This window comes from Rhizobium sp. KNZ14-9A (genome assembly GCF_056755015.1).
In genome coordinates this window covers 4,292,501-4,350,171 of sequence record NZ_JBPGXB010000002.1, presented here as the reverse complement: position 1 = coordinate 4,350,171, position 57,671 = coordinate 4,292,501, and the positions used below count along the sequence as shown (strand labels likewise).

Sequence of the window (57,671 nt, the reverse complement as noted above, 5' to 3'; positions counted from 1 at the left end):
TCGGCGAATTCACCGGCAGCGATGCCTTCGCGGATAACGTCGGCAATCAATGCGTGGATGGAGTCGATATGCTTCTCGATGACATGCCAGTCGCGTTCGATCGCGACGATCACCATCTCATGCACCTTCTGCTGATCGAGCATCATGTCGAGCGTCAGCTGGTACTGGCTGCGCACATACTGGCGCAGCCGGTCGGAAGCGCTGATCTTCTGATGGCAAATATTGGCCGCAAGCTCATAGCTCATCGCCAGCATGCGTCCGCAGATCGCCTGGTGGATCTCAACCTTGGAGGCGAAGAAACGGTAGATATTGGCAGGCGACATGCCGAGGTCGCGGGCCACATCCGCGACGGTCGTCTTGGAATAGCCGTAGTGGCGGAAAAGCCGCTCGGCCGCATCCAGGATGCGGGTGATATTTTCCTGCCGTGTGACGTCCAGCGTGTTTTCCGCGATGTCATTCATGGTTTCAGGCCCGATATTAACGACTGACGAATTTTGAATTTCGTCAGTCGTAAAACATCATCCTTCATTTGTCAATGATTTTGCGATGCAGACGAAAATGCCGCAGCCTGGGCAGGCCGCGGCATCGCAACGAAAACAGGTTTGAAAGATCAGGCGAGCTTGACGTCGAGCGTGATCGGAACGGCGGAAAGTGCCTTGGAAACCGGGCAACCAGCCTTCGCCATGCCGGCGAGTTCTTCGAACTTCGCCTGGTCGGCGCCGGGAATGCTGCCCGATAGCGACAGGTGGATGGCAGTGATGGCAAAGCCGCCTTCGACGCTTTCCAGCGTCACCTTGGCCGAGGTTTCCATGTGGTCGGCCTTGAGGCCGGCTTCGCCGAGGATCAGCGACAGCGCCATGGTGAAGCAGCCTGCATGAGCAGCGCCGATAAGCTCTTCCGGGTTGGTGCCGGCAACGCCTTCGAAGCGGCTTGCGAAGCCGTAGGGATAATTGCTGAGCGCGCCGCTCTGGGTCGAGATCTGACCCTTGCCGTCCTTGAGACCACCCGACCAATGGGCCGAAGCTGTACGATTGATCTGCATGCCGTCCTCCTGTTTCGATTGATTTTCGAAGCGTTGCGCCGCTCCACCGCGAAGGACACTCTGCCCTTACGACCGGCAATATAGTCCTCTATCCGCGGAAGACGACACCAGATTGAATGCCAATCATCATACAAGAGCATTGTTTATGTATGATGATTGCTTTAAAAGACCGGTCACGAGGAGCCTTTCGATGCAGCCTGCAGCAAGACGCGACGAAAAGAGCTCGGTGCCCGAGCGCCGGCCGCGCGTCCGCCGTAACGTCACGGCGGCGATCGCCGAAGATATCTGCGCCAACCGCTATGCTGTCGGTACACTGCTGCCGCGCGAAAACGATCTCTGCGAACTCCATGGCGTCAGCCGCACCGTCATCCGCGAATCCCTGAAGGTTCTGGAATCCAAGGGACTTGTGCGCGGCAAGCCGCGCATCGGCACCACTGTCTGTGACAAGGATGAGTGGAATATCCTCGATCAGGATGTGCTGGAATGGATGGGACCGCATCTCGCCGATTTCGACTTGCTTGCCAGCATTCTCGAAGCCCGCCGCACCATCGAGCCGGCTGCCGCCGAATATGCTGCAAGCCGCGCGACCGCTCAGGAAATCGCCAATCTCGAGGATGCCTGGCAGCGCATGCAGTCGGCGAGCGACGATTCCGAAGCTTTCACCGAGGCGGACCTCCTCTTCCATACGGTGCTTCTCAAGGCGAGCCATAACCAGGTCTTCCATCGCCTCTCCAGCGCTATCCATGCCGCCCTGAAATTTGCGCTCCACGCCTCGAACCTCGCCATGCCTGATCACCGAGAGGCGCTTGCCCTGCATGGCAAGGTGGTCGAGGCACTGCGTCTACGGGACGCGGCGGGCGCGCGCGATTGCGTCAACCGAATTCTCGACCTCGCCAAACGCGACCTGACCGCCGCCGGCCGAACGCGATAACGAAATGACGAAATAACAGAACTCAGAACAATATCGGCGGCTCGGCCGCTGATGGGAACACGAAGCGAAACGAGAGCACGATTTCCATGAAGATCACCAAACTGACCACTTACATCGTCCCGCCGCGCTGGCTGTTTCTGAAAATCGAAACCGATGAGGGCATCGTCGGCTGGGGCGAACCGGTCGTCGAAGGTCGTGCTCTAACCGTCGAGGCTGCCGTTCACGAGCTCGCCGATTATCTTGTTGGCAAGGACCCCTTCCTGATCGAAGACCACTGGACAGTCATGTATCGCGGCGGCTTCTACCGCGGCGGCGCCGTCCACATGTCGGCAATCTCTGGCATCGACCAGGCGCTCTGGGACATCAAGGGCAAGGCACTCGGCCAGCCGATCCATTCGCTGCTCGGCGGACAGGTGCGCGACCGCATCAAGGTCTATTCCTGGATTGGCGGCGACCGCCCCTCCGACGTCGCCCGCAACGCCAAGGACGTCGTCGCCCGCGGCTTCAAGGCCATCAAGCTCAACGGCTGCGAAGAGATGCAGATCGTCGATACCAACGAGAAGATCGACAAGGCGGTCGAGACTATTGCGACCATCCGCGAGGCGATCGGCCCGCATATCGGCATCGGCGTCGATTTCCATGGCCGCGTCCACAAGCCGATGGCAAAAGTGCTCGCCAAGGAGCTCGAGCCCTACAAGCTGATGTTCATCGAGGAACCAGTCCTGTCAGAACACCGCGAGACCCTGAAGGAAATCGCCAATCATTGCTCGACACCGATCGCGCTCGGCGAACGCCTCTATTCCCGCTGGGATTTCAAGTCGGTTCTCTCCGACGGCTATGTCGATATCATCCAGCCCGATCTTTCCCATGCCGGCGGCATCACCGAATGCCGCAAGATCGCCGCCATGGCCGAAGCCTATGATGTGGCGCTCGCTCCGCATTGCCCGCTCGGTCCCATCGCGCTCGCCGCCTGCCTGCAGGTCGACGCCATCTCCTACAATGCCTTCATTCAGGAGCAGAGTCTCGGCATCCACTACAACAAGGGCAACGACATCCTGGACTACATCTCCAACAAGGAAGTCTTCCAGTACGCCGACGGTTTCGTCTCCATTCCGCAAGGCCCTGGCCTCGGCGTTGAAGTGGACGAAGCCTATGTCATCGAGCGCGCCAAGGAAGGCCACCGCTGGCGCAACCCGATCTGGCGCCACGAAGATGGCAGCTTCGCCGAATGGTAATCAGAAGGGCCGCGAAAGCGGTCCTTTTTCATTCGCCCTGTCGGATATCGGGCGCTTCACCCGTCATAGTGGAAGCTCAAAGAGGAGATTTCAAAATGGCTAGAGCAATCGCAATCATCATTGCCCGCATCATCTTCAGCCTCATCTTTTTCATGGCTGCCGGCTTCAAGTTTGCCGATATCGGCGCGACGGCAGCCTATATCACCGCGGCCGGCTTTCCGGCGGCGACATTCTTCACCTGGATCGCCGCCTTCTTCGAGATCGCGCTGGCGCTCGCCTTCATCACAGGCGCCTTCTTCAGCGAGGCAAGCCTGCTCGCAGGCATTTACGTGATCTTCCTCGCCTTTTCCTTTCATGGCCCGTCGCTTTGGCAGCAGAACCAGGCCGAGTTCGGCTTCTTCGTCGATCACTTCAGTTTCCTAGCGGGCCTGCTCTTCGCCGCCGTTCACGGACCGGAAAAGTGGGCGCTTCGCCATAGCCTCCTGAAATAGTCCTCAACGCCACACGCTCCGGAACCAAGAGCCGCCCCGATCATTGCCTTTACCGGCAACCGCAAAGAGGAGCAGCCAATGGAGTTGCAGGGAAAGACCGCATTGGTGACCGGCGCAGGCTCGGGCATCGGCAAGGCAACCGCATTGAAGCTCGCGGCAGAAGGCGCAAAGGTGGCGGTGCTGAGCCGCACCGAAAGCGAAGTGCAACAGACCTGCAAAGAAATCGTCGCCGCCGGCGGCCAGGCGATCGAACTGACCGCCGATACCAGTGATGAAGCGCAGATGCGCAAGGCCATCGACAGGATGACCGAAAGCCTCGGCGGCATCGACATCGTCGTCGCCAATGCCGGCATTAACGGCGTCTGGGCGCCGATCGACGACCTCAAGCCCGACGAGTGGGATCAGACTATGGCCGTGAACCTGCGCGGCACTTATCTAACCCTGCATCTGACCGTCCCTTATCTGAAGATGAACGGCGGCTCGATCATCGTCGTCTCCTCGATCAACGGCACACGCACCTTCACGACGCCGGGCGCCACGGCCTATACCGCCACCAAGGCCGGCCAGGTCGCCATGGTGCAGCAACTGGCGCTGGAGCTCGGCAAACACGGCATCCGCGTCAACGCCGTCTGCCCCGGCGCGATCGACACCAGCATTTCCGCCAACACCACATCGCGCCATCGCGAGGAAACCGAAGTGCCCGTCATCTGGCCGGAAGGCGAAATCCCCATCACCGGCGGCAGGGCGGGATCAAGCGAGGATGTCGCCGAAACGATCCTCTTCCTCGCCTCCGAACGCGCCAGGCATATTACCGGCACGCCCGTCTGGATCGACGGCGGACAGGGATTGCTGCGTTAGAGCCTTTTGGTCAGAGCAGGATTAGGTCATCCACCATGTGCATAGGCTGCAGAGACTGCATAGGCATTTTTGGACGTACGTGGGAAAATGTCAGTCATTCACATGACAGATAGATAATCCAACATTTCCTAGAAAGCGTGGGGAAGTGCCTATGCAGCCCCGGCAGCCTATGCAGGCACTGAAGCCTCGCAGATCCTGCCTAAGCTTGAAGCCCGTCGTGCGAAAATGTGAAACGATCCGCAACGGATCCGGTCCATCGCTCGGGCAATGAATTCGAGTCGCCTATGCCTCCGGCCGACCGAATCATCGGCAGTGCGCATAGGATGCATAGCTTGCATAGGTTTTTTCCTACCTACGCGGAGAAATGTCAGACATTCACATGACAAGGAATCTGACATTTCCTAGAAAGCGTCGGAAAGTGCCTATGCATCCTATGCATCCTATGCATCCTATGCAGGCCCTGAGCGCTGATGGATCTTGCTGATCAACCGTTCAGCCGCGCGCTTTCCAGCGTGTAAAGCAATTGCGGGCGCTTGACGCCGCGCAGAGCATAGCGGCCGATACAGGCGAGAAGATTGCGCTCCGCCTCGGGGATCGCCGCTTCGAAATCCGACGACATCAGCACGTTGAGATCGACCGAACGGCAAATCGAGGCAATGCGGCTCACCTCGTTGACGGCCGGGCCGATGACCGTGAAATCAAGGCGGTCCTGGCTGCCGATATTACCGTAGAAGACATCGCCGATATGCAGGCCGATATAGACATCGGTCGTCGGCCGCCGGTCCACCTCGCGCGCCGCGTTCAGCGCCGCAAGCTTCTGCCGCAGCAGACGCTCCGCCTGCAGGGCCGCAGAACAGCTTTGCGCCGGATCCTCGCCTTTGAAGATGGCAAGCACGCCGTCGCCGATCAGCTTCAGCACATTGCCGCCGGCCTCATGGATCGCGGTGATCACCACCTCGCTATATTCATTGAGCAACGGAATGATCTCTTCCGGGGCCGAATTGTCCGAAATCTTCGTGTAGTTCAGCAGGTCGGAAAACCAGAGCGCGGCCGAAATCCGCTCAGTCTTGCCGCGCGAGATCTTGCCGTCCATCACCTGGCGCGCCGCATCCTCGCCGAGATAGACCTCGGCGATGGTGCGCGCGATGCGGGCGAGCGCCACGCATTTGATCGCGAGTCCCAGCACCGGCACCAGCTTGCGCAGGATGGCGAGATCATGCTCCGAGAAACCTTCGGGATGCTTGGTGGAAAAGTGCGAGAAGAAACAGTCCATCTCGCCGATCGTGCCAGCCTCAGCGAAGCGATGCGCCATGGCGACATAATCGGTATGGCCCGACGCATGGATCTGTTCCAGCATGATGAAATCAGTCGGATCGCCGAATCCTATTCTCCGTCGCACCTCTTTGGTGCCTGTTGTCCAGAGATGATAGAAAGCCGAGCGACGCCAGGTATCCAGTCCCTGACCCTCGCTCGAAGGTCCGTATTCGAACTCACCTTCGAAGGCCTCTGAATTGTCCCAGCGGAAGGCCCGGCCTTCATGGACAGGATGAAGCGTATCCATCAGCGCCATGGCACGATCGAGCCGCATGCCCGCCTTGCGGCAGGCCTGGCAAAAGCCGATCAGCAGCTCCGCTTCAGACACCCCATTCAGGCCCTGTTCCGTCACCCAAGCCGCAATTGTGCTGACGTCGCTATAGTCCATGCGCGCTCCTCATTATCACCAAGCTGTAGCGTGAATCTGCCGCCGATGGAAAGACAATCAACCCGAACAGACTATTGCAGAGCCGGCATATTGTAGGGCGTGACGATTTCGACGGCCGAAAACGCCGCCTGCGCCGTCCTGCCGGCAGGGATAGTGCGGGCCATGATGGCGCGAAAGGCCGAACGCGCATCTGTCCTCAGATCGTGATGCAGCACGAAATCGATCCGCCGTTCGGCAAGCAGAGCGCGGTTGTCGGCATCGAGATCATGCGCCACGAAAATCGAGACCGGCCGGCCCGCTGCCTCGAAGGCAGCAAGCACCGCGCGATTACCGCCGCCGACCGAATAGACGGCATTGATTGCAGCATCTTCCGCAAGGGCGGCAGCAACGAGCGTGCCGGTCGCAGCATCTGTGCCATGCCCTTCGCTCACCTCGATAATGCCGATCGACGGATAATGGGCTCGGATCACTCGGCGAAAGCCGATCTCCCGCTCCTCCTCGCCGCGGAACCGGCCGCTCGACAGCGTAACCAGCGCCTTGCCGCCGGAAGCCCCGATGAGCCGGCCGATGAGATAGGCGGCCGTCCCGCCGGCCGCCCGGTTATCGGCGCCGGCATAGGCGGAGCGCGCCGAATTCGGCAGATCAGTGACGAGGGTGACGACCGGAATATCGACAGCATCGAGCCTTGCGACGGCCGCGACGATATCGGGCACATCGGGCGCCTTCAGGACGATGCCATGCGTGCCGCGCAGCCGGATACGATCGAGAAGCTGCACGAGTTCCGCCGCCCGCATCACTTCGGCAAAATGAAACCGGCAGCGGAAGATGGTCGGCAGGAATGTCGCGACCTCTGCTTCGAAAGCTGCCCGCACCGCCGTGCTGAACCTGTCAGGCGTCTCCATGACGATATCGATGGTGAGCTTGCGGCCGGCCACATCGGCGCCCGCCTGTTTCTCGAGCTCGGCGATCGCCGCCTTGACCCGCATCTCGGTCTGCCGCCTGACACCCGGCCGGCCGTTCAGCACCCGATCGACGGTCGCGGTGCTGAGCCCGGCCTGGAAAGCGATGTCCTTGACGAGAAAGGGATGGGCCATGCCGCAGTCATACCCCGGCGTTCTGATGGATTTTTGATGGATTCCTGATCTATATCAGGATCGTCAGCGGCGTATAGTCCATCCATCGGAAATGGAGGATCACCCGATGAAAACCGACGACCCGCAAAAACTGCGCGCCGACCGCGTCTGGCTGACAGAGGACGCCTGCGATCTCGACGATTTCCGTGCGCTCGCCGAAAAGACCACTACCCTTGCCGATTATCCCTCGGCCTCAGCCGTCGAGAAGAACGTGCTGATATATGACAGCCGCAAGGTGATCGAGGCGGTATCGACGCCGGAAGGCCGCCGCGCAATTCTCGCCGAAATCAGCGAGGCCTTCGGCATCGGTCCCGGCGTGGTCGTCTTCAAGCACGCCTACGAGGACACCGGCATCATCGACCGGGCGAGTGCAATCTTCGACGAGATCATCGAGGAACAGCACCGCACGTCGAGCGGCGGCGGCGACCATTTCGCCAAGCCGGGCGCCAATGACCGCATCTGGAACTCGCTGGAAAAGCACTGCCTGGCCGATCCTGAGAATTTCGCCCGCTACTACGGCAATGCTATCGTGGCGCTGGCAAGCGAGGCATGGCTTGGCCCACATTACCAGATGACGGCGCAGGTCAACCGCGTGAACCCCGGTGGTGCCGCACAATCGGCCCACCGCGATTATCACCTCGGCTTCCAGTCCTCCAAGGTAATCGAGCAGTTCCCCGCTCATGTTCACCGCCTCTCGCCGGTGCTGACGCTGCAGGGCGCGGTTGCCCATTGCGACATGCCGCTCGAAAGCGGCCCGACGCTTTTCCTGCCGCACAGCCAGACCTACGAGCCGGGCTACCTCGCCCTCAAGCGTCAGGAATTCAAGGATTACTTCGACCAGAACCATATCCAGCTGCCGCTGGAAAAGGGCGATGTCGTCTTCTTCAATCCCGCCCTCTTCCATGCCGCCGGCACCAACCGTTCGAAAGACATCAAGCGCGTGGCGAACTTGCTGCAGGTCTCCTCGGCTTTCGGCCGGGCGATGGAAACGGTCAACCGCGAGCGCATGAGCGCACGGCTCTTCCCCGCCCTCAAGGCGCTGAAGGGCAAGCTTTCGGCCGGCGAGATCGCCAATGCCGTCGCCTCCTGCGCCGAAGGCTATTCCTTCCCGACCAATCTCGACCGCGACCCGCCGCTCGGCGGCCTCGCGCCGAAGACACAGGCCCAGCTGATGCACGAGGCCCTCGCCGAAAACTGGAGCGACGACACCTTCACCAAGGCACTTGCCGAACAGGTAGCCAGGAAGCTGAGCTGACACGGCCATCACAACACCATCATTCCAGAGCCCCTTACCGCCGGTAAGGGGCCATTCGCATATCAGGAGGAAAAGACACATGAGCACGGATTACGCCCGCCTCGACGGCAAGATTGCCATCGTCACCGGCGGCACACAGGGCCTCGGCGCCACAATCGCCCGCCTCTTTGCCGAACGCGGCGCCAAGGGCATCGTCATCTGCGGCCGCAACGAGGCCAAGGGCAAGGCGAAAGCCGAGGAGATTTCGTCAAAGACAGGCGCGAAGGCAGTCTACGTCAAGGCCGATCTCGGCAAGGTCGAGGAGGCGCAAAATGTCGTCCATGTCTGTGATCAGACCTTCGGCCGCGTCGATGCGCTGGTCAATGCCGCTGCCATCACCGACCGCGGCACGATCCTCGATACCAGCCCCGAACTCTTCGATGCCATGTTCGCGGTCAATGTCCGCGCCCCCTTCTTCCTCATGCAGGAAGCGGTCAAGGTTATGCGTCGCGAGAAGATCGAAGGCACCATCGTCAATATCGGCTCCATGTCCGCCAAGGCCGGCCAGCCCTTCATCGCCGCCTATTGCGCCTCCAAGGGTGCGCTGGAAACCCTGACCAAGAACACTGCCTATGCGCTGCTGCGTAACCGCATCCGCGTCAATGGCCTGAATATCGGCTGGATGGCTTCCGAGGGCGAAGACCGCATCCAGAGAGAGTTTCACAAGGCTTCGGATGACTGGCTCGCCAAGGCCGCCGCAAGTCAGCCTTTCGGCCGGCTTGTCGACCCGGAAGAAGTGGCTCGCGCCTGCGCCTATCTCTCGTCAGCCGAATCCGGCCTCATGACCGGCTCCGTCATCTGCTTCGATCAGTCGATCTGGGGCGCCTATGACGGTTCGCCGCATCCTGTTGCCGCGCTTTGAAAATTCACGAGCAATTCCAGCAAAACTGTGCAGCGGCTTTGCGTTCGGAGTTGCGTAAAAACACCCATAGCTCGACGCTTTCTGCCGCCGGGCTATAGCAGATTCAATCGTTTGCCGCTACGAAGATGCAATATCGATCTGGGAGGAATCGGGCATGGCTGGAAGCGAGGTTTATGACGTCAGAGACGAGCGCTTCGGGGCGCTGATCGCCGGTAGCGCGGTACTGGAAGAACTGTACAGAGGCTGCCGCTGGGCCGAGGGTCCGGTCTGGTTTTCCGATCTGAACTGCCTTCTTTGGAGCGACATTCCGAACGAGCGCATGATGCGCTGGGTGCCGGATGGAACAGTCTCCGTCTTCCGCTCGCCTTCCAACTACGTCAACGGCAATACCCGTGACCGGCAAGGCCGTCTCGTTTCCTGCGAGCACGGCGGACGCCGGATGACCCGCACTGAGCCTGATGGACGCATTACCGTTCTCGCCGACAGCTACAACGGCAAACGGCTGAATTCGCCGAACGACGTCGTGGTCAAGTCCGACGGGTCGATCTGGTTCACCGATCCAAGCTACGGCATCATGTCAGACTACGAAGGCCACAAATCTCCGGAAGAGCAGGAAAGCCGCAACGTCTATCGCATCGACGCCGCGACCGGCGAGATCGAAGCCGTCGTCACCGATTTCATTCAGCCGAACGGTCTCGCCTTCTCGCCCGACGAACGCCAGCTCTTCATCGCCGATTCCGGCTCCTCCAATCACGAAGTCCCACGTCATATCCGCGTCTTCGATGTTGTGGACAGCCGCAAGCTCGCAAATAGCCGCTATTTTTGCTCGATCGACAGCGGCGTGCCGGATGGCTTTCGTTTCGATGTCTCGGGGAATCTCTGGACGAGCGCGGCAGACGGCGTGCACTGCTTTGCGCCTGACGGCACGCTGGTCGGCAAGATCAAGGTGCCGCAGACGGTCTCCAACATCACCTTCGGCGGCCCGAAGAAGAACCGCCTCTTCATCACCGCGACGCAATCGCTCTATTCGATCTATACGACGACGAACGGCGCGCAGTACCCTTAAATCCTATCCTTTGCGGGCTGCGGCCCTGAGACCCTGCTGGAAAACCTGCTTCATCTCGGCAAAACCGTCAAAGCCGAGATGATGCGCAAAGCGGATGACGCTGGTTTGCGAGACATTGCAGCGCTCGGCAATCTTCTGGCTGCTTTCGAAGGCGAAGACATCAGGCCGCTCGGCGGCAAGCCTCGCCAGCGCATCGAGCCGCTGCGGCAGATCGCGATGGATGGAAACCCAGAATGCCTTGCTGAAAAAGGCATCTCCATCCGCCCTCATCGAAACAGTCTGCATTCCCGCCTCCATCGTTCACCCCCCGCGGAGGCCGAAGCCATCATGACCCCAGCCCCCGCGGGAGGAACTATTTAAGCCTTCACCTTGTCCGGCCGGCCGTGAAGCGGCTCCTTGCGGTGCCAGTTTTCGAGGATGCGGCCATCCGTGTGTTTCTGCTGCGCCCAGCGGATGCCGTTCGAGATGACCTTGTGCACGGTCTTGTCGTGATAGATCGGATAGGTCTCATGGCCGGGGCTGAAGAAGAAGATGCGCCCGCGGCCGCGCTGGAAGGTGCAGCCGCTGCGGAACACTTCGCCGCCGGAATACCAGGAAATGAACACCAGCTCGTCGGGCTGCGGGATGTCGAAGGGCTCGCCATACATTTCCGAGGCGTTGACCTCGAAATAGGGCGGCAAGCCCTCTGCAATCGGATGCGAGGGATTGACCACCCAGACGCGTTCCAGATCACCCTCTGGCGTCTCGCGCCAGGAGAGGTTGGCATTGGTGCCCATCAGCCGGCGGAAGAGCTTGGAATGATGGCCGGAATGCAGCACCAGCAGGCCCATGCCCTTCAGCACCCGCTGCTGGACGCGGTCGATCAGCCCGTCGCTGACCTCCTCATGCGCCATGTGACCCCACCAGAGCAGCACGTCGGTATCGTTGAGCACGGAATCCGGCAGCCCTTCATCCGGATCGTCGAGCGTGCCGCGGCGGATCTCGAAATCGGGATGGGCGATACCGGCGGCGATCGCACCGTCGATGCGGTCAGGATAGATATCCTGAACTTCCTTGTGGACCTGCTCGTGGCGTCCTTCGTTCCAGATCGTGACCTTGATTGTCATGCTATTCCTCGATGTTCTGGGCCTCGATGTTTCAAGCCCTAATAGTTCAGGCGGTCGCCGACCGGATGACCCGGCCGGCGGAATCAAACAGATGGCAACCGGCGCGTTCCGCCGTCAGCGACACACGATCGCCGGGACGGATGGTCATGTCGCCCTCTGTGCGCACGACGATCGGCTGCTGCTGCGAACCGACCGTCAGATAGGTCTCGACGCCAAGCCGCTCGACGATCACGACCTCGGCCGAAAAATCACCCTGCCCCTGCGGCGCGAGCTTCAGATGCTCCGGCCGGATGCCGAGCTTCGCCTCGCCCTGCGGCACGGCGCCATTGGCATCCGAGAGATCGATGGCAAGGCCGAGCGGGCTTTCCAGATGCACCTTGCCGGCATCCCGACGCGTCGCCGTCATCGGCAGCACATTCATTTTCGGCGAGCCGATAAAGGTCGCGACGAACTCGTTTTCCGGCTGGTGATACAGCTCCATCGGCGCGCCCTGCTGGGCGACGACGCCCTTGTTAAGCACCACGATGCGATCGGCCATCGTCATCGCCTCGACCTGATCGTGCGTCACATAGACGACGGTTGCCTTCAGCTCGCGATGCAGGCGCTGCAGCTCGGCGCGCATCTGCACGCGCAGCGCCGAATCGAGGTTCGACAGCGGCTCGTCGAACAGGATCAGCGACGGCTTCTTGATGATGGCGCGGCCGATCGCTACGCGCTGGCGCTGGCCGCCGGAAAGGGCTGCCGGCTTGCGGTTGAGATAGTCGGTCAGCTGCAGGATTTCGGCGACGCCCTCGACCTGCTTCTTGATTTCGGCTTCCGGCACCTTCTTGAGGCTCAGCGAAAAGCCGATATTTTCCGCGACCGTCATATGCGGATAGAGCGCGTAGGACTGGAACACCATGGCGATGCCGCGCTTGTCTGGCGGCACATCGTTGATGCGCTGGCCGTTCAGCACCAGATCGCCCTCGTCGATACCTTCGAGGCCGGCGATCATGCGCAACAGCGTGGACTTGCCGCAGCCGGACGGGCCGACGAACACGGCGAATTCGCCGTCTTCCACTGTGATATCGACGCCCTTGATGACTTCGAGCGCGCCGTAGAATTTGCGAACGTTTCTGAGATTGATCATTCGTTTCTCTTTCTTGATCTCAGCCCTTCACACCGCCCGCGAAGGTCTGGACGAGGAAGCGCCGCGCAAAGCCGAAGGCGACGACGGCCGGCAGCAGGTAAATGAAGGCGAGAGCCGTCAGCAGGCCGTAATCGATCTCGTTGATACGCAGGAAGGCGCGGAAGAGACCGAGCGGCAGCGTCTGCAGCTCCGGCGACGACAGGAAGATCAGCGGCAGCAGGAAATCGCCCCAGGCCGACATGAAGGCGAAGAGGCCGGCAGCCGCGAGCCCCGGCATGGCAAGCGGGATCAGCACGCGGCGGATGCGCTGCATCATCGTCGCCCCGTCCATGACGGCCGCTTCCTCATAGTCGCGCGGCAAGCCGTCGAAGAAGGTCTTCATGATCCAGAGGCCCAGCGGCAGCTGCATGGTGGCAAGCACCAGCATGATGCCGAGATAGCCGTCGATGAACCCGGTCCACCGCATGATATCGCGGGCATAGCTGCCGAAGATCGGCCTGAGAATCGCGCCTTCCGCATTGTTCAGCGTCAGCAGAAACTTGTAGAGCGGCACGACGAGTGCCGTCGGCGGCAGCACGCGGATCAGCAGGATCGCGTAGAGGAAAGGCAGCTTCCACCAGGCCCGCGTGCGCGACAGCGCATAGCCGCCGAGCCCCGCCAGAACCATGACGATAAGCGTCGCGCCGCCGACCACGAAGAGCGAGTTGAACAGCCACTTCGCCCCGTCTTCCTTGGTGAAGACACGCACATAGTTTGCGAACGTCCACTGTTCCGGCCAGCGCAGGAAGAGCTGCGCATTGCCGTCGAAGGAGGCAAGCAGCACCCAGAAGAAGGGCACGGCGCAGAAGATCGAGATGATCGACAGCGTTGCATAGGCAAGCAGATCGGAGCGGGTCTTGTTAGCCCCTTCGCTCGGAGAAATAACGGCCATGTCAGACCTCCACTTTCATGGCGCGCACATAGCCGATGCCCAGGATCAGCGAGATGAGGAGCGCGACGACCGCGACTGCAGCGCCGTAACCGAGCTGGAAGGCCGTAAACGACTGGTTATAGATATAGATGCTGACCACCTCCGTAGCTCCGCCAGGCCCGCCGCGCGTCAGCGCATAGACGAGGCCGAAGACGGCAATGGTGGAGACGGCCGAGATCAGCATGTAGAGCAGGATCGTCGGCATCATCAGCGGCAGGGTGATGCGGCGAAACATCTGCGAGGGTGTTGCGCCATCCATGCGCGCCGCCTCGTAGATCTCGGAGGGAATAGTGCTGAGGCCGGCCGTCAGCAGGATCATCGCGGTGGCGATGCCGCGCCAGGTATTGACAATGATGATCATCGACAGCGGAAAAGCGTTCAGCCAGTCGGCAGGATCGATGCCGAAGAAGGCAACGATGCGCGACAGTGTGGCATGCTCGCCGCCGGCCAGCATCGAAATCCACATGAAGCCGGCAACGACCTCAGGTGCCGCGTTCGGCAGAAGAATGATCGAGGAGAAAAACCGCCGAAAACGGATCGGTCGGCGCAGCGCCATGGCCGAGATCAGCCCGAGCACGAACTGCCCGATGACGGCCGAACCCATGACGAAGACGAAGGTAACGAACAGCGAATTCCAGAACTTCGCATCGTTAAGCAGACGCGTGTAGTTGCGAATGCCGACAAAGCGCGGCCGCAGCGCCGCAGCCCCCGTCAGCGCCTCATTGGTAAAGCTCAGATAGACGGAATAGAGAGCGGGATAGATCACGAAGGCCAGAAGCAGGATCAGCGACGGCAGCAGAACCAGCAAGAGTTGGCGCTCGGTTCGCTTTTCATGAGAGTTTCGGGCCATTGAAGCTCACAACCTTATCGAATGAAAGCGGGAAGACGCGGCGATCATGCCGCGTCCCCGTCCTGGGCGGGAGAAAGATATCAGTGGCTTACTTGACCATGTCGTCGCCGAGCGTTTCCTTGACGTAGTCGACAAGGATCTTCTGGGCGCCGGCAGCATCCGTTTCCTTGCGCAGCAGGGCTTCCGTGGCGCGCGCCACGCCTTCGGCAACAGTGCCGAAGCCGGAAGCCTGTTTGAGGAAGACGCCGTTTCCGGCAGCAGCATGGATCGGAACCAGTTCCGTCAGCTTCTGGAATTCCGGATCCTTGGCAGCATCCTTGCTGGCCGGAATGTTGCCGATGCGGGCAGCATAGGAAACCTGCGTTTCGACCGAGCCGATTTCCATCAGTGCCTTCTTGGCAAGTTCCACATTGGCGGACTTGGAGTTGACGGCCCACGGAGCGGCGAGGTTGGCAAGCACGTACTGGCCGCCGCTCTGGCCCGGAACGGTCCAGGTGCCGACGATCTTGGTCACGTCAGGGATCGGGTTCTTGCTCTCGCGACCCCAGTCGAAGATGTAGCACCAGGAACCGCAGGTGGTGGCGGCAAGCTTGCCGGCCGGGAACATCTCGTACTTCGGCACGACCCAGGGCTCCGGCCCGAGAAGCGGCTGCACCGGCATCAGGTCCTTGTCTATCAGCGTCTTGTAGACGTTGAAGACATCCTTTACGCCTTCGCCATTCAGATCGAGCTTGCCGTCAGCATCGACCAGCTGTGGCGTCTTGGAACCGACGATCAGGTGCTGGAAGCCTTCATCGAAGGCACCGCTGCCCCAGGAAACGCCGGCCGGGAAGAGCAGGCCGTAAGAGCCGGTCTTCTGCTTGACCTCGGCGGCGCGATCGAGCAGCTCCTGCCAGGTCTTCGGCTGTTCGGTGGAAATGCCGGCCTTTTCGAGAACGTCCTTGCGATAATAGATTTCCTGAATGCCGAGCATGAACGGCATCACATAGGTTTCTCCGTCAGGGCTGACGGCGAGCTGCTTGGCAACGTCATAGAAGTTCGCGTAGCCGTCCCAAGCTTTGAATTCGGCGGTCACAGGAGCGAGGTAGCCGGCTTCAACCATATCGGCGACGGCAGCCGTCGTCGGGATGGAGAAGAGATCGGGTGCATTGCCGGCACCGAGCTCGGTCAGAAGCTTGGTGAGATAGTCTTTGTCCGGCGCCGGATATTCGACAACCTCGACCGTTACGCCGTATTTTTTCTCGATCCGCTCAACGGTCGACTTCATCGCGTCGATGCCGGCCTGACCGTGATTGGCGATACGAATTGTTTCAGCATGCGCCAGCGTCGAAACCGCGCTGAGCAGGATGGCGCACAGGCCACCGATAACCGTCTTCTTCAACGGAAGTCCTCCCTTTTTTTCGAGCCACGGCGCCCTCCAGCACCGGTGAGGAAAATGTACACGCATTCTGAATGCTGACAAGATGATTTTTAAATCCTTTATCGCCGCAAAATTATCTAATTGATTTTACTGTATTATTTATGACTTGCATCAAATGTACCGTTTGTGTAATCGTTTGCAAAACGATATCAGGGAGGATTTCGATGTCTCAGAAATTGCGCCTCGGCGTCATCGGCGCCGGCTTGAAAGCGGCTGAATATGCAGAGAGCTGGGCGAAGATGCCGGAAATTGAATTCGTAGCGCTTGCTGACACCAGCGAAACCTCCCGCAAGCGGCTGATTGACGTCTGCACGGCGGCCGGCGCGCCGGAGCCGAAGGGCTTCGCCGATTACCGGGATCTGCTCACAAAATGCCGCGACGAACTCGACATCATCTATGTCTCGACCCCGCACGCTTCCCATGCCGAGCAGGCAACGGCCGTTGCCGAAGCCGGCCTCGATCTCTTCCTTGAAAAGCCGATGGTGACCACAGTCGCCGAGGCCGAGACGCTGATCGCGGCACAGAAGAAGAGCGGCGTGACAATCGTCACCGCCTTCCAGGGCGGCCTCTCACCACTAGTGCTCAACACCCGCAAACGCGCTCTGTCAGGCGAATTCGGTGAACTGATCGCCATCTCCGGAATGATCTGGGAAAGCTGGTCTTCAAATTATGAGGGCCACTGGAAGCAGCAGCCCGAAATCTCCGGCGGCGGCTTCATGTTCGATACCGGCGCGCACATGATGAACACCGTCTGCCTGCTCGCCAATTCCGATTTCGACAGCGTCTCCGCTTATATGAACAATCACGGCAAAAAGGTCGATATCGCCACCGCCGTCTCCGCCCGGCTGAAGAACGGCGCGCTGGCGACGCTGACGGCCGCCGGTGAAGGCCCTCCCGGCTGCGCCTCCTACATCACCTTCTTCTATTCGAAGGCGATCGTGCGCATCGACGCCTGGGGCGGCTGGCGTGAAATCAGCGTCGGACGCACCAGCGAACCGCGTGAAGAGGCCGAGATTCTCGGCAACCCGATGAAGAATTTCCTCGCCATCCGCGCCGGAACGATGGAAAACTCCGGCTCCGTTGAAATGGGTCTCAGATTCGCTAGGCTCTGGGATGCAATCAAGGAATCGGCAGCGGCCGACGGCGTACCCGTCAGGATCACCGCATAGGCGCAAGACGATGAGCGGAACGAATAGACGGCGGATCACCTCGAAGGAACTGGCGAAACTCGCCGGTGTCTCCTCCGCGACGATATCGAGGGCCTTTTCGCCGGATTCCAGGATCGGCAGCGCCACGCGTGACCGCATCCTCGCCGTTGCCCGTGAATATGGCTATCAGCCGAATGCGATCGCCCGTTCGCTGAACAACCAGCGTTCGCGCCTCGTCGCGCTCGTCGTCAACGCCATCGGCAACCCCTGCGAGGCCGAGGAGCAGCAGCTTCTCGTCCATCGCCTGCAGGCCCGCCAACTCCTGCCCATCATTCTCTGCTGCGCCGATCATTCGGACCGGCTGCAGCTCATGCGGCTTGCCTCGACCTACCAGGTGGATCACGTCATCATCTTCTCCGACATGGTGTCGATGCAGGAAGCCGTCGACATCTTCCACACCACGAAGCCGATTATCGTTTCCTTCGAGCCGCTGGAAAACGAGGATGTCTCCAACATCCGCATCGACGGCGCGGTCGGCGCTGGCGAGATCATCGACAAGATCGTCGGCGACGGAAAACGGCGCTTCGCCTATCTCTCCGGCACCAAGTCGAGCTGGATCGACAAGCTGCGCCGCAAGTGGTTTGCCGACGCTCTGGCGCGTCACGGCCTTGCCTTCGAAGCGGAAGCCTTCGGCGATTATTCCTACGATTCCGGCTTCAAGGAGGCCGTTCTCTTGCTGCACCGTTCCAAGGTCGATGCCATCATCTGCGGCAACGATGTGATGGCGATCGGGGCGCGCGACGCCGCCCGCCGCGTGCTCGGAAAGAATACGCCTGAGGATATCGCCATCGTCGGCCAGGATGGCATTGCCATGGCCGCCTGGGACTGCAACGACCTGACGACGCTGAGCCTCGACCACGTGGCTTTTATGGACGCGGTCGTCGAGGTGATCGAACGCCATGAGGCCGGCGATGAGGGCCCGCACAGCATTACGCTTGCCTGCACACCCCGCTGGGGTTCGACCGCCTGAGGGGCGGCTCCAGTCATTCGCATCGAGGAGGAATATCGATGATCACCCTTTCACGCGCCGCTGCCAGGCGCCGCCTCTCCCCTGCCGCCTGCCGGGGAGCCTGAGATGCGTTCCGTCGTTTCCCTCAATGAATCCTGGAGCTTCCACGAAGGCTTTGGCCAGCACCTGACCGAGGCTTTCGACGGCGACCATATCGTCAGCCTGCCGCATACGGCTGTCGAGCTGCCCTTCAACTATTTCGACGAGAAGCGCTATCAGCGCGCCTTCACCTATCAGAGGGTACTGCGCTGGCTGCCGGAATTCGAAGGCCGCGAAGTCTCCATCCTCTTCGATGGTGCCATGGCCGACAGTGTCGTCTATCTGAACGGCGAAGAGATCATTGCCCATAAGGACGGATATACGCCCTTCGAGGCCCGCCTGACCGGCAAACTCATCAAGGGCGAGAACCTGATCACCGTCAAGATCGACGGCAGCGAGAACCCCGCCATCCCGCCCTTCGGCGGTCGCATCGACTACCTCACCTATGCTGGCATCTATCGCGACGTCTGGCTGAAGGTCACCGACAAAGTCTCCATCCGCAATCTCAAGATCGAGACACATGACGTTCTGTCCGACATAAAGTCGGCCACGGTCCGCGTTGATGTCGCCAATCCGCAGAGCCTGACCTATGCCGCGACCGTTACGGCCTCGCTGAAGGGTGCCGATGGTATCGTGCTCGCAAGTGCTGCCGGTGAAACGATCGGCTCCGTGACGACGCTCTCGTTCGGCGGACTGACGGGCATCGAACTGTGGGACCTGTCAAACCCGGCGCTCTATGAAGTTGTCGTCGATCTCAGAACCGAACATGGCTCGGATAGGGCATCTGCCCATTTCGGCTTCCGCACCGCCAAATTCACGCCGGAAGGCTTCCTGCTCAACGGTCGGTCCGTTAAGCTTCAAGGCCTCAACCGCCATCAGGCCTACCCTTATATCGGCTATGCAGCCGGCCGCTCCGCACAGGAGCGTGACGCCGACATCATGAAAAAAGTGCTGAAGTGCAATATCGTGCGCACCTCGCACTATCCGCAGTCGAAATGGTTCCTCGACCAGTGCGATCGCATCGGCCTGCTCGTCTTTGAAGAAATCCCCGGCTGGCAGCATATCGGCGATCTCGATTGGCAGAGAGAGTCCATCGAAAACGTTCGCCGCATGATCGAGCGCGACTGGAATCATCCCTCGATCATCATCTGGGGCGTGCGCATCAACGAGTCGCTCGACAGCCACGACTTCTATACCGCGACCAACCGGCTGGCCCATGAGCTCGATTCCACGCGCCAGACTGGTGGCGTTCGCTACCTGACCGAAAGCGAGCTTCTGGAAGACGTCTATACGATGAACGACTTCATCCTGGGCAATGAGGAACTGCCGGGCGCCAATCGCCCGCGCACGGCGCTGCGCGGCCAGCAAGAAAATACCGGCCTCTCATACAAGGTCCCCTACATCATCACCGAGTTCAACGGCCACATGCATCCGACCAAGATGTATGATGCCGAGCAGCGCCAGGCCGAACATGTGCGCCGCCACCTGGAAGTGCTGAATGCCGCCTATGGCGATCCGGATATTTCGGGCGCGATCGGCTGGTGCATGTTCGACTACAACACGCACAAGGATTTCGGCTCCGGCGACCGCATCTGCTATCACGGCGTCATGGACATGTTCCGCGAACCGAAATTCGCGGCCTATGTCTATGCCAGCCAGTGCGACTCCTCAGATGAAATCATCATGAAGCCGGTCACCTTCTGGGCGCGCGGCGAACGCAGCATCGGCGGTGTGCTGCCGCTGATCATCCTGACCAACTGTGACGAGGTTGAGCTGAAATACGGCTCGCTGACCAAGCGCATCGGTCCGGATCGAGAGAACTATCCGCACCTGCCGCATCCACCCGTCGTGCTCGACCACCGCCATTTCACCCAGGATGAACTCGGCCGCTGGGGTCTGGAATGGATCGACGGTGAATTCACCGGCTTCATCAATGGCGAGCCCGTGGCCAGACTGACGCTGGCAGCCGATCCGCTGCCGACCGCACTGGAAGTCGCGCCCGACAGCACCACGCTGAAGGCCCGCGAACGCGACACGACCCGTGTCATTATCCGCGCGCTCGACCAGCGCGGCCAGCGCCTGCCCTTCCTGAACGATGCTGTAACGCTGACGATCAAAGGCCCTGCCAAGATTGTCGGTCCGACGACCGTATCGCTCCAGGGCGGCACGACGGGCTTTTGGCTGGAAGCAACCGGCTTGACAGGCGAAATCACGGTCGAAGCGACATCGAGCCACTTCGCACCGGTAACGCTTTCGGTGGCGGCCGTCTGACGGCCGACAGAGCATTTCCGTTTTTCTTCGAATTACGGAAATGCTCTGCCTCTTTGCTTTCACGCAATTCGGGACGCAAAACCGCTACACACTTTTGCTGGAATTGCTCTACGCGATCCTGAGCTGGCTGGCGGGATCGAAGAACACCGCCTTGTCGAGATTGAAGGCAAGGCGGGTGTTCTGACCAGGCAGAATGCCGGTATCCGCTCCAAGGCGCGCCACCACCGACTTGCCGCCGAGCTTGGTGACGGCAAACGTATCCGAACCGGCCGGTTCCACGACTTCGATGGCGCAGTCGCCATGAACGACCGACTTCGCCTTGCGGTCGGCCCCGTCAGGGTCCGTCAATGCTTCGGGACGAATGCCGAAGATCACTTGCTTGCCCGCGTAGCCGGTAAGGCTATTACTGCCCGAATTGACCGGTAGCTTCAACGGCTCGGCATTGGGCCGCTCCAGCGAGACCTGCAAGCCGCCGTCGCCGTTTTCGACGGTCGCGTTGAGCAGGTTCATCGCCGGTGAGCCCATGAAGTCTGCTACGAAGACATTGGACGGGCTGTTGTAGATTTCCGCCGGCGTACCGAACTGCTGCAGCACGCCGTCCTTCAGCACCGCGATCTTCGTCGCCAGCGTCATCGCCTCGATCTGGTCATGGGTGACGTAGACGATCGTCGTTCCCATGCGCTGGTGCAGGCGCTTGATTTCCGTGCGCATATCGACGCGCAGCTTCGCATCCAGGTTGGAGAGCGGCTCGTCGAACAGGAACACTTGCGGATTGCGCACCAGCGCACGGCCCATCGCCACGCGCTGCCGTTGGCCACCGGAAAGCTGCGAAGGCTTTCGATCCAGGAGATGGCCGATCTGCAGCATGTCGGAGACCTGCTTGATCGCCTTCTCGCGCTCATCCTTCGGCACACCGCGGATTTCCATGCCGAAGGCGATATTGCCGGCAACGGTCATGTTCGGATAGAGCGCATAGCTCTGGAACACCATGGCGATATCGCGCTTGGACGGGTGCAAGCCGTTGATGGAGCGGCCATCGATGCGGATCTCACCCGAAGTGATCGCTTCGAGCCCGGCGATGGTGTTGAGCAGCGTGGACTTGCCACAGCCGGACGGGCCGACCAGCACCAGGAAGCCACCCTTTTCGAGTTCCAGGTCGATCCCCTTGAGAATGTCGACGGCGCCGAAGCGCTTCTTGAGACCGGAAATTTCAAGGAAAGCCATGGATCACCCTTTGACGGCGCCCGCCATCAGACCGCGCACGAAATAGCGGCCGGCGAGGATATAGACGATGAGCGTAGGAACGGCCGCGATCATCGCCGCAGCCATGTTGACATTATATTCGACCACGCCGGTCGAGGTATTGACGACATTATTGAGCGCCACCGTCATCGGCATGGAGTCACCCGTACCGGCATAGGCCGAGGCGAAGAGGAAGTCGTTCCAGATATTAGTGAACTGGTAGATGACCGTGACGACGATGATCGGCAGCGAATTCGGCAGCATGATACGGCGAAAGATCTGAAAGAAGCTCGCGCCATCGACCTGCGCGGCCTTCACCAGTTCGGTCGGAAAGGCCTCGTAGAAATTGCGGAAGAACAGCGTCGTGAAGCCGAGACCGTACACGACATGCACGAAGACGAGGTTCACCGTCGGATTGCCGAAGCCGAAGCTGAAACCGGTCGCGTTCTGAAGCGTCATACCGAAACGGCCGAGCGTGCCGAGAATGGTCGCCATCGGCAGCAGCACCGACTGGAACGGGATGAAGCAGGCAAAGAGCATCAACCCAAAGACCAGCGTATGGCCGGGAAAACGCCATTTGGTTAGCACGTAACCATTGAGCGCACCCATGATGGTCGAGATGGCAACCGCCGGCACGACCATCTTGATCGAGTTCCAGAAATAGCCCTTGATACCGGCGCAGGTGAGGCCCACGCAGGTCTCGCCCCAGGCCTTGAACCAGGGATCGAGCGTCGGTGCCTGCGGCAGGGCCAGCATGTTGCCGTTCTGAATCTCGTCCATGGTTTTGAACGAAGTGGTGAGCATCACGAAGAGCGGCATCAGATAGAGAATGGCGAAGATCAGCAGCAGGCCGTAAATGATGACCCGGCCGACCCAGCGGCCGCTATTGCCGCCCTGGGGGACTGCGATGTCAGAAGAGGTAACGCTGCTCATCGCGCCTTCTCCCTCAGTTCGGAATAGAGATAGGGCACGATGATCGCCGAGATGGTCATCAGCATGATGATGGCGCTTGCCGAACCGACAGCCATTTCATTTCGCTTGAAGGTGTATTCGTACATGAAGTTGGACGGCAGCCAAGCCGAGCCGCCGGGACCACCCGATGTCAGCGCCACCACGAGGTCATAGGACTTGATCGCCATATGGGCGAGCACGATGAAGGCGGACAGGAAGATTGGCCGCAGCATCGGAATGACGATGCGCCGGTAGAGCTGGAACGGTGTGGCGCCATCGATCTGAGCCGCTTTCATGATCTCGCCGTCGATGCCCCGCAAGCCCGCGAGGAACATCGCCATGACGAAGCCGGAAGCCTGCCAGACACCGGCGATGACGACGGTGTAGATGACGAAGTCCTTGTTCTTGATCCAATCGAAATGAAAGCTCGTCCAGCCGAGATGATGCAGCGTCTGCTCCAGGCCGAGGCCCGGATCGAGGAACCATTTCCAGGCAACACCGGTCACGATGAAGGACAGCGCCATAGGATAGAGAAAGATCGGCCGCAGCACGCCTTCGCCGCGAATCTTCTGGTCGAGAAGGATCGCCAGCAGCAGGCCGAGCCCCAGACAGATGAAGATGTAGAGGAAACCGAAGATCCCCATATTGGTGATCGATGTGTACCATGAGGACGGCGGATCGCTTTCGAAGGTCCAGCGCCAGAGCCGCTGATAAGCGCGCGCCCCCGTGATTGCATAGGACGGAAAAGTCTTGGAATTGGTGAAGGAGAGATAGGCCGTCCAGACGATGAAGCCATAGACGAAGATCACGGTGATCAGAAAACTCGGCGCCAATACGATCTTGGGCAGCGCATCCTGCAGCCGGCCGCGAATGGACGAGCGGGTTGAAGACTTCGACGTCAGGACCGGATCCGTGGTCGCAACTGTACTCATGTGATCATCTCCTCCCTGCACCGCAGGGGCTGTGGCCTCCCCGCAAGAATGCGGGAAAGCCCTGGTCGGTGGAATATTAGCGAGCGTCGTCGATCGCCTGGACGAGCTGGGTGACGGCTTCGTCGGAGGTCTTGATCTGACCATGGACGAACTTCGAGACAACGTCCTTATAGGCGTTGGTGATAGCCGGCGGAGCGCCATAGCCCTGCGCCAGCGAGCCGAACAGCGTGCCGCCTTCGTTGGCAGCCTTCAGGTCGGCAATACCCTTCTTGCCGCAAGCGTCGAAATCCGTATCCGGAACGTCGGTGCGGGCCGGAACCGAACCCTTGACGACGTTGAAGGCAGACTGGAAGCTCTTCGACAGCGTTGCCGTGGCGAGCGCGACCTGAGCGGCCTTGCGGTCGTCAGGAACGTTGAACATGCCGAACATGTCGGAGTTGTAGACCACGCTGCCATCGGTGCCTGGGAAGCGGTAGCACAGGAAGTCGGTATCAGGGGTCTTCTTGGCGGCAACGAATTCGCCCTTTGCCCAGTCGCCCATGACCTGCACCAGAGCATCGCCCTTGATGACCATGGCGGTCGCGAGGTTCCAGTCGCGGCCTGAGAAGTTCGGATCGACATACTTGATGATCTTGGCGAGGTTATCGAACGACTTCTTCATCGTGTCGGACTTCAGCGATTCCTCGTCGAGGTCGTTGAGAGCCTTCTTGTAGAATTCCGGACCGCCGGTCGAGAGCACGATGGAGTCGAACATCGTGGCTTCCTGCCAGTTCTGGCCGCCGAGCGCGAGCGGGATGACGCCGGCTGCCTTTGCCTTGTCGAGCAGGGCGAGCAGGTCGTCGAATGTCTTCGGCTGCGTGCCGCCGATCTTGTCCATGACGGACTTGTTGATCCACAGCCAGTTGACGGAGTGAACATTGACCGGTGCTGCAACCCACTTGCCGTCATAGACGGAGAACTTCTGCAGCGCTGCCGGAACAGACTTGTCCCAGCCTTCCTTCTTCGCTGCCTCGGTCAGGTCACCCATGACGCCAGCCTGGGCATAATCGAGAACGGTATAGCCGAGCATCTGAGAAGCGGTCGGATAGGTACCTGCCGCAACCATCGCCTTCAGCGCGGTCATAGCTGCGTCGCCGCCACCGCCAGCTACCGGAACGTCCTTCCAGGCAAAGCCTTCCTTAGCGAGATCCTGCTTCAGCACGTTGAGCGCCGCGGCTTCACCGCCGGACGTCCACCAGTGCAGCATCTGAACTTCCTTGACGTCAGCCGCGTGAGCGCTGCCGAAACCAGCCATCATCACGACAGCAAGAGCTGCCGAGCTCAAAAACTTGCGCATGAATATCCTCCCATTCGTGAATGAGCGGCGAGACCCTCCTCAGCCGCCCAGATGTCTTCCGCCGCAACGGCGGTCAAACACCACACCGCACCTCCCAGCACGGTTGACAATTTAAAACGTTATAAACGCGGTCACGTCAAGTCCTTCCTCGACTCCCGAGAAAAATATGATTAGTCCGATAAATATTGATTTTATTTGCATTTTTTCTGATCGCCGGAGAAACCGTAAAAATTTAAATCGTTTGCATTGATTGATTGCGTGCGGGTTTCATCGTGTTATTGTAGCCGCGATCCAGCACGGAATGTCCCCAGTGACCGAATTGTCCCAACTGCAACGCTGTGAAAATCCGGATGGTGCGCAAAAGCGCGGCAAGCCGACCTTGCGTACCATCGCGACATTGACCGGTCTTGCGGTGACGACGGTTTCGCGCGCACTCAGCGACGCGCCGCAAATATCGGTCGAAACGCGCGAGCGCGTCCATCGCATTGCCCGCGAGATCGGCTACCTGCCGGACCGGGCTGCCCAGCGCCTCAAGACAGGCCGCACCAACGTCATCAGCATCCTTCTTGATCCGCATCAAGAAGTGGTCGGCTTCGGCACGGCCATCATGTACGGCATCGCCAAGGTACTGAAAGAGACATCCTATCACCTCGTCGTCGCCCCGAACTTCCTGTCGACGACGGATCTCGAAGCGGCAGAATATATTGTTCGCAACAATTTCGCCGACGGCCTGATCTTCACGCGGACGGAACCCTTCGATGCGAGGGTGCGGATGCTGCAGGAGGTCGGCTTTCCCTTCGTGTCGCACGGGCGCACCGAGTTTTCGACACCGCACGCTTATGTCGATTACGACAATTATGCCTTCGCCTACGAAGCCACCCGGCGCCTGATCGCCAAGGGCAGGAAAAGGGTCACAGTCGTCATGCCGCCGAAGCGGCTGACCTTCAGCCAGCACATCCTTCATGGCTTCATGACCGCCGTGCGCGAGGCCGGCGTCGCCTACGAGATATCGGAAGCGGTCACGCTCGATTCACCGGCCAACGAGATCAGAGATTTCTTTCGGGCGCGTGCCGCGGCCCCCGATGTTCCAGACGGGTTCGTCTGTCCGGGCGAGGTTTCGGCGCTGGCGCTCGTCACCGCCATGAATGATGCGGGGCGCGTTCTCGCGGAAGACTATGATATCGTCGCCAAGGAGACCTCGCATCTCCTCACGCATCTGCAGCCGAAGATCGACACCATATACGAGGATCTGGTCGAGGCGGGCGAACATCTCGGCCAGATGCTTCTTCAGCGCATCGGCAATCCGGCAGCAGAGAGCCAGAGCCTGCTCCTGCCGCCGCAGATCAATTTTCCGGTAGCCTAAGCTGCGTCACGCCCTGCTGTCGGCTTTTCGCGGAAAGCGAAGACTTCGACCGGCTCGCCAAGCCCGCGCAGGGGAAAAGTGCCGAGATTGTCCATCTCTTCCGTGCAGGTCGCCATCTCGACGAAAGCGCGAGACAACAGTACCGGCCGCTTAACCTCCTTGGTCAAGGTTTCAAGCCGCGAAGCGACGTTGACTGCCGGGCCGATGACCGTGAAATCCAGCCGCCGGCTCGAACCGATATTGCCGTACATCACGTCGCCGACGTGGACGCCGACGCCGTAGCGCAGGGGATCACGCCCCAGGCGCTGATGTTGCTCATTCACTTTCGCCATCGCCTCCTGCCCTTCCCGGATCGCCGTCAGCAGATCCTCGCAAGCCGAAGGCTTCGACAGCGGGAAGATGGCGAGCAGCCCATCGCCCATGAACTTCAGGATTTCGCCGCCGTGCCGTTCGATCGGATCGGACATGGCATCGAAATAATCGTTGAGCAACTGGATGACGTCGTCGCGCGGCCAGAGATCGGAGATCGCCGTGAAATCGCGCAGGTCGCAGATCATGATCGCCGCGCCGACGGTCGTGCCGCTGCCGCGGGTGATGACGCCGGAGAGAATCTGTTCGCTCGCATGCGGCCCGACATAAGTCTGCAGCAGCGTGCGCGCCATGATGTTCTTGAGCCGGATCTCGCTGACGAGAGTGAGAGCAGGCAGCAGATCGCGCAGGAAATCCACGTGTTCGCCGGTAAAACCGCCTGGCCTATTGGTGGAGAACGTAACGACGTGGCGCTTGTCGAACGTATGATCGATCGGCCAGGCGATATATTCGGAATAGCCGTCGTCGCGCAGTTCCTGGTAGAAGGGATAGTCGTCGCCCTCCCATAAATCCTCAAGGTTCTTCCGCACCTCGTTGGCGCCTTTGTGGATCTCGTTGACCGGGCTATTGAGGAATTGCGGCGTGGTTTCCACCCCGTAAGCAAAGGTGTCGATCTTTGCCTCTTCCATGCCTTCCACCCACAGGATGCGAGCGCCGATCCATTGCGGATGGTTCGTGCGGAAATGCAAGCTCGACCGGTTCACCGGCACGCCGGCTGCCAGCAGCCGCTTGCACATCTCCACCAGGATATTGTCGATGAAACGCTCGTTGCGGGTCTCGTTGATCAGCCAATCGAGAATTCGGCGCCTGCGGATTGGCCAGACGCCTTCGGCAGCTTCACTTGCCGGATCAGTCGCTTCGAAAGAGGGCCTCATAAAAAACTCCCGCTACGCCACATTCAACGAATACACCGCGCTGAATGTGGGCGATAGCGGACCGAATGATAAGAGGCTTCGTAAAGATAAACCTCAGAAATCCCAGTCTTCGTCCTCGGTCGCCACCGCCTTGCCGATGACATAGGAGGAGCCGGAGCCCGAGAAGAAGTCATGGTTCTCATCGGCATTCGGCGAAAGCGCAGACAGGATCGCCGGATTGACCTTGCAGGCGTCAGCCGGGAACAGCGCCTCATAGCCGAGGTTCATCAGCGCCTTGTTGGCGTTGTAATGCAGGAACTTCTTGACGTCCTCGGTCAGCCCGACGCCGTCATAGAGCGCTTCGGTATATTTCGCTTCGTTGTCGTAGAGCTCGAGCAGCAGGTCGAAGGCAAAATCCTTGATCTCCTGGCGGCGCTCTTCGGAGAGCTTTTCAAGTCCGCGCTGGAACTTGTAGCCGATATAATAGCCGTGCACGGCCTCGTCACGGATGATGAGGCGGATCATGTCGGCCGTGTTGGTGAGCTTGGCGCGGCTCGACCAGTACATCGGCAGATAGAAGCCGGAATAGAAGAGGAAGCTTTCGAGGAAGACGCTCGCAACCTTCTTCTTCAGCGGATCGCCGGAAGCATAATGCTCCATGATCAGCGCCGACTTCTTCTGCAGGAACTCGTTTTCTTCCGACCAGCGATAGGCATCGTCGACATCGGGCGTCAGGCAGAGCGTCGAGAAGATCGAGGAATAGGAGCGCGCATGCACGGCTTCCATGAAGGAGATGTTGGAGAGCACCGCTTCCTCATGCGGCGTTGCCGCATCGGCCATCAGCTTGACGGAGCCGACACCGTTCTGGATCGTGTCGAGCAGCGTCAGCCCGGTGAAGACGCGGATCGTCAGCTGCTGCTCGGCCGGCGTCAGTGTCCCCCAGGAGGGAATGTCGTTCGACAGCGGCACCTTTTCCGGCAGCCAGAAATTGCCGGTCAGACGGTTCCAGACTTCGAGATCCTTGTCGTCCTCGATACGGTTCCAGTTGATGGCGCGCACGCGGCTGACCGGTTTGAATTGCATGTTCATCATCATCTCCGGTCGTTTAAAGCGTGCAGGATACGCAGCCCTGCACCTCGGTGCCGGACAGCGCCATCTGGCGAAGGCGGATGTAGTAGATCGTCTTGATGCCCTTCTTCCAGGCATAGATCTGGGCTCGGTTGATATCGCGCGTCGTTGCCGTGTCGCGGAAGAACAGCGTCAGCGACAGGCCCTGGTCGACATGCTGAGTGGCCGCCGCATAGGTGTCGATGATCTTATCGAGCCCGATCTCGTAGGCATCCTGATAGTAGTCGAGATTGTCGTTGGTCATGAACGGCGCCGGATAGTAGACGCGGCCGATCTTGCCTTCCTTGCGGATCTCGATCTTCGAGACGATCGGATGGATCGAGGAGGTCGAGTGATTGATGTAGGAGATCGAGCCCGTCGGCGGCACCGCCTGCAGGTTCTGGTTATAGAGGCCCGAAGCCATCACGGCCTTCTTCAGCTCCAGCCAGTCTTCCTGCGTCGGGATATGAATACCGGCATCGTCGAAGAGCGCCTGAACCTTCTCGGTCGCCGGCTTCCATTCCTGCTCGGTATATTTGTCGAAATAGTCGCCCGAGGCATATTTCGAATTCTCGAAGCCCTTGAAGCTTGCGCCACGTTCGACCGCCAGACGGTTGGAGGCGCGCAGCGCGTGATAGGTTACCGTGTAGAAATAGATATTGGTGAAATCGACGCCCTCTTCCGAACCGTAATGGATGCGCTCGCGGGCGAGGTATCCATGCAGGTTCATCTGGCCGAGGCCGATTGCATGGCTGTCGTCATTGCCCTTCTCGATCGATGGAACCGAGGAGATGTGACTCATGTCGGAAACGGCCGTCAGCGCGCGGATCGAGGTCTCGATCGTCTTGCCGAAATCGGCCGAATCCATCGCCATGGCGATATTCAGCGAGCCGAGATTGCACGAGATATCCTTGCCCATCACCTTGTAGGAAAGGTCGTCGTTGAAGGTGCTCGCTTCGCTGACCTGCAGGATTTCGGAGCAGAGATTGCTCATGCTGATGCGGCCGGCGATCGGGTTTGCCCGGTTCACCGTGTCTTCGAACATGATGTAGGGATAACCGCTCTCGAACTGAATTTCGGCAATTACCTGGAAGAATTCGCGCGCCTTGATCTTCTTCTTTGTGATACGGGCATCCGCCACCATCTCGCGGTACTTCTCCGTCACCGATATCTCGGTGAAGGGCACACCATAGACCCGCTCCACGTCATAGGGCGAGAAGAGGTACATATCCTCATTGTTCTTGGCGAGTTCGAAAGTGATGTCGGGCACGACGACGCCGAGCGACAGCGTCTTGATGCGGATCTTCTCGTCAGCATTTTCGCGCTTGGTATCAAGGAAGCGCATGATGTCAGGGTGATGGGCGTTGAGATAAACGGCACCTGCACCCTGCCGAGCACCGAGCTGATTGGCGTAGGAGAACGAGTCTTCGAGCAGCTTCATGACGGGGATGATGCCGGAAGACTGGTTTTCGATCTGCTTGATTGGCGCACCAGCCTCGCGGATGTTCGTCAGCGATAGCGCCACACCACCGCCGCGCTTGGAAAGCTGCAGCGCCGAATTGATGGAGCGGCCGATCGATTCCATATTGTCTTCGACACGCAGCAGAAAGCACGAGACGAGCTCGCCGCGCTGCTTCTTGCCGGCATTGAGGAAAGTCGGCGTTGCCGGCTGGAAACGGCCGGTAATGATCTCCTCGACCAGATCGCGGGCGAGCTGTTCATTGCCTCGGGCAAGAGCCAGCGCCACCATGCAGATACGGTCTTCGTAGCGCTCCAGATAGCGCTTTCCGTCGAAGGTCTTCAGCGTGTAGCTGGTGTAATATTTGAAGGCGCCGAGGAAAGTCGGGAAACGGAACTTCTTGGCATAGGCCTCGTCGAACAGGTCGCGGACGAAATTGAAGGAATACTGGTCGAGCACTTCCTGCTCGTAATAGCCTTCGGTCACCAGATAATCGAGCTTCTCCCTGAGGTTATGGAAGAACACCGTGTTCTGGTTCACATGCTGCAGGAAATACTGCTTGGCCGCCATGCGATCCTTGTCGAGCTGTATCTTGCCCTGCTCGTCATAGAGGTTCAGCATTGCGTTCAGCGCGTGATAATCCAGCACTTCCACGGCCTTCAAAGACCGCTCGCCAGCGGGCTGAGCTGAACTATGAAGCGGTTTTGCGCCCGCATCCCGCGTCAAATTTGTTCCCGTGTCCAAAATCGTCCCATCCCGTCTTTGACATTGGCGACATCCTCGGCAGTCCCCAAAAGCTCGAACCTGTAGAGATACGGCACCTGGCACTTCTGTGAGATCACGTCGCCGGCAAGCCCGTAGGTCTCGCCGAAATTGCTGTTGCCCGCAGCAATGACGCCGCGGATGTTGGTGCGGTTTTCCGCCTCGTTGAGGAAACGGATCACCTGCTTGGGCACGGCTCCCTTTACGATCCCGGGGCCGCCGTCCCCGCAATAGGTGGGCGAGATCAGCACATAGGGTTCGCGAATGTGGATGTCTTCAGCGCCGAGAGGAATGCGCGCCGCGCGCAGTCCCAGCTTCTCGACGAAACGATGGGTATTCTCGGACCGGCTGGAATAATAGACGATCAGGCCCACCGCTCTTCTCCGATCAGGAGAGCGCGCTGATCATATCAGGGCGGAAGCCCGCCCAGTGCTGCTCGCCGGCAACGACGACCGGAACCTGCATGTAGCCCATGCCGCGCACACGATCGAGGGCGTCGGCATCTTCCGAGATATCGATGATCTGATAGTCTACGCCCAGACGGTCGAGGGCGCGGTAGGTCGCTGTGCACTGAACGCAGGCAGGCTTGCTGTAAACGGTAACGCTCATCATGTTCCTCGTGATGTCAATGGATTCCGGACGCAGAACTAGGATCGGGCGCCTTGCGGCGTCCGGGGCAACGCTTGAGAATGATCTGACAAAGTTGGCGCTTTACACGCCAGGCATTATTCCTCGCAGGATCTGCGCGGGCGGCGGTTTCGATGCTCTCGACATGACTTCAACCCCGAAGTGTTCATGCGGACGTTCAGGGGCAGCGCAACAGGTGCGGATTTGATCCGCCTGACATGCACGCAACCTTCCGGACACCCCGCCCGTGGACGTTTCTCGTTCAAGGCAGGTCTCCTGGCTCGCGGGTCGAAGCACCCTGCCCGCAGCCTTCCCAAAGCATCATGCCTCAGTGACCTGAAATCGGACAGTTGCTCGCCGCTTACAGTTGCGGGGGCAGCTCCGGCTTTGTTTTGCCATCATGGCAAAGCGCACCGTATTCCCGTCTTAGCCTGCGATCCCTAGCGAATCGAAGGAACCTTGAACACTAGATATAGTACTCGAATCGGAGTTGGCGTCAACGGATGGTTTGTGCGTCGCGTTACGGCATGTTTGAAATTGCTACATTCCTGTGAAAAACGTGGTTAACGAATGCTTAAAGAAAGCAGGCTGTGGAGAGGGCCCCAATGAAGAGAGCCGGCCTATAGCCGGCTCTCTGATTTTCGAGTTCAGGTTCAGGCCCGAATCGTCGATGCGGCATGTCGTAATATTCGGGCGGCAGCGACCATGTTGACGAGCGCCGGGCGAACCTCTTCCCACTTGCGCGTCTTCAATCCGCAATCCGGATTGATCCAGAGCTGCCCGTCCGTCAGACGCTCGCGCGCCAGCGTCAGAAGCTCCGTCATCTCCTCGACATCGGGAACGCGTGGCGAATGGATGTCATAGACGCCGGGGCCGATCTCGTTCGGATATTTGTAGCTACGGAAGGCCTCCAGCAGTTCCATCTTCGAACGTGACGTCTCGATGGAGATCACATCGGCATCCATCGCCGCGATGGCATCGATGATCTGGTTGAACTCCGAATAGCACATATGCGTATGGATCTGCGTTTCGTCCGCCACGCCGGAGGCGCATAGGCGGAAACTCTCGACGGCCCAGTCGAGATAGGTCTTCCAGTCAGCCTTGCGCAGCGGCAGGCCCTCGCGCAGCGCCGCCTCGTCGATCTGGATCATTGCCGCACCGGCCCTTTCGAGATCGAGCACCTCGTCGCGGATCGCCAGCGCGATCTGCCGGCTGACGTCGGCGCGAGAGAGATCGTCGCGCACGAAGGACCAGTTGAGGATCGTCACCGGCCCCGTCAGCATGCCCTTCACGGGCTTCTCCGTCAGCGACTGCGCATAGCGCCACCACTCGACTGTCATCGGCTTCGGCCGGGAGACGTCGCCGAAGATAACAGGCGGTCGGACGTAACGGGAGCCATAGCTCTGCACCCAGGCATGTTGAGTGAAGGCGAAGCCGGAAAGCTGCTCACCGAAATACTGCACCATGTCGTTGCGCTCGAATTCGCCGTGGACAAGCACGTCGAGGCCGATTTCCTCCTGCCAGCGGATCGCCGCTTCGGTCTCCTTTTTCAGAAAGGCATCATAATCCGCCTCGCTGATCGTGCCCTTGGTGAAAGCGGAGCGGGACTTTCGAACATCTGATGTCTGCGGGAAGGAGCCGATCGTCGTCGTCGGGAACAGCGGCAAGCGAAGCTTACGCTCCTGCAGTCCGGTCCGCTCGGCAAAATCGCTGCTGCGTGTCTTCATCGCCTCGTCGATCGCGGCAACCCGCTGTCTGACCTTCAGATCATGTACGCGCGTAGATACGGCGCGCGATGCAACGGCCTGCGAGGCTGCCGCAATCACCTGGGAGGCCTTGCCGGCATCACCGAGCGCTGCGAGCTCATCAAGCTTCTGGGCAGCGAAGGCGAGCCATGATTTCATCTCACCATCCAGCCCGCTCTCCAGTTCCAGATCGATCGGCGCGTGCAGCAGCGAGCAGGACGGCGCGATCTGTAGCCGGTCCGCACCAAAGTGCTGGACAAGCGGCTCGATCCTCTCCCGGATCGCCGCAAGGTCTGCCTTCCAGATATTGCGCCCGTCGATGACGCCAAGCGAAAATGTCAGATCGCTGGGTGCCTTGAAAAGGGCATCGATCTGCTGTGGAGCGCGAACGAGATCGACATGCAGGCCGGCAACCGGGAGCGAGAGCGCCGTCGGCAGATTGTCGCCGATCGCGCCGAAATAGGTGGCGACCATGATCTTCAGGTCGGGCACCAATTCATGCAGCGCACGATAGGTATGCTGCAGTGCTGCCTGCTCTTCCTGTGAAAGATCGAGCACGAAGCAAGGTTCGTCGATCTGCACCCAGTCGACACCGGCTGCACGAAGTTCTGCCAGTACTTTTGTATAAACAGGCAACAAGCGTGCAAGCAGGTCAATCGGCGCAAAACCTTCTTCGCTTCCCTTGGCGAGTTTCAGGAAGGTAACCGGACCGAGGATGACCGGCCGGGTGTGGATGCCAAGTGTCTTGGCCTCGACGAAGGCATCAAGTGGCTTGTTCGCCGTCAGGGCAAAGGTCTGATCGGGGCCGAGTTCCGGCACCATGTAGTGGTAGTTCGTGTCGAACCATTTCGTCATTTCCAGCGCCGGCGCGCCATGCCCGTGATGGTGCTGATGGCCGCAATCGACATGCGCCTCTTCGCCGGTGGAGCCGCGCGCCATCGCGAAATAGGTGTCGAGAGAAACTTGCCCGCCCTTCCAGCCATAGGCGGCGGGAATGGCGCCGACCATGACCGCCGTGTCGAGCACATGGTCGTAAAGCGAGAAATCGTTCGAGGGGATGACGTCGATCCCCTTCTGCTTCTGCAGGAGCCAGTTTTCCGCCCGCAGCCGCTTCGCGACATCGAGAAGCGCGCCGGCATCGGATTTGCCGGCCCAGTAGCTCTCCAGTGCGAATTTGAGTTCGCGATGCTTTCCGATCCTGGGAAAGCCGAGATTTGCAGTCTTGATAGTCATTTTCCTTACCCCGAAGGTTATGGGCAAGGCTGCGGCGCAACGCATCGACGAGATACGGCCATGGGAATGCCGTCTCGCGCAAGCGGCACACCGGGACACCCCGCCCGTGGACGTTATCTATCGCGGCAGGTCTCCTGGCTTGCGGGTCATCGACATCGTCCAGTCTTCCCGGGCGTCTTACCAGTGACGTCGAAGGACGGTGTCTATCCGCTTACAGTTGCGGGGGCAGCTTCGGTCTTGGCGATGGCCGCACCGAATTCCCTCTTAGCTTGGGATCAACAGATCCCAAGAACCAACGATGCGGCAAGCATGCACCCGCCGCATCGCAACGTCAATATGATATAAAGAAATCTTTATGTCTTTATCTGAAGAAGCCGAAGTGCATTCATCGTCACCAGCACGGTCGCACCCGTATCGGCGAGGATCGCCGGCCACAGGCCGGTGATGCCGATGATGGTGGTAACCAGGAACACGGCCTTCAGCCCGAGCGCGATGGTGATGTTCTGAAAGATATTGCGCATCGTCCGCTTCGAAAGGTCGATCATCCGGGCTACGTCGCCGACACGCCCATGCAGCACAGCCGCATCCGCCGTCTCCAGCGCCACGTCGGTGCCGCCGCCCATGGCGATGCCGACATCGGCAGCGGCAAGTGCCGGCGCGTCATTAATGCCGTCACCCACCTTGGCGACGAACAGACCTTCCTTCTTCAGTTCGCCAACAATGCGCTGCTTGTCCTGCGGCAGGAGTTCGCCGCGCCAGTCGATGCCGAGATCGCCGGCAACGGCTGCCGCCGTGCGCTTGTTGTCGCCGGTCAGCATGATGGCGCGCACGCCAGCTGCCTTCAGCGTCGCAAGCCCGCTCTTTGCGTCTTCACGAGGTTCGTCGCGCATGGCAATGAGACCGGCGGCGACACCATTGACGAGCAGCACCGAGACGCTCTTGCCCGCGCCGTTCAGCACCGCGACCTGTTCGTCCTGCTCCGCATTCAGCGCCCCGCGCTCGCGCGCAGCCGGCGGCGACAGGAGATCGAGCGTCTCCCCACCTACCTTGCCGGTCATGCCCTTGCCGGGCAGCGCTTCGACTTCGAAAGCCGGCGGCACGGGTACTCCATCGGCCTTGGCCCGATTGAGGATTGCCAGCGCCAGCGGATGGCTGGAGCCCTGCTCCAGAACAGCAGCGCGCGAAAGCACCTCTGCCTCGGTGCGTCCGTAGGAAATTATATCGGTGACCTGCGGTTTGCCTTCGGTCAGCGTACCGGTTTTGTCGAAGGCAACGGCCGTCACCTTCCCAAGCGATTCCAGAACCGCCCCACCCTTCATCAGCAGACCGCGGCGCGCACCCGCCGAAAGCGAGGCGGCAATCGCCGCCGGCGTGGAAATGACAAGCGCACAGGGGCAGCCGATCAGCAGGATTGCGAGACCCTTATAGACCCATTCACCCCATGCCCCGCCCATCAGCAACGGCGGCAAAACGGCGACCAGAGCCGCCACGACGACGACACCAGGCGTATAATAGCGGGAGAAGCGATCGATGAAGCGCTCCGTCGGAGCCTTCGATTCCTGGGCTTCCTCCACCAGCTTGACGACGCGGGCAATCGTATTGTCCTCGGCAGCGGCCGTGACACGGACGCGCAGCGCCGCATCGCCATTGACCGTGCCGGCGAAGACCATCTCGCCTGCGCCCTTGCGAACCGGCGTGCTTTCGCCCGTCACCGGCGCCTCATCGATAGCGCTTTCGCCGGAAACAATTGTCCCGTCGGCGGAAATCCGGTCTCCCGGACGCACGAGAATGACGGAGCCGACGGAAAGCGTCTCAGCTGGCACTTCCTTCACCTCGCCGCCCGTCTCGAGCAGCGCATTCTTAGGCACCAGCGTCGTCAGCGACTGGATGCTGGCGCGCGCCTTGCCGGCAGCCACGCCTTCCAGCAATTCGCCGACGAGGAACAGGAAGACGACCGTCGCCGCCTCTTCCCCCGCATTGATGATGACAGCGCCGACAGCGGCAATCGTCATCAGCATCTCGATCGAAAAGGGCGTGCCAGAAAGGGCGGCCATGACCGCGCGGCGGGCAATCGGCACCAGCCCGACCAGCATGGCAACGATGAAAGCATAGGGGGCAATCGACGGCACCAGATGGCCGAGCAAGTAGGCGGCAACGAGTGCGAGGCCGGAAAGGATCGTCAACCGGCCTTTCTTGCTCTGCCACCAGGGACCGGTCATCGGCCCATGATCATGGCCGTGCAGCCCCTCGACCTCCTCGGCGCTGTGCGAATGATCGTGACCGGCATGATCGTGATCATGGCCTTCGTGGTCATGATCGTGATGGTCGTGATCATGATGCTCATGCCCATCGTGATCGTGATCGTGATCGTGGTCATGGTCGTGCCCATGATCGTGGTCGTGATGCGCATGGTCATGACCGGTCTTGCTCTCGCGAGCAGGAGCCTTGCCGGTGAGCGGAGCAACCGAATAGCCGAGGCCGGTCACCCTCTTCTCGATCGCCTTGAGATCGCTGCTGCCATCGTGGCGCACCGTCATCGTGCCTGCTGTCACCGACACGGAGACGTCTTCGACGCCGGGCACGCGTCTGACGGCGGTATCGATTTTCGTTGCGCAGGCGGCGCAATCCATTCCGCCAACCCGGTACCGTGCCTGTGCTGCTTCGCTCATGATTTCGATCCTTGCTTGTAAGCAGTATCGTTCCTACATCCTCTAGCGACTAGAGGTGCAAGAGGAAAATCATGAAAAAGATCACCATCGGTGAAGCCGCCCGCCAGAGCGGCGTCAAGGTGCCGACGATCCGCTATTATGAGGGCATCGGCCTGTTGTCTGCGCCGAGCCGCAGCGAGGGCAATCAACGCTCCTACGAGCCATCGGACCTCAACCGCCTCACCTTCATCCGCCACGCCCGCGAACTCGGCTTCGAGATCGATGCAATCCGCACATTGCTGCAGCTGCAGGACGACCCTTACCAGTCCTGCGCTTCCGCCGACGCCATCGCCAAGGCCCGCTTGATCGAGGTGGAACAGCGCATCCGCAGCCTCAATGCCCTGAAGGCGGAACTGGAGCAGATGGTCGAGGGCTGCGGCCATGGCCGCGTCGATCAATGTCGGGTCATCGAGGTGCTCGCCGACCATGGCAAGTGCGTGCATCCGCATCACTGAGACTTGCGCTCGCCGACCGCCCGCGCCAAGAAGGCGCTATGAACCAGAAGACGATCGCAGTCATCGGTGGCGGCCCGGCCGGCCTTTCGGCAGCCGAAGTATTGTCGGCAAGCGGCCATGCCGTTTCCATCTATGATGCGATGCCGACCTTTGCCCGCAAGTTCTTGCTCGCCGGCAAGTCCGGCCTCAACATCACCCATTCCGAAGACTACGAGCGCTTCGCTACCCGCTTTGGCGGTGCCAATCCCCATCTACGCGCCGCCCTCGACGCCTTCACCCCGGCCGACATCCGCGCCTGGGCGGCAGACCTCGGCACCGAAACCTTCGTCGGTTCCTCCGGCCGGGTCTTTCCCAATGTCATGAAGGCCTCGCCGTTGCTGCGCGCCTGGCTCGCCCGTCTGGAAGCCCGCGGCGTCAGCTTCTTCACCCGCCACCGATGGATCGGCTTTGCAGAAGGCGGCCATGTTTTCGAAACACCCGACGGCAGCAAGACCATATCATGCGACGCCACACTGCTCGCACTCGGCGGCGCCAGCTATCCGCGTCTCGGCTCGGATACCGGTTGGCTGCCGCTACTCTCCGAACGCGGCATAGTGATTGCGCCGTTTCGCCCCGCCAATTGCGGCTTCGATGTCGCCTGGAGCGAACTCTTCCGTGATCGCTTCGCCGGAGAGCCGCTGAAATCGGTGACGGCAACATCAGGCGCGGGGACATTTCCAGGCGAATTCGTCATTAGTAAACACGGCATCGAAGGCAGCCTCGTCTATGCCCACTCGGCCGCTTTGCGTGACGACCTGTTGCAGCATGGTAAGGCAACCCTCTCGATCGACCTTGCTCCCGGCCGCACCCTCGATCGCCTGTCTCGCGATCTCTCCCGGCAGGATGCCAAGACGAGTTTTTCCAACCGCCTGCGCAAGGGAGCGGGTCTCGACGGTGTGAAGCCAGCACTTCTGCGCGAGCTAGTGCCGGAAGCCGATCGCAACGATCCGAACAAACTCGCTGCCGCCATCAAGTCCCTGCCGATCCCGCTGCTGCGCCCACGCCCCATCGCCGAGGCCATATCCTCTGCCGGCGGCATCGCCTTCAGCGAAATCGACGAGACCTATATGCTGAAACATCTCCCCGGCGTCTTTGCAGCCGGAGAGATGCTGGATTGGGAGGCGCCGACGGGCGGCTATCTGCTGACGGCCTGTTTCGCCACGGGACGAGCCGCGGCGAAAGGGATAGAGGACTGTCTCAGCCAAATGTGAAGGCGAAAGCCTGCACGCGGGGATCGAGGAAGTGGATCTCGAACGTGTGGTCGCCGACCGGCCCGGCTTCACGCACCAGCTGGTAGAGCCGCTGTCCCGTCACCATGCCATTGCCGTCGGCATCCGTATCCACGCCATGCCCGTCGCCCGGCGCCTTGCCGTCGACCGTCACCTTGAAGCGCACCGGCTTGCCATCCGCACCAGGTCCGAGAACCAGATGCAGGTCGCGGGCATGGAAGCGGTAGTAGATGCTGCCATCGGCGCCGTTCAGCGTTGCCTGTTCAGGGCCGACCGTCCAGTTGCCGGTGAGACCCCACTCATTGAGCTTGGGCGTTGCGGCGACATAATCATGAGCAGCATCGTTGACCGTGCCCTTGTCATCGACGAAGTTCTGCGAGCGGGAATAACCAACATAGGTTTCCGGAGACTGCACATTCGCTGTATCGGAGGCAGCTTCGGCACCGGTCGCCTTCACATCGACGATATCGCTGGAAATGCCGGTCTTGCCGGCTTCGGCCAACAGTTGCTAGATTACCCGTTCGGACTGGTCGTAATCGCCTTCGCCGAAATGATGGTGGCGTATCTCCCCCTTCGCATCGATGAAATAATGCGCCGGCCAGTATTCATTGTCGAAGGCCCGCCAGATCGCATAATTGTTATCGACTGCGACCGGATAGGTGATGCCGAGATCGGAAATCGCCTTCTTCACATTGTCGACATTCTTCTCGAAGGCGAATTCCGGCGAATGCACGCTGATGACAACGAGGCCTTGATCCTTGTAGTTTTCAGCCCAGGCTTCGACATAGGGAATGGCGCGCAGGCAGTTGATGCAGGAATAGGTCCAGAAGTCGACGAGCACGACCTTGCCCTTCAACTGCTCGGCCGTCAGCGGCCCTGAATTCAGCCATTGCACGGCCCCATCAAGCGGCGGCATCTGGCCTTCGACCGGCAGTTGCTCGGCGGCACCCTTCGGCTTCATCGCCATTATCATCGAGTTGCCGCTCGTTGCAGCTGGGTTGCCGGATATCATCATCTGATCGTTGCCCATCATTGCCATCGAGCCACCGCCGCCAGCCGGCATCACCACGGATTTCATGGAGCCGCCCGCATTGTCGGCCGTCCGCTGCTGCGGATGGAAACGATCGACGAGCCCTTGTTCCAGAAGATTGGTGCTGGCAAGCGACGCCTGCGTCAGGAAGCCCGTATCGAGGCCAAGCGCAATCGCCACGACAGCGACGAGAACCGCCACGCCGACTCCGCGCCGCAGCCATTCGCCGACACCAAGAGATCGCTTCATCGTCTGATAGACCTTGCCGCCGATGAGAAGCGCAAGTGCAAGCGAGGTTGCGGCACCCAGCGCATAGGCAAGCAGCAGCAGCGTCGTGCCGACATTCGCGCCCTGAAGCGCCGCACCCGTGAGGATGAGGCCGAGAACCGGCCCGGCGCAAGGCGCCCAGAGCAGGCCGGTCGCAACGCCGAGCAGCAACGAGGCGGCAATGGCCGAACCACCGCCACGCGTGCTTTTATCGGCTGACTGTGACAGGCGCGCACCGAACGAAACGAGCGGCCGTGTCAGATAGTCGGACAGCGCCGGAAAGAGCAGGACGACGCCGAAGATTGCAAGCAGCACGATGGCGGCATAGCGGCCATATTCATTGGCCTGCACCGCCCATCCGCCGCCGACCGCCGCCAATGTCGCGACGCCAGCGAATGTCGCCGCCATGCCGACAAGCATTGGCAGCGTGCTGCGCAGGAAAGGCTGGCCGGCACGCGCAAAGACGAAGGGCAGCACCGGCAGGATGCAGGGGCTGACAATCGTCAGCACCCCACCGAGATAGGCAAGAACGAAGAAAAGCATCGGAATAATCCGTCGGTCAGGCTGATGCCGGGTGGAATGTCATGGCCACGCCGTTCATGCAGTAGCGCAAGCCGGTCGGCTTGGGTCCGTCGTTGAAGACGTGGCCGAGATGCCCGCCGCAGCGGCCGCAATGAACGGCATCGCGCACCATGCCAAAGGTGGTGTCGCGCGTCGTGCCGACGACCTTGTCGTCAAGCGGCGCCCAGAAGCTCGGCCAGCCCGTTCCGCTGTCGAATTTCGTGGTCGAGGAAAAGGCCTCCTGATCGCAGCCCGCACAGGCGAAATTGCCCTTGCGTTCTTCGTGCAGCAACGGGCTGGTGAAGGGATATTCCGTTCCCTCCTGCCGCAGCACCGAATATTGATCCGGCGTCAGAAGCTTGCGCCACTCTTCGTCGGTATGGGTAACGGCGAATGTCTCCTCCGCCATGGCGTGGCTGCCAAAACCGAAGCGCAGGGCAAAAGCGCCAAGTCCGGCTGTGGTCAACAGCAATCGTCTGTTCATCATCGCTTTGCTCTCCTAGTCAGCAGCTGCGACAGGTTCTCTTGTCTGGTAGACAACGCCGGGTGGGACTTATTCCCGGCATAGCGATTTTTCTTTCGGTGTTGCCTACTGAGGAAACTACGAAGCCGCGCTGCGATCTGTTTCACTGTCAGCAGCGCAAACACTGAAATGTGAAGTCCGCGATATCAGCAGTCGGCGCCGCCGGGCGCCGTTGTATCCAGAGAAATACGACGCTATTCCGCAAAATCAGCCCCGGCAAGCAGCCGGCTGGTCAGATTATCGCGATCACGATGCTCGGACAGACAGCGCAACTGTCTCAGAAATGCGACACCCATCATCGGGCGTCATGCCGGCCTGATTGCAAAGCTGCCATATTTACATCAGAATATGCGCAAGTTCTGGGAGGAGCCTCTATGCACGAACAATCCGCGCATGCGGAACATGTCTATACGTGCGCCCAGCAAAATTCCGCTGCGGCCAGCTCTCCAATCGTGGCTTCCTGGCGGCGCTGCATGACAATGTACCAGCTGGCGCCAGAGGATAAGCGCGTGCCGCTACGCCTCACCGAGCAGGAATTCGGCCTGGCCCGGGAGCAATCCGAACAATTGATCGCCGATGCCCGGGAGGAACTCGATCGGCTCTTTGCAACCGTCGGCAAGGCGGGCTGCTGCCTGCTGCTGACGGATCGCAATGGCATTGCGCTGGAGCGCCGCGGCGCCGCCGGCAATGACAAGGAATTCCACGACCTTGGCCTCTGGACCGGTTCTGTCTGGACCGAAGCAAGCATCGGCACAAACGGCATCGGCACGGCGCTTGCCGACGACCGCGCCGTCGCCGTTTTCCGCGACCAGCATTTCTACTGCTCCAACATCAAGCTGAGCTGCACCACGGCCCCGATCCGCGATCATCGCGGCCTTCTCGCCGCCGCCCTGGACATTTCCACCTGCCGCGACGACGTCAATGAGATGACGCTCACCATCCTGTCGCAGGCCGTGCGTGATGCGGCAATGCGCATCGAGCTCAACCTCTTCCGTTCCGCCTTTGCAGGTGCCCGCTTCGTCATGGTGCCGGCCGGCGTCAATTCCGCCAATGCGCTGCTCGCCGTCGACCGACATGACCTCGTTCTCGGTGCCACGCGTGCCGCTCGCCTTGCGCTCAAGCTGGACGACAGGCACATCGCCGCCGGCATTCCGGCCTCCGATGCGCTGCATGAAGGCCGCGTCTCGCAGGAAGAAGAGATGGCCGAAGCCGAAAGGGCGGCGCTCCTGCGCGCGCTGTCGCGCACGCATGGCAATGTCTCCCAGGCCGCCGCAGCCCTCGGCATCAGCCGCGCTACACTGCACCGGAAGATGAAGAAACTCGACCTGCACTGACATCAGGCCAAAGGTTCAATCACGAATTCGTGGTACCACCGGAACCTGTCGCAACTCTGCGACACTGTGCGCTGCGGTATTGCGGAGCGACCCTGTTCCATCAGCCAAAAGCGACACAGATTTCCTCTCACGGTTCGATCCGGAACCCGTTCATCAAGGGAGGATGACATGCTTCATCAGAAAATCGTCGAGTCGCCGTACAAGCTGAGATACGGCAACTATATCGGTGGCGAATGGCGTGAGCCGATCGGCGGCAAATATTTCGACAACGTTACGCCCGTCACCGGCGGCAAGCTCTGCGAAATCCCGCGCTCGGATGAAAAGGACATCAACGCGGCGCTCGATGCCGCCCATGCCGCGAAGGAAAAATGGGGCCGCACTTCCACCACCGAGCGCTCCAACATCCTTATGAAGATCGCCCAGCGCATGGAAGACAAGCTGGAGCTTCTGGCCCAGGCCGAAACCTGGGACAACGGCAAGCCGATCCGTGAAACCATGGCGGCCGACATCCCGCTCGCCATCGACCACTTCCGCTATTTTGCTTCCTGCATCCGCGCCCAGGAAGGCACGATCGGCGAAATCGACCACGACACCGTCGCCTATCACTTCCATGAGCCGCTCGGCGTCGTCGGCCAGATCATTCCCTGGAATTTCCCGGTCCTGATGGCGACTTGGAAGCTGGCCCCGGCTCTCGCCGCCGGCAATTGCGTCGTCATCAAGCCGGCCGAACAGACGCCCGCCTCGCTCCTGCTTTGGGCGGAACTCGTGGGCGATCTCCTGCCGCCCGGTGTGCTCAACATCGTCAATGGCTTTGGTCTCGAAGCCGGCAAGCCGCTCGCTTCCAGCCCGCGCATCGCCAAGATCGCCTTCACCGGCGAGACGACGACGGGCCGCCTCATCATGCAATATGCCAGCCAGAACCTCATTCCGGTCACGCTGGAACTCGGCGGCAAGTCGCCCAACATCTTCTTCGCCGATGTGGCAGCCGAGGATGACGACTTCCTCGACAAGGCTCTCGAAGGCTTCGCCATGTTTGCGCTGAATCAGGGCGAAGTCTGCACCTGCCCGAGCCGCGCCCTTATCCAGGAATCGATCTATGACCGCTTCATGGAAAGGGCCGTCAAACGCGTCGAAGCCATCACCCAGGGCAACCCGCTCGACCCTGCAACGATGATCGGCGCGCAGGCCTCCACAGAGCAGATGGAAAAGATCCTCGCCTACCTCGATATTGGTAAGCAGGAAGGCGCGCAGGTCCTTACCGGCGGCTCGCGCAACGATCTCGGCGGCGAACTGTCTGAGGGCTATTACATCAAGCCGACCATCTTCAAGGGCCACAACAAGATGCGTGTGTTCCAGGAAGAAATTTTCGGCCCTGTTGTCTCGGTCACCACCTTCAAGGATGAGAAGGAAGCGCTCGAGATCGCCAACGACACGCTCTACGGTCTCGGCGCCGGCGTCTGGACCCGCGACGGCAACCGCGCCTATCGCTTCGGCCGGGAAATCCAGGCCGGCCGCGTCTGGACCAATTGCTACCACGCCTATCCGGCCCATGCCGCCTTCGGCGGCTACAAGCAGTCCGGCATCGGTCGTGAAACGCACAAGATGATGCTCGACCACTACCAGCAGACAAAGAACATGCTGGTGAGCTACAGCCCGAAGAAGCTCGGCTTCTTCTGAGAAACAGTCGATCGTGCTAATATCAAGCCTCCTCCCCTTCACGGGGAGGAGGCATTGTCTTGGAGGAGGCAATCATGGAACAGACGATCAATGGCGAACCGCGCGTGCTCGCGACCGATGCAGCGCTCGACCTCATCAAGGAAATCCAGCGGGATTATCCTAAGATCCTCTTCCATCAGTCCGGCGGCTGCTGCGATGGCTCTTCGCCCATGTGTTACCCGACGGACGATTTCATCGTCGGCGATCTGGATGTGAAGCTCGGGGAGATTGGCGGCGTGCCCGTCTATATCAGCGCCAGCCAGTTCGAGGCCTGGAAACATACCCAGCTCATCATCGATGTCGTGCCCGGCCGCGGCGGCATGTTTTCGCTCGATAACGGCCGCGAGAAACGCTTCCTCACCCGTTCACGCATGTTCGGTGGCGGCGAGGCCTGCGCCATTCCCGATGTCAGGGCGCGCGAGACGATCTGAAACGGATCCTCTTGTAGTATTCCCTTAGTACCCGCGGCCCGCGATCCTTTGTTAAAGTCCATCTGTTGGTTTTTACGGGAGGAAAAAATGCCAGCATCCAAGATCCTGATGATCACAGGCGATTTCACTGAAGATTACGAAACCATGGTGCCGTTCCAGACGCTGCTTGCCTGCGGCTATACGGTCCATGCCGTCTGCCCCGGCAAGACCGCCGGCCAGACGGTCGCCACCGCCATCCACGATTTCGAAGGCGATCAGACCTATTCGGAAAAGCGTGGTCACAACTTCGCACTGAACGCCACATTCGAAAGCATTCGCGCCGAGGATTACGATGCGCTCGTCATTCCGGGCGGCCGCGCGCCGGAATATCTGCGCCTCAACCCCGATGTCATCAAGGTTGTCAGGCATTTCTTCGATGCCAACAAGCCGGTCGCCGCGATCTGCCACGGCGCCCAGCTTTTGGCCGCTGCCGGCATGCTGAAAGGTCGCACCTGCTCGGCCTATCCCGCCTGTCGCCCGGAAGTCGAGCTTGCCGGCGGCACCTATGCCGATATCGCCATTACCGATGCCGTCTCCGACGGCAATCTCGTCACTGCACCGGCCTGGCCGGCCCATCCCTCGTGGCTGCGCCAGTTCATGGCGGTGCTCGATGCGGCAACGGTCCTGGAAACCAACGCCGCCTGAGCGGGCCCGTGGGAGGAACGTGATGTGTGAACTGTTCATCAAGGCCGACGCGCGGCTCTGGGAAAGCACAACCCGGTCGTTGCGCATCGACGGCATGGTTACCAGCGTGAGGCTGGAGAATTTCTTCTGGTCAAAGCTGGAGGAAATTGCCACCCGCGACGGCATGAACGTGGTCCAGCTGATCACCAGGCTGCACCACGAGTTGATCGACGCCGGCCATGACCTTGGCAACTTCACCTCGTTCCTCCGCGTCTGCTGCGCCCGCTATCTGGATCTCCAGCTCGCCGGCGATATTCCCGCCGATCTCTCGAGGCCGATTGCCGGCCTCAACGCCCCGGAAATTCTAGGGCGAGAGAAGCGGAAGTATCATTGAACACTCCCAAAACTGAGGCGATGATTTTTAGATAGGCGGAATGCCCCTCTGCGTGAGACAATCGCTCGCATCCGCCGCCAAGCCGCACCGCTCGGTTTGCCCACGCGGCGGAGAGAGCGGAGAGGAAAATGGCAGCGCGCTTAGTCGTAGTGCGAGGATACTCCGTGGCCGGTAGTGGTCCCGATGACTGACAGCTCCGCATTACGCACCACCAGTATGGCGGGCATCGTCCGCGAGGAATGGTTCTTTGGCGTGAGCCTCGCGACCAGCCTCGCCTTCCTTGCTTTCTCTGATGCAATCTTCGAGAAGCTATCTCAACCCTTCTGGTTTACTGTCATTTTTCTTTGGCTTTTTGCCGTTGTCCTTGGCTCCGCCCTGTCCGTCGTTCGTCATGCAGATCATCTGGCGGAGCAACTTCGGGAACCCTACGGAACCCTCATCCTGACCCTCGCGATCACCTCGATCGAAGTGATGGCGATCTCGGCCGTCATGCTGCATGGGGAAAACAATCCGACGCTCGCCCGCGACACGCTCTTTGCCGTCGTCATGATCATCCTGAACGGCATGGTGGGATTGTCACTGTTCCTTGGCGCATGGCGGCGGGAGGATCAGCAGCACAATCTGCACGGCGCCAATACCTATCTCGGCGTCATCGTGCCGTTGGCGACCCTCAGCCTCGTCATGCCGACTTTTCTCGCCGGCCCGGATGGTCCACACCCCTCGGCTTCGCGGCAGATGTTTCTCGGCATCGTCTCGATCGGCCTCTACAGCATATTTCTCCTGCTGCAGTCCGGCCGTCATCGGCGCTATTTTGCTGATGACGGCAGCCATCTTGAGCGGCACGCAGTCAGCATGCGGCCGCACCGGGCAGTATGGCATCACGCGGTGCTGCTCCTCGTTTACATGGGGCCTGTCGTCTTCCTGGTCGAACAGCTTGCCCGACCGATCGACTATGTGATCGAAACCCTGCATGCACCGGCAGCATTCGGCGGCGTGATCATGGCGGTGCTTGTCGCGACACCTGAGGCGATCAGCGCCGTGCGCGCTTCCGTCGCCAACCACCTGCAGCGCGCCATCAACATCTTCCTCGGCTCAGTCCTGTCGACGATCGGCCTGACAGTGCCGGCGATGCTGGCAATAAGCCACTTCTACGGGCACCCCGTCACGTTGGGGCTTCAGGGTCCGGATCTCGTCATGTTCGTGCTGACGCTCACCGTCAGCATCATTACCTTTTCAAGCGGCCGCACCAATCTCATGCAGGGCGCGGTTCACCTGGTGCTGTTCGTGGCTTACGTACTGCTCATTACTCAGCAGTGAGCACAAAATCTGCGAACTGAGCCGTTACCGGGATTACGCGATCACCAATCATTTAGGCACAGCTAAATTGCATGCCGGGAACTATTGCAATTTCAGGCAACCCCGCGACATAGTACCACATGCCTGAAACACCCGGCGGCTTATGGGGGTCGCCGCAAAGGCACGCATGAAGACCGGGGCATATAGATCGTCGGGGCAGAAGCAATGCGTGAGGGATTGCATCGGGGTCTGCAGATTTTTGTAACGCTCATCGGCACGGCAGCGCTCACTGCATGCGATGGAAGCAGCAATACCTACGTCCCGCCTCCGCCGCCAGCCGTTCGCGTCGCCCAGCCGGTCCAGGAGCCAATCACCCTCTATTTCGATCTGACCGGCAATACCGCACCGCTGAATTCGGTCGATATCGAAGCGCGCGTCCAGGGTTACCTTCAATCGATCGATTATCAGGACGGCACGACGGTAACGAAGGGAACCAAGCTCTTCGGGATCGAGCGCGACACCTATCAGGCCCAGCTTGATCAGGCCAAGGCATCCCTCGCATCGCAACAGGCATCCCAGGTTGGTGCCAAGCAGGAGTACGATCGTCAGGTCAATCTGATGAAGCAGCAGGTCACGACGCAGACAGCCGTCGACAGCGCCAAGGCGACGCTCGACGAAGCCAATGCGCAAATCCTCAATGCTCAGGCCAATGTCGAACTTGCAACGATCAATCTCGGCTATACCGAAGTGATTGCACCCTTCGATGGCACGGTGACCGACCACCTCGTCGATATCGGCACGCTCGTCGGCGTCTCAGGCCCCACCAAGCTCGCCAGTATTGTCCAGACGGACCCGATCTATGCCTATTTCAACGTCAGCGAAACCCAGGTGCTGCTGATCAAGGATATGCTGAGAAAGCAGGGACGCACTTTCAAGCAGACGGACCTGCCGAGCATCCCTGCCGAACTCGGCCTACAATCCGAGGAAGGCTATCCGCACAAGGGACATCTGGACTACGTCTCGCCGCAACTCGATGCATCGACCGGCACGCTTCAGGTGCGAGCTCTGTTCGACAACAAGGACAAGGCCATGCTGCCCGGCCTCTTCGTGCGCGTTCGCGTACCGATCGGCCAGAATGAGAAGGCACTGCTTGTACGCGACGACGCGATCGCAACCAACCAGCTCGGCAGCTATCTGCTCGTGCTCGGCAAGGATGACACCGTCGAACAGAAACAGGTCAAGACTGGCCAGCGCGAAGGCCCTCTCCGCGTCATCGAATCCGGCCTCGACCCCGCCGACTGGGTCGTCATCCAGGGCATCCAGCAGGCAATCCCCGGCAGCAAGGCTGCGCCCGAGAAAATCGATATGAAAACGCAGCCGGCAGAAGCCGGCGCCGATGCAAAGGCCACAACGACGACGCAGTAAAATCCGCCACCCGCTTCATCTGAAGGTCCAAGGACAACAGCATGATCTCGCGCTTCTTCATCGAACGGCCGGTGCTCGCCAATGTTCTGGCCTTGGTCTTTGTTCTCATCGGCGCGGTGGCTCTCTTCCAACTCCCGGTCGCACAATATCCGAATGTCGTTCCGCCGACAGTACAGGTTACGACCCGCTTTCCAGGCGCCAGCGCCAAGACGCTCGTCGATACGGTCGCCCTGCCGATCGAGCAACAGGTCAACGGCGTGCAGGACATGCTCTACATGCAGTCCACCAGCGCAAGCGACGGCACCTATTCGCTTACCGTGACCTTCGCCATCGGCACCGATCCCGACCAGGCACAGGTCCTCGTGCAAAATCGCGTCGCGATTGCCATGTCGTCGCTTCCGCAGTCGGTGCAGGTTCAAGGCGTCAGCACTCAGAAGAAATCGACCGCGATCCTCGGCTTCGTCAGCCTGACTTCGCCTGATAGCCGCTATGACAGCCTGTTCCTCTCCAATTATGCGGTCATCAACCTCCAGAACGAACTTGCCCGCCTGCCCGGCGTCGGCAACGTCACGGTCTTCGGCGCCGGCCAATATGCCATGCGCATCTGGATGGATCCGAACCTTCTGCAGGCCCGCGGGCTCACGCCGCAGGATATCGTCAATGTCGTGCAGCAGCAGAGCCAGGAGGTCACCGCCGGCCAGATCGGCATTCCGCCGGTTCCCCAAGGACAGACATTCCAATACACGCTGAACATCAATGGCCGGCTGAACGATGCCGTCGACTACGAAAACATCATCGTCAAGGTCGATGGCTCGGACGGCGGACGGGTAACGCGCATCCGCGATATCGGCCGGGTAGAATTGGGTGCGCAGACCTATAGCCAGACCTTCATGCAGAATGGCCGACCGGCTGCGGGTATTGGTATCTCCCAATTGCCGGAAGCAAACGCCATTGCTGTGGCCCATGCAGTCGATGTGAAGATGGCGGAACTGGCGAAGGCCTTCCCGCCGGGCCTCGAATATCATCTCCCCTTCGACACGACGAAATTCGTCAAAGCGTCGATCAACGAAGTCTATGTCACTTTGATCGAGGCAGGCGTTCTCGTTCTCATCGTCATTCTGCTGTTTCTGCAGGACTGGCGAGCCATGCTCGTGCCGGCGACGACTGTTCCCGTCACCATCATCGGCGCCTTTGCCGCGATGGCGGCCATGGGTTTCACCGTCAACCTCTCCACTCTGTTCGCAATCGTCCTCGCCATCGGCATCGTCGTCGATGACGCCATCGTCATCGTCGAAGGCGTCGCGAGACATATCGAGGCGGGCATGTCCGGCAGGCAGGCAGCCGAAAAGGCGATGGAAGAACTGCTCGGCCCTGTCATCGGTATCACGCTGGTGCTGATGGCCGTCTTCATTCCAGCCGCCTTCCTGCCGGGGCTGACGGGCCAGCTTTATCGCCAGTTTGCTCTCGTGATCGCCGCCACGGCGCTGATCAGCGCCATCAACGCCGTGACGCTGAAACCGACGCAATGCGCCCTCTGGCTGCGCACACCGGTGCCTCCCGAGAAGCGGAACTTCGTCTATCGCGGCTTCAACCGGATCTACGGCTGGGGCGAACACGGATACGTCCGGCTGATCGGCTCGATGACGCGCCACGCCGCCGCGATGGTCATCCTCGCGCTGGCGCTGATGGGCATCGCCGTCTGGGGGCTGACACGCGTGCCGACTGCATTCCTGCCGATTGAGGACCAGGGCTACGTGCTGATCGGCGCGCAGCTGCCGGATGGCGCCTCCAAGGAGCGCACCGACGCTGTCATGGCGGAGGTCGGCAAGATCGCCCAGGCGACACCAGGCGTCGATCAGGTATTGACGATCAGTGGCATATCCGTTCTCGACAACAATGCCAGCCTGCAGAATGCCGGCGTTGCCTATGTCGTGCTGAAGGACTGGGACGAAAGGCTCAAGGAAAAGGGTCAGGATCTCCTGTCCATCTACCAGCATCTGAACGGCGCGCTGCAAAACGTACTGGTTGCGAAAACCCTGGTCATCGTGCCGCCCCCGATCCAGGGTGTCGGCAATGCCAGCGGCTTCACGATGCAAGTAGAGCTCAAGAATGGTGTTTCCGACTATGCACTGTTGCAGTCCCTTACCGATACGATTGTGAAAAATGGCGAAGCCCAGTCATCACTGCAAAGGCTGAGCACGTCGTTCCGCTCGAATGTGCCACAGCTTGAGGTCGTGGTCGACCGTATCAAGGCCGAGACGTTGGGCGTCACTGTCGGACAGGTTTTCTCCGCGCTGTCGGGCTACGTCGGATCGAGCTACGTGACACAGTTCAACAAGTTTGGCCGCACATTCCAGGTCTATGCCCAGGCATCTCCAGAATTCCGCGTCAGTCCTGACGATATCCGCAATCTGGAGGTCAAGGCCGGCGATGGCACGATGGTGCCGCTCGGAACCGTTGTCGATATCAAGCCGATGCAAGGCCCCTCACTGATCAGCCTCTACAACCTCTACCCGTCAGCAACCATCGTTGGCGGACCTGCCGCCGGCTTCAGCTCCGGCCAGGCACTCGACGTCATGGAGCAGATCGCCGACCAGACCTTGCCGACAGGAACCGGCTACGAGTGGACGGCGCTCTCCTACCAGGAAAAGGCGGTCGGCGGACAGATCTACTATATCTTCGCGCTCGGCATGCTGCTCGTCTACTTCGTGCTTGCGGGCCAATATGAAAGCTGGATCCTGCCGCTTGCCGTGCTGCTGGCCGTCCCGCTTGCCCTGCTCGGCACCGTCGGCGCGCTGATGGCGGCGGGTGTCGCCAACAACCTCTACACCCAGATCGGCTTGATCCTTTTGATCGCGCTTGCATCGAAGAACGCCATCCTGATCGTCGAATATGCGCGTGAAAAGCGTGAGGAAGGCATGGAGATACTGGATGCCGCGGTCGAGGCGGCCCGCCTGCGCTTCCGCCCGATCCTCATGACATCTTTCGCCTTCATTCTCGGCGTACTGCCGCTCGTCCTGGCAACGGGGGCCGGCGCATCCGCCCGCAAGTCGATCGGCATATCGGTCTTCAGCGGCATGATCGCATCGACCTGCCTTGCCGTGCTGTTCGTTCCGTCCTTTTATGTCGTGCTGCAGCGCCTCGAAGAATTCAGAAGGCGCCGCAGCAAAGCTCCGGCGGTCGCAGATGCGGAAATGAAGGTGCAATAGAGCAATTCCAGCAATAGTGTGCAGCGGTTTGTGTCCGGAAATGCTCCAGCCTCGGATGGGAGCCTATTGCACGATCACTTGCACGTAAACGCCACCGCTCTTGGCGTAGTACAAACCGCCGCAGCGGTAATAATAGCCGCCATAATAAGGGCCGTAGAGACAGCCGGGAGGCAGGACGGCAATGGTCGTCGCCGTTCGCCGGACAACCCGACGCGTCGTCCGGCGGGCAACGCCAGCATAGGAGAGCGGCGTTAGAGGCCGACCGATGACGGCGCCCGCCGGTGTGGCAAAGCCGATCGACACTGGCAGCGGACCTTGCCCCTCTATACGAAAATCCGTGAAAGTCATCACGCCGGCAAGGCAGAAGGCGAAAAAGAGCTTGCTGCGGGTCATTGCATCTCTCCTTTAACGGCAGGCGCGGGAAGCTCATCGATCGATTGGAGTTCGCTCAGATCCACGGTCTTGGCATTGGCCGGGATCTTGATGTTGTAGGACGTGGCAGCAAAGTCCGCTCCGCTTTTGAAGTCGCTGATTTCAAGCGTGTATTGCGGTGCCTGGACGACGTGTTTGCTGGTGATCACATAGCGCCGCGGTATCGGCTGCGGTCCCGTCTGTATCCAGATCTGCCAGTCGAGTTCCGGCGTACGGAAGGCCAGATATTCGCATTCCACGCCATCCACGAAAGCGCTGGAAATGTGCTTCGCCTCGGTCACGTCAGTCATCAGGATATCGTAGACATGCGCCGACAAAAGATCGGCGCCCGGCGCCTCGACGCCAGCATCGGCGAGCCTGTCGATCAGCTCATCTAGCGAGCCTTTACCGTCGATCTTCGCGTAAGCGTCGAGGTTTTTGCCATGTACGGTCAGCGTTGAACCGTCGAAGCTGACATCGATATCGGCAAAGCCGCCGGTTCTCGTAACGCGCAGTTTGTCAGGCCGGGTGATATTGGCCGTACCCGAACTGACGAATTGCAGCTTCTCGAAGTCCGGCGTCACCGCCTCGAGTGAGGACTGGTAGTTGAAGGATATTGTCTTCTGCGCCACCAGAAAATCGGACATGGCCTTCAGAAGATCTTTTGCATCATCCGCCCATGCATGGTTTGGTAGAACGAGGCCGGCGACAACAGCGGAATAACTCAATATTCGTTTCAATCGCGATAGATGAGAAGTCGATGACATGGCAACTGCCTTTCATTTGTGTCGTCATTGAATTCATCGAATGCGGAGATTTCGGATCGTGCTGTGACGATCGCGGAATGGCTGCGCGGAACCATCGAGAGAATGCCTGACGCTCAGACATTCCCGGCGAAACCGGATACGAATTGGAAGGCCGCTACAGCCCCGAGGTCAGCACCCTGTGGCAGGCTGGCGATACGCGCTGTAGATTGTCCCGTAGGCACGAGATGACCCGCCCCCCGCCGATCGGCACCATTCGGCAAAAAGCCCGGAAGTCAGGCCCGCAGGTCTCGCGCACGATCATCATTTCCTCGCGCGGAGAGATGACAGGCATGGCAGCTGGCCGGGTGGCCGGCGGCGTGGCAGTTGTTGCAGCACCTGCACCTGCACCGGCTGCGGGCGCGCCTGCTGCACCGATGGCCGCAACGGCCTGCTGGCAAGGTGCCGACAGGCCGGCGCTATGCTGCTGCAGGCAGGAGAGGGCCGCAGCACCTCCCGGGGTCACTCCGGAGCATTGCGCCATGAAATCGGAACGGCAGGCTGACTTGACGGCATCGCGTTGCGCCTCGGTCGGTTGAGCCGCCGTCTGAGCACCGGCCGCCGGTGCCGGTGCCGGCGTCGCCGCCCCTGTCGTAACAGGCGCCGTTTGAGATGGCTCTGCAGATGTCGATTTCGGCTTGGCGGTGATCGCAGACACCGCTTTGCGGCAGGCGGCGGAAAGGGTGGAATCATGTTGCTGCAGGCAATTCAGCGCCTCCATGCCACCCGGCTGCACGCCGGAACATTGTGCGATGAAATCGGAACGGCAGGCTGCCCGAACCTCGTTGCGTTGCTCTTCGGTGGGCGTCTGGGCAAAGGCAATCCCGGTAAGAAGACTGGCAGCACAGAAAACGCTCGATACCGATAGCCCAAACGGAAACCAACGCCCCCTGCGCCGTATTGCCGATCGAGAAGATGCATATTTTCGCATTGTTCCCCTCCTGGAAAGTTCATCGATTTACGGCATGAAAACAAATACTCCGGCTGAACGAGACAGCAGACCTGGAAAGACCAAAAGAAATCCGTGCGCGGAAACTTGAAGCACCACGCAATATTACTTTAGCACATTCGAATTTTCGAGAGTAGGCGTGAATATCCGGATAAGGATTAGCCCACTATGTTTACGACGAACCGAAACGTTGACAACGGAGCTGCCGATTTATTCCGGCTAGCTGTGGTTTTTGCGAGGATGAGATAAATTTTGGCATTGTGGCGGGCTGCGGTGGCTGAAGACGATGGGCGTAGCCGCTTCTCGCGCCAATAAAAAAGCCCGCTTTGCGGCGGGCTTGTTTAATTGGTTTCGTTTGCAGGCTTTTTGCCCTGTTCGGGTTTCTCACCCATGCGGTTATGATGAGTATTGGGGAACGAGGAGCGAGCATCGCTAGCGAAGACGAAGTCTTTGCGGCAGCGATAAGCGGCGTGCGGTTAGATTTCGGGGGAGGTTTAGTAAGGATTTGGTTGCGGGGGCAGGATTTGAACCTGCGGCCTTCAGGTTATGAGCCTGACGAGCTACCGGGCTGCTCCACCCCGCGTTACCTAGGTAAACTGCAAAGCAGTTTATCCGTCCCGCGACAAATCCGTTTTGGATTTGTCGCTGCTACGTAAATCGCTTTGCGATTTACGGATCTGTGCCGAGCAAATTGCGAAGCAATTTGTCTCGTATCATATGGCACCAAACACAAAAGGCCGCTTTGTGAGCGGCCCTTTGATCGGCTTTGGGCCGTAAATTTCGTAATGAGAAGATTTACACGAGTTGCGTTTTGCAGACCTGGCAGCGACCGACTCTCCCGCGTCTTAAGACGAAGTACCATAGGCGCTGGGGCGTTTCACGGCCGTGTTCGGAAAGGGAACGGGTGCAGCCACCCCGCCATGACCACCAGGTCAGCGAAGCGCAACTTGTGTTGAGAAGCTGGTGGATGTTTTCACATCCTTTTTATTTGAACACGTCTTTGAACCTTTCGCGAGGCACCTTCGGCCAGAAGGCCGCAAGCGCAAAGCGCGTCGCCGGTTGTCCGGCGCGCCGTCCGCAGCGCCATTGGCGCGTGAGGACAAAAGGTCAAGCATCATCAGGCAAAGCCTGATGAGCATAGTCAATGAGAACGATCAAGCCAATCGAGCTATTAGTACCGGTAAGCTTCATGCGTTGCCGCACTTCCACACCCGGCCTATCAACGTGGTCGTCTTCCACGGCTCTGATAGGGAATACTCGTTTCCAGGTGGGTTTCCCGCTTAGATGCCTTCAGCGGTTATCCCGTCCATATATAGCTACCCTGCTATGCCCTTGGCAGGACAACAGGTCCACCAGAGATATGTCCATCCCGGTCCTCTCGTACTAGGGACAGATCCTGTCAATATTCCTACACCCACGGCAGATAGGGACCGAACTGTCTCACGACGTTCTGAACCCAGCTCACGTACCGCTTTAATTGGCGAACAGCCAAACCCTTGGGACCTGCTCCAGCCCCAGGATGCGATGAGCCGACATCGAGGTGCCAAACAACCCCGTCGATATGGACTCTTGGGGGTCATCAGCCTGTTATCCCCGGCGTACCTTTTATCCGTTGAGCGATGGCCCTTCCACGCGGGACCACCGGATCACTATGACCGACTTTCGTCTCTGCTCGACTTGTCAGTCTCGCAGTCAGGCGGGCTTATGCCATTGCACTCGACGACCGATTTCCGACCGGTCTGAGCCCACCATCGCGCGCCTCCGTTACTCTTTCGGAGGCGACCGCCCCAGTCAAACTACCCACCATACACTGTCCCGGACCCGGATAACGGGCCGCGGTTAGACATCCATGACGATAAGGGTGGTATTTCAAGGATGGCTCCACAGAAACTGGCGTCCCTGCTTCAAAGCCTACCACCTATCCTACACATGCCGACACGAATGCCAGTGTAAAGCTATAGTAAAGGTGCACGGGGTCTTTCCGTCTGACCGCAGGAACCCCGCATCTTCACGGGGAATTCAATTTCACTGAGTCTATGTTGGAGACAGCGGGGAAGTCGTTACGCCATTCGTGCAGGTCGGAACTTACCCGACAAGGAATTTCGCTACCTTAGGACCGTTATAGTTACGGCCGCCGTTTACTGGGGCTTCGATTCAAAGCTTGCACCTCTCCTCTTAACCTTCCAGCACCGGGCAGGCGTCAGACCCTATACGTCGTCTTGCGACTTCGCAGAGCCCTGTGTTTTTGATAAACAGTCGCTACCCCCTGGTCTGTGCCACCCCACAATAGTTGCCTACTATGGGGTCACGCTTCTTCCGAAGTTACGCGTGCAATTTGCCGAGTTCCTTCAACATAGTTCTCTCAAGCGCCTTGGTATACTCTACCTGACCACCTGTGTCGGTTTCGGGTACGGTCTATACGGTGGAGCTATTTCCTGGAACCGCTCCGCTGCCCATCCAATCCAATAAGAATGAACAACTTGTGCGATCCGTCACTTCCACCAGGCCCACGAATATTAACGTGGTTCCCATCGACTACGCGTGTCCGCCTCGTCTTAGGGGCCGGCTAACCCTGCTCAGATTAACTTTAAGCAGGAACCCTTGGTCTTTCGGCGAGAGGGTCTCTCACCCTCTTTATCGTTACTCATGTCAACATTCGCACTTCCGATACCTCCAGGAGCCCTCACGGGTCTCCCTTCATCAGCTTACGGAACGCTCCGCTACCACTCCTCAAAGAGGAATCCTCAGCTTCGGTGCATGGCTTTAGCCCCGTTACATTTTCGGCGCAAAGACCCTTATTTAGACCAGTGAGCTGTTACGCTTTCTTTAAATGATGGCTGCTTCTAAGCCAACATCCTGGTTGTTTTGGGATCCTCACATCCTTTCCCACTTAGCCATGACTTGGGGACCTTAGCTGGAGGTTAGGGTTGTTGCCCTTTTCACGACGGACGTTAGCACCCGCCGTGTGTCTGCCTGGTAGTACTTCCCGGTATTCGGAGTTTGGTTAGGATCAGTAAGACGGTGAGTCCCCATAGCCCATCCAGTGCTCTACCCCCGGGAGTATTCGCCAGACGCTCTACCTAAATAGATTTCGCGGAGAACCAGCTATTTCCGAGTTTGATTGGCCTTTCACCCCTAGCCACAAGTCATCCCAATCTATTGCAACAGATGCGGGTTCGGTCCTCCAGTTGGTGTTACCCAACCTTCAACCTGCTCATGGCTAGATCACTCGGTTTCGGGTCTAATGCAACAAACTATATCGCCCTATTCAGACTCGCTTTCGCTGCGCCTACACCTACCGGCTTAAGCTTGCTTGTTACACTAAGTCGTTGACCCATTATACAAAAGGTACGCCGTCAGGGTTGCCCCCTCCGACTGTTTGTAGGCATCCGGTTTCAGGTACTATTTCACTCCCCTTGTCGGGGTGCTTTTCACCTTTCCCTCACGGTACTTGTTCGCTATCGGTCATGCACGAGTACTTAGGCTTGGAGAGTGGTCTCCCCATGTTCAGACAGGATTTCACGTGTCCCGCCCTACTCTAGGACATTAATGATATCTACGCGTACGGGGCTGTCACCCGCTACGGCCGCACTTTCCAGAGCGTTCCGCTTTAATCACTAATGCCACTGGCC

Annotated in this window: 46 protein-coding genes, 1 tRNA gene, 2 rRNA genes, 1 pseudogene and 2 riboswitches (2 of these 52 running past the window's edge); of the genes and pseudogenes, 21 read left to right on the top strand and 29 right to left on the bottom strand. The window is 59.8% G+C overall.

Going from position 1 to position 57,671, the window contains the following annotated elements; genetic code table 11:
- Window positions 1-461: the 5' portion of a TetR/AcrR family transcriptional regulator gene (locus tag ACR9ZQ_RS28270; protein ID WP_481429139.1), read on the bottom strand. Its footprint begins 148 nt before the window's first position; only the first 461 of its 609 coding nucleotides appear in the window; it begins with the start codon at window positions 459-461; the stop codon falls past the left edge of the window.
- A 149-nt stretch (window positions 462-610) separates the two neighbouring features.
- Window positions 611-1,042, bottom strand: coding sequence for an OsmC family protein (locus ACR9ZQ_RS28265; RefSeq protein ID WP_183748470.1), 432 nt, complete (start codon window positions 1,040-1,042; stop codon window positions 611-613).
- Between the two features lie 190 nt (window positions 1,043-1,232).
- Here ACR9ZQ_RS28265 and ACR9ZQ_RS28260 point away from each other — a divergent pair, with 190 nt between their 5' ends.
- The 4 genes from ACR9ZQ_RS28260 to ACR9ZQ_RS28245 all read left to right on the top strand — a co-directional run bounded on the left by ACR9ZQ_RS28260 (window position 1,233) and on the right by ACR9ZQ_RS28245 (window position 4,557).
- Window positions 1,233-1,973 carry a FadR/GntR family transcriptional regulator gene (locus ACR9ZQ_RS28260; RefSeq protein ID WP_481429138.1) on the top strand — a complete coding sequence of 247 codons (741 nt, stop codon included), beginning with the start codon at window positions 1,233-1,235 and terminating at the stop codon, window positions 1,971-1,973.
- Between the two features lie 86 nt (window positions 1,974-2,059).
- Window positions 2,060-3,208 (top strand): galactonate dehydratase, encoded by a 1,149-nt coding sequence (gene dgoD, locus ACR9ZQ_RS28255; RefSeq protein ID WP_481429137.1) that lies wholly within the window; start codon window positions 2,060-2,062, stop codon window positions 3,206-3,208.
- 95 nt (window positions 3,209-3,303) lie between these two features.
- Window positions 3,304-3,699 carry a DoxX family protein gene (locus ACR9ZQ_RS28250; protein ID WP_481429136.1) on the top strand — a complete coding sequence of 132 codons (396 nt, stop codon included), beginning with the start codon at window positions 3,304-3,306 and terminating at the stop codon, window positions 3,697-3,699.
- Window positions 3,700-3,777: 78 nt separating this feature from the next.
- Window positions 3,778-4,557 (top strand): SDR family oxidoreductase, encoded by a 780-nt coding sequence (locus tag ACR9ZQ_RS28245; protein WP_481429135.1) that lies wholly within the window; start codon window positions 3,778-3,780, stop codon window positions 4,555-4,557.
- A 484-nt stretch (window positions 4,558-5,041) separates the two neighbouring features.
- Here the strand turns inward: ACR9ZQ_RS28245 and ACR9ZQ_RS28240 are convergent, their stop codons facing one another.
- Together ACR9ZQ_RS28240 and ACR9ZQ_RS28235 are read right to left on the bottom strand one after the other, a co-directional pair.
- A complete protein-coding gene (locus ACR9ZQ_RS28240; RefSeq protein WP_310383902.1) occupies window positions 5,042-6,259 on the bottom strand; it encodes an adenylate/guanylate cyclase domain-containing protein in 1,218 nt (405 codons plus the stop codon).
- 71 nt (window positions 6,260-6,330) lie between these two features.
- Window positions 6,331-7,353, bottom strand: coding sequence for a LacI family DNA-binding transcriptional regulator (locus ACR9ZQ_RS28235; RefSeq protein ID WP_481429134.1), 1,023 nt, complete (start codon window positions 7,351-7,353; stop codon window positions 6,331-6,333).
- 106 nt (window positions 7,354-7,459) lie between these two features.
- Here ACR9ZQ_RS28235 and ACR9ZQ_RS28230 point away from each other — a divergent pair, with 106 nt between their 5' ends.
- The 3 genes from ACR9ZQ_RS28230 to ACR9ZQ_RS28220 all read left to right on the top strand — a co-directional run bounded on the left by ACR9ZQ_RS28230 (window position 7,460) and on the right by ACR9ZQ_RS28220 (window position 10,614).
- Complete coding sequence (locus ACR9ZQ_RS28230; protein WP_481429133.1) at window positions 7,460-8,647, top strand: phytanoyl-CoA dioxygenase family protein; 1,188 nt, start codon at window positions 7,460-7,462, stop codon at window positions 8,645-8,647.
- 79 nt (window positions 8,648-8,726) lie between these two features.
- Window positions 8,727-9,548 (top strand): SDR family oxidoreductase, encoded by an 822-nt coding sequence (locus tag ACR9ZQ_RS28225; protein WP_481429132.1) that lies wholly within the window; start codon window positions 8,727-8,729, stop codon window positions 9,546-9,548.
- Between the two features lie 154 nt (window positions 9,549-9,702).
- The gene (locus ACR9ZQ_RS28220; protein ID WP_481429131.1) at window positions 9,703-10,614 is read left to right on the top strand and encodes an SMP-30/gluconolactonase/LRE family protein; all 912 of its coding nucleotides are present in this window, start codon (window positions 9,703-9,705) and stop codon (window positions 10,612-10,614) included.
- Between the two features lie 3 nt (window positions 10,615-10,617).
- Here ACR9ZQ_RS28220 and ACR9ZQ_RS28215 read toward each other — a convergent pair whose 3' ends face one another.
- From ACR9ZQ_RS28215 to ACR9ZQ_RS28190, 6 genes are all read right to left on the bottom strand, one after another.
- The gene (locus ACR9ZQ_RS28215; RefSeq protein ID WP_481429130.1) at window positions 10,618-10,899 is read right to left on the bottom strand and encodes a MurR/RpiR family transcriptional regulator; all 282 of its coding nucleotides are present in this window, start codon (window positions 10,897-10,899) and stop codon (window positions 10,618-10,620) included.
- A 71-nt stretch (window positions 10,900-10,970) separates the two neighbouring features.
- Window positions 10,971-11,720, bottom strand: coding sequence for a ThuA domain-containing protein (locus ACR9ZQ_RS28210; protein ID WP_113118099.1), 750 nt, complete (start codon window positions 11,718-11,720; stop codon window positions 10,971-10,973).
- 46 nt (window positions 11,721-11,766) lie between these two features.
- A complete protein-coding gene (locus tag ACR9ZQ_RS28205) occupies window positions 11,767-12,849 on the bottom strand; it encodes an ABC transporter ATP-binding protein (protein ID WP_481429129.1) in 1,083 nt (360 codons plus the stop codon).
- Between the two features lie 19 nt (window positions 12,850-12,868).
- Window positions 12,869-13,780: a carbohydrate ABC transporter permease gene (locus tag ACR9ZQ_RS28200; protein WP_481429128.1), complete on the bottom strand. Its 912-nt coding sequence runs from the start codon at window positions 13,778-13,780 to the stop codon at window positions 12,869-12,871.
- 1 nt (window position 13,781) lies between these two features.
- Window positions 13,782-14,669, bottom strand: a complete 888-nt coding sequence (locus tag ACR9ZQ_RS28195; RefSeq protein WP_310383916.1) for a carbohydrate ABC transporter permease — start codon at window positions 14,667-14,669, stop codon at window positions 13,782-13,784.
- 88 nt (window positions 14,670-14,757) lie between these two features.
- Window positions 14,758-16,050 (bottom strand): ABC transporter substrate-binding protein, encoded by a 1,293-nt coding sequence (locus tag ACR9ZQ_RS28190; protein ID WP_310383918.1) that lies wholly within the window; start codon window positions 16,048-16,050, stop codon window positions 14,758-14,760.
- Window positions 16,051-16,253: 203 nt separating this feature from the next.
- Between ACR9ZQ_RS28190 and ACR9ZQ_RS28185 the strand changes: the two genes are divergently transcribed.
- The 3 genes from ACR9ZQ_RS28185 (at window position 16,254) to ACR9ZQ_RS28175 (ending at window position 20,616) form a co-directional block, all read left to right on the top strand.
- Window positions 16,254-17,258 carry a Gfo/Idh/MocA family protein gene (locus tag ACR9ZQ_RS28185; protein ID WP_310383920.1) on the top strand — a complete coding sequence of 335 codons (1,005 nt, stop codon included), beginning with the start codon at window positions 16,254-16,256 and terminating at the stop codon, window positions 17,256-17,258.
- A 10-nt stretch (window positions 17,259-17,268) separates the two neighbouring features.
- Entirely contained in the window at window positions 17,269-18,267 is a 999-nt protein-coding gene (locus ACR9ZQ_RS28180; RefSeq protein ID WP_481429127.1) for a LacI family DNA-binding transcriptional regulator, read from the top strand.
- Window positions 18,268-18,372: 105 nt separating this feature from the next.
- Complete coding sequence (locus tag ACR9ZQ_RS28175) at window positions 18,373-20,616, top strand: glycoside hydrolase family 2 protein (RefSeq protein ID WP_481429126.1); 2,244 nt, start codon at window positions 18,373-18,375, stop codon at window positions 20,614-20,616.
- Window positions 20,617-20,724: 108 nt separating this feature from the next.
- Here the strand turns inward: ACR9ZQ_RS28175 and ACR9ZQ_RS28170 are convergent, their stop codons facing one another.
- The 4 genes from ACR9ZQ_RS28170 to ACR9ZQ_RS28155 all read right to left on the bottom strand — a co-directional run bounded on the left by ACR9ZQ_RS28170 (window position 20,725) and on the right by ACR9ZQ_RS28155 (window position 25,077).
- Window positions 20,725-21,840 carry an ABC transporter ATP-binding protein gene (locus ACR9ZQ_RS28170; protein WP_477818103.1) on the bottom strand — a complete coding sequence of 372 codons (1,116 nt, stop codon included), beginning with the start codon at window positions 21,838-21,840 and terminating at the stop codon, window positions 20,725-20,727.
- Window positions 21,841-21,843: 3 nt separating this feature from the next.
- Window positions 21,844-22,791 carry a carbohydrate ABC transporter permease gene (locus ACR9ZQ_RS28165; RefSeq protein WP_310383927.1) on the bottom strand — a complete coding sequence of 316 codons (948 nt, stop codon included), beginning with the start codon at window positions 22,789-22,791 and terminating at the stop codon, window positions 21,844-21,846.
- Window positions 22,788-23,741 (bottom strand): carbohydrate ABC transporter permease, encoded by a 954-nt coding sequence (locus tag ACR9ZQ_RS28160; RefSeq protein ID WP_310383930.1) that lies wholly within the window; start codon window positions 23,739-23,741, stop codon window positions 22,788-22,790. The genes ACR9ZQ_RS28165 and ACR9ZQ_RS28160 overlap by 4 nt, the downstream gene beginning before the upstream one ends.
- 76 nt (window positions 23,742-23,817) lie before the next feature.
- Entirely contained in the window at window positions 23,818-25,077 is a 1,260-nt protein-coding gene (locus ACR9ZQ_RS28155) for an ABC transporter substrate-binding protein (RefSeq protein WP_310383932.1), read from the bottom strand.
- 310 nt (window positions 25,078-25,387) lie between these two features.
- On the opposite strand from ACR9ZQ_RS28155, the gene ACR9ZQ_RS28150 reads away from it, so the two are divergent.
- Entirely contained in the window at window positions 25,388-26,440 is a 1,053-nt protein-coding gene (locus tag ACR9ZQ_RS28150) for a LacI family transcriptional regulator (RefSeq protein WP_481429125.1), read from the top strand.
- On the opposite strand, the gene ACR9ZQ_RS28145 is transcribed toward ACR9ZQ_RS28150, so the two are convergent.
- The 7 genes from ACR9ZQ_RS28145 to ACR9ZQ_RS28115 all read right to left on the bottom strand — a co-directional run bounded on the left by ACR9ZQ_RS28145 (window position 26,437) and on the right by ACR9ZQ_RS28115 (window position 37,265).
- The gene (locus ACR9ZQ_RS28145; RefSeq protein WP_310383936.1) at window positions 26,437-27,684 is read right to left on the bottom strand and encodes an adenylate/guanylate cyclase domain-containing protein; all 1,248 of its coding nucleotides are present in this window, start codon (window positions 27,682-27,684) and stop codon (window positions 26,437-26,439) included. The genes ACR9ZQ_RS28150 and ACR9ZQ_RS28145 overlap by 4 nt on opposite strands.
- Window positions 27,685-27,777: 93 nt before the next feature.
- Entirely contained in the window at window positions 27,778-28,752 is a 975-nt protein-coding gene (gene nrdF, locus ACR9ZQ_RS28140) for a class 1b ribonucleoside-diphosphate reductase subunit beta (RefSeq protein WP_310383938.1), read from the bottom strand.
- A gap of 16 nt (window positions 28,753-28,768) precedes the next feature.
- Window positions 28,769-30,973: a class 1b ribonucleoside-diphosphate reductase subunit alpha gene (gene nrdE, locus ACR9ZQ_RS28135; protein ID WP_481429124.1), complete on the bottom strand. Its 2,205-nt coding sequence runs from the start codon at window positions 30,971-30,973 to the stop codon at window positions 28,769-28,771.
- Window positions 30,952-31,365 carry a class Ib ribonucleoside-diphosphate reductase assembly flavoprotein NrdI gene (gene nrdI, locus ACR9ZQ_RS28130; RefSeq protein ID WP_310383942.1) on the bottom strand — a complete coding sequence of 138 codons (414 nt, stop codon included), beginning with the start codon at window positions 31,363-31,365 and terminating at the stop codon, window positions 30,952-30,954. The genes nrdE and nrdI overlap by 22 nt, the downstream gene beginning before the upstream one ends.
- Window positions 31,366-31,378: 13 nt before the next feature.
- Window positions 31,379-31,600 carry a glutaredoxin-like protein NrdH gene (gene nrdH / locus ACR9ZQ_RS28125; RefSeq protein ID WP_310383943.1) on the bottom strand — a complete coding sequence of 74 codons (222 nt, stop codon included), beginning with the start codon at window positions 31,598-31,600 and terminating at the stop codon, window positions 31,379-31,381.
- Between the two features lie 267 nt (window positions 31,601-31,867).
- A riboswitch (cobalamin riboswitch) is annotated at window positions 31,868-32,095 on the bottom strand.
- 176 nt (window positions 32,096-32,271) lie between these two features.
- Complete coding sequence (gene metE, locus ACR9ZQ_RS28120; protein ID WP_481429123.1) at window positions 32,272-34,596, bottom strand: 5-methyltetrahydropteroyltriglutamate--homocysteine S-methyltransferase; 2,325 nt, start codon at window positions 34,594-34,596, stop codon at window positions 32,272-32,274.
- Between the two features lie 107 nt (window positions 34,597-34,703).
- A riboswitch (cobalamin riboswitch) is annotated at window positions 34,704-34,909 on the bottom strand.
- A gap of 40 nt (window positions 34,910-34,949) precedes the next feature.
- The gene (locus tag ACR9ZQ_RS28115) at window positions 34,950-37,265 is read right to left on the bottom strand and encodes a heavy metal translocating P-type ATPase (protein ID WP_481429122.1); all 2,316 of its coding nucleotides are present in this window, start codon (window positions 37,263-37,265) and stop codon (window positions 34,950-34,952) included.
- A 71-nt stretch (window positions 37,266-37,336) separates the two neighbouring features.
- Between ACR9ZQ_RS28115 and ACR9ZQ_RS28110 the strand changes: the two genes are divergently transcribed.
- Both ACR9ZQ_RS28110 and ACR9ZQ_RS28105 read left to right on the top strand, forming a co-directional pair.
- Window positions 37,337-37,759: a MerR family transcriptional regulator gene (locus tag ACR9ZQ_RS28110; protein ID WP_310383948.1), complete on the top strand. Its 423-nt coding sequence runs from the start codon at window positions 37,337-37,339 to the stop codon at window positions 37,757-37,759.
- A gap of 38 nt (window positions 37,760-37,797) precedes the next feature.
- A complete protein-coding gene (locus tag ACR9ZQ_RS28105) occupies window positions 37,798-39,009 on the top strand; it encodes a TIGR03862 family flavoprotein (protein ID WP_481429121.1) in 1,212 nt (403 codons plus the stop codon).
- Here the strand turns inward: ACR9ZQ_RS28105 and ACR9ZQ_RS28100 are convergent.
- Window positions 38,996-40,867: pseudogene (locus ACR9ZQ_RS28100) on the bottom strand (cytochrome c biogenesis protein DipZ). The gene ACR9ZQ_RS28105 and the pseudogene ACR9ZQ_RS28100 overlap by 14 nt on opposite strands.
- Before the next feature lie 16 nt (window positions 40,868-40,883).
- Window positions 40,884-41,372 (bottom strand): peptide-methionine (R)-S-oxide reductase MsrB, encoded by a 489-nt coding sequence (msrB, locus tag ACR9ZQ_RS28095; protein WP_310383954.1) that lies wholly within the window; start codon window positions 41,370-41,372, stop codon window positions 40,884-40,886.
- Between the two features lie 410 nt (window positions 41,373-41,782).
- On the opposite strand from msrB, the gene ACR9ZQ_RS28090 reads away from it, so the two are divergent.
- From ACR9ZQ_RS28090 to ACR9ZQ_RS28055, 8 genes are all read left to right on the top strand, one after another.
- A complete protein-coding gene (locus ACR9ZQ_RS28090; RefSeq protein WP_481429120.1) occupies window positions 41,783-42,742 on the top strand; it encodes a helix-turn-helix domain-containing protein in 960 nt (319 codons plus the stop codon).
- 168 nt (window positions 42,743-42,910) lie between these two features.
- Window positions 42,911-44,419: an aldehyde dehydrogenase gene (gene adh / locus ACR9ZQ_RS28085; protein ID WP_481429119.1), complete on the top strand. Its 1,509-nt coding sequence runs from the start codon at window positions 42,911-42,913 to the stop codon at window positions 44,417-44,419.
- A 74-nt stretch (window positions 44,420-44,493) separates the two neighbouring features.
- Window positions 44,494-44,889, top strand: coding sequence for a DUF779 domain-containing protein (locus ACR9ZQ_RS28080; protein WP_310383960.1), 396 nt, complete (start codon window positions 44,494-44,496; stop codon window positions 44,887-44,889).
- Window positions 44,890-44,976: 87 nt separating this feature from the next.
- Window positions 44,977-45,573, top strand: coding sequence for a DJ-1/PfpI family protein (locus ACR9ZQ_RS28075; protein WP_481429118.1), 597 nt, complete (start codon window positions 44,977-44,979; stop codon window positions 45,571-45,573).
- Between the two features lie 22 nt (window positions 45,574-45,595).
- Complete coding sequence (locus tag ACR9ZQ_RS28070) at window positions 45,596-45,946, top strand: ribbon-helix-helix domain-containing protein (RefSeq protein WP_481429117.1); 351 nt, start codon at window positions 45,596-45,598, stop codon at window positions 45,944-45,946.
- A 183-nt stretch (window positions 45,947-46,129) separates the two neighbouring features.
- A complete protein-coding gene (locus tag ACR9ZQ_RS28065) occupies window positions 46,130-47,263 on the top strand; it encodes a calcium:cation antiporter (RefSeq protein ID WP_481429116.1) in 1,134 nt (377 codons plus the stop codon).
- Window positions 47,264-47,467: 204 nt separating this feature from the next.
- Entirely contained in the window at window positions 47,468-48,667 is a 1,200-nt protein-coding gene (locus ACR9ZQ_RS28060; RefSeq protein WP_310383967.1) for an efflux RND transporter periplasmic adaptor subunit, read from the top strand.
- 41 nt (window positions 48,668-48,708) lie between these two features.
- Complete coding sequence (locus ACR9ZQ_RS28055; RefSeq protein ID WP_481429115.1) at window positions 48,709-51,876, top strand: efflux RND transporter permease subunit; 3,168 nt, start codon at window positions 48,709-48,711, stop codon at window positions 51,874-51,876.
- Between the two features lie 63 nt (window positions 51,877-51,939).
- On the opposite strand, the gene ACR9ZQ_RS28050 is transcribed toward ACR9ZQ_RS28055, so the two are convergent.
- The 6 genes from ACR9ZQ_RS28050 to ACR9ZQ_RS28025 form a co-directional block, all read right to left on the bottom strand.
- Window positions 51,940-52,269 (bottom strand): hypothetical protein, encoded by a 330-nt coding sequence (locus ACR9ZQ_RS28050; RefSeq protein ID WP_113325427.1) that lies wholly within the window; start codon window positions 52,267-52,269, stop codon window positions 51,940-51,942.
- Entirely contained in the window at window positions 52,266-53,054 is a 789-nt protein-coding gene (locus tag ACR9ZQ_RS28045; protein ID WP_481429114.1) for a DUF2092 domain-containing protein, read from the bottom strand. Before ACR9ZQ_RS28045 ends, ACR9ZQ_RS28050 begins: the two co-directional genes overlap by 4 nt.
- A gap of 154 nt (window positions 53,055-53,208) precedes the next feature.
- A complete protein-coding gene (locus ACR9ZQ_RS28040) occupies window positions 53,209-54,021 on the bottom strand; it encodes a hypothetical protein (protein WP_481429113.1) in 813 nt (270 codons plus the stop codon).
- Window positions 54,022-54,545: 524 nt separating this feature from the next.
- Window positions 54,546-54,622: transfer RNA gene (locus tag ACR9ZQ_RS28035), tRNA-Met, on the bottom strand.
- Window positions 54,623-54,856: 234 nt separating this feature from the next.
- Window positions 54,857-54,971, bottom strand: a 5S ribosomal RNA gene (gene rrf / locus ACR9ZQ_RS28030).
- Window positions 54,972-55,189: 218 nt separating this feature from the next.
- A 23S ribosomal RNA gene (locus ACR9ZQ_RS28025) occupies window positions 55,190-57,671 on the bottom strand; it runs 317 nt beyond the window's last position.

Coding starts and splice junctions, on each gene's coding strand:
- ACR9ZQ_RS28175 (WP_481429126.1), top strand. CDS start 18,373: ATGCGTTCCGTCGTTTCCCTCAATGAATCCTGGAGCTTCCACGAAGGC.
- ACR9ZQ_RS28070 (WP_481429117.1), top strand. CDS start 45,596: ATGTGTGAACTGTTCATCAAGGCCGACGCGCGGCTCTGGGAAAGCACA.
- ACR9ZQ_RS28225 (WP_481429132.1), top strand. CDS start 8,727: ATGAGCACGGATTACGCCCGCCTCGACGGCAAGATTGCCATCGTCACC.
- ACR9ZQ_RS28210 (WP_113118099.1), bottom strand. CDS start 11,720: ATGACAATCAAGGTCACGATCTGGAACGAAGGACGCCACGAGCAGGTC.
- ACR9ZQ_RS28245 (WP_481429135.1), top strand. CDS start 3,778: ATGGAGTTGCAGGGAAAGACCGCATTGGTGACCGGCGCAGGCTCGGGC.
- ACR9ZQ_RS28185 (WP_310383920.1), top strand. CDS start 16,254: ATGTCTCAGAAATTGCGCCTCGGCGTCATCGGCGCCGGCTTGAAAGCG.
- nrdF (WP_310383938.1), bottom strand. CDS start 28,752: ATGAACATGCAATTCAAACCGGTCAGCCGCGTGCGCGCCATCAACTGG.
- ACR9ZQ_RS28170 (WP_477818103.1), bottom strand. CDS start 21,840: ATGGCTTTCCTTGAAATTTCCGGTCTCAAGAAGCGCTTCGGCGCCGTC.
- ACR9ZQ_RS28160 (WP_310383930.1), bottom strand. CDS start 23,741: ATGAGTACAGTTGCGACCACGGATCCGGTCCTGACGTCGAAGTCTTCA.
- ACR9ZQ_RS28145 (WP_310383936.1), bottom strand. CDS start 27,684: ATGAGGCCCTCTTTCGAAGCGACTGATCCGGCAAGTGAAGCTGCCGAA.
- ACR9ZQ_RS28260 (WP_481429138.1), top strand. CDS start 1,233: ATGCAGCCTGCAGCAAGACGCGACGAAAAGAGCTCGGTGCCCGAGCGC.
- ACR9ZQ_RS28155 (WP_310383932.1), bottom strand. CDS start 25,077: ATGCGCAAGTTTTTGAGCTCGGCAGCTCTTGCTGTCGTGATGATGGCT.
- ACR9ZQ_RS28065 (WP_481429116.1), top strand. CDS start 46,130: ATGACTGACAGCTCCGCATTACGCACCACCAGTATGGCGGGCATCGTC.
- ACR9ZQ_RS28165 (WP_310383927.1), bottom strand. CDS start 22,791: ATGAGCAGCGTTACCTCTTCTGACATCGCAGTCCCCCAGGGCGGCAAT.
- ACR9ZQ_RS28230 (WP_481429133.1), top strand. CDS start 7,460: ATGAAAACCGACGACCCGCAAAAACTGCGCGCCGACCGCGTCTGGCTG.
- ACR9ZQ_RS28045 (WP_481429114.1), bottom strand. CDS start 53,054: ATGTCATCGACTTCTCATCTATCGCGATTGAAACGAATATTGAGTTAT.
- msrB (WP_310383954.1), bottom strand. CDS start 41,372: ATGATGAACAGACGATTGCTGTTGACCACAGCCGGACTTGGCGCTTTT.
- ACR9ZQ_RS28250 (WP_481429136.1), top strand. CDS start 3,304: ATGGCTAGAGCAATCGCAATCATCATTGCCCGCATCATCTTCAGCCTC.
- ACR9ZQ_RS28240 (WP_310383902.1), bottom strand. CDS start 6,259: ATGGACTATAGCGACGTCAGCACAATTGCGGCTTGGGTGACGGAACAG.
- ACR9ZQ_RS28050 (WP_113325427.1), bottom strand. CDS start 52,269: ATGACCCGCAGCAAGCTCTTTTTCGCCTTCTGCCTTGCCGGCGTGATG.
- nrdH (WP_310383943.1), bottom strand. CDS start 31,600: ATGAGCGTTACCGTTTACAGCAAGCCTGCCTGCGTTCAGTGCACAGCG.
- ACR9ZQ_RS28060 (WP_310383967.1), top strand. CDS start 47,468: ATGCGTGAGGGATTGCATCGGGGTCTGCAGATTTTTGTAACGCTCATC.
- adh (WP_481429119.1), top strand. CDS start 42,911: ATGCTTCATCAGAAAATCGTCGAGTCGCCGTACAAGCTGAGATACGGC.
- ACR9ZQ_RS28205 (WP_481429129.1), bottom strand. CDS start 12,849: ATGATCAATCTCAGAAACGTTCGCAAATTCTACGGCGCGCTCGAAGTC.
- ACR9ZQ_RS28090 (WP_481429120.1), top strand. CDS start 41,783: ATGCACGAACAATCCGCGCATGCGGAACATGTCTATACGTGCGCCCAG.
- ACR9ZQ_RS28220 (WP_481429131.1), top strand. CDS start 9,703: ATGGCTGGAAGCGAGGTTTATGACGTCAGAGACGAGCGCTTCGGGGCG.
- ACR9ZQ_RS28235 (WP_481429134.1), bottom strand. CDS start 7,353: ATGGCCCATCCCTTTCTCGTCAAGGACATCGCTTTCCAGGCCGGGCTC.
- ACR9ZQ_RS28265 (WP_183748470.1), bottom strand. CDS start 1,042: ATGCAGATCAATCGTACAGCTTCGGCCCATTGGTCGGGTGGTCTCAAG.
- ACR9ZQ_RS28215 (WP_481429130.1), bottom strand. CDS start 10,899: ATGCAGACTGTTTCGATGAGGGCGGATGGAGATGCCTTTTTCAGCAAG.
- ACR9ZQ_RS28110 (WP_310383948.1), top strand. CDS start 37,337: ATGAAAAAGATCACCATCGGTGAAGCCGCCCGCCAGAGCGGCGTCAAG.
- ACR9ZQ_RS28105 (WP_481429121.1), top strand. CDS start 37,798: ATGAACCAGAAGACGATCGCAGTCATCGGTGGCGGCCCGGCCGGCCTT.
- ACR9ZQ_RS28075 (WP_481429118.1), top strand. CDS start 44,977: ATGCCAGCATCCAAGATCCTGATGATCACAGGCGATTTCACTGAAGAT.
- dgoD (WP_481429137.1), top strand. CDS start 2,060: ATGAAGATCACCAAACTGACCACTTACATCGTCCCGCCGCGCTGGCTG.
- ACR9ZQ_RS28055 (WP_481429115.1), top strand. CDS start 48,709: ATGATCTCGCGCTTCTTCATCGAACGGCCGGTGCTCGCCAATGTTCTG.
- ACR9ZQ_RS28115 (WP_481429122.1), bottom strand. CDS start 37,265: ATGAGCGAAGCAGCACAGGCACGGTACCGGGTTGGCGGAATGGATTGC.
- metE (WP_481429123.1), bottom strand. CDS start 34,596: ATGACTATCAAGACTGCAAATCTCGGCTTTCCCAGGATCGGAAAGCAT.
- ACR9ZQ_RS28080 (WP_310383960.1), top strand. CDS start 44,494: ATGGAACAGACGATCAATGGCGAACCGCGCGTGCTCGCGACCGATGCA.
- ACR9ZQ_RS28195 (WP_310383916.1), bottom strand. CDS start 14,669: ATGGCCCGAAACTCTCATGAAAAGCGAACCGAGCGCCAACTCTTGCTG.
- ACR9ZQ_RS28040 (WP_481429113.1), bottom strand. CDS start 54,021: ATGCGAAAATATGCATCTTCTCGATCGGCAATACGGCGCAGGGGGCGT.
- ACR9ZQ_RS28200 (WP_481429128.1), bottom strand. CDS start 13,780: ATGGCCGTTATTTCTCCGAGCGAAGGGGCTAACAAGACCCGCTCCGAT.
- ACR9ZQ_RS28180 (WP_481429127.1), top strand. CDS start 17,269: ATGAGCGGAACGAATAGACGGCGGATCACCTCGAAGGAACTGGCGAAA.